This window comes from Streptomyces sp. NPDC111802, from assembly GCF_055634335.1.
The window spans coordinates 1-57,531 of sequence record NZ_JBVKCZ010000008.1; the positions used below are offsets into that span (position 1 = coordinate 1).

General features: G+C 71.8%; 41 protein-coding genes and 1 pseudogene. 30 read left to right on the plus strand and 12 right to left on the minus strand.

Features of this window, described 5'->3' with window-relative positions:
* A partial coding sequence (locus ACZ7NC_RS10475; RefSeq protein ID WP_471486737.1) for a Scr1 family TA system antitoxin-like transcriptional regulator occupies positions 1-186 on the plus strand: 186 nt, incomplete at its 5' end.
* A 39-nt stretch (positions 187-225) separates the two neighbouring features.
* Here the strand turns inward: ACZ7NC_RS10475 and ACZ7NC_RS10480 are convergent.
* The gene (locus ACZ7NC_RS10480) at positions 226-1,044 is read right to left on the minus strand and encodes an SAM-dependent methyltransferase (protein ID WP_471486739.1); all 819 of its coding nucleotides are present in this window, start codon (positions 1,042-1,044) and stop codon (positions 226-228) included.
* Between the two features lie 292 nt (positions 1,045-1,336).
* Between ACZ7NC_RS10480 and ACZ7NC_RS10485 the strand changes: the two genes are divergently transcribed.
* The 10 genes and pseudogenes from ACZ7NC_RS10485 to ACZ7NC_RS10530 all read left to right on the plus strand — a co-directional run.
* Positions 1,337-2,836 carry an MFS transporter gene (locus tag ACZ7NC_RS10485; RefSeq protein WP_471486741.1) on the plus strand — a complete coding sequence of 500 codons (1,500 nt, stop codon included), beginning with the start codon at positions 1,337-1,339 and terminating at the stop codon, positions 2,834-2,836.
* A gap of 2 nt (positions 2,837-2,838) precedes the next feature.
* Complete coding sequence (locus ACZ7NC_RS10490) at positions 2,839-3,045, plus strand: MbtH family protein (protein WP_471486743.1); 207 nt, start codon at positions 2,839-2,841, stop codon at positions 3,043-3,045.
* 28 nt (positions 3,046-3,073) lie between these two features.
* Positions 3,074-6,622, plus strand: coding sequence for an amino acid adenylation domain-containing protein (locus ACZ7NC_RS10495; RefSeq protein WP_471486745.1), 3,549 nt, complete (start codon positions 3,074-3,076; stop codon positions 6,620-6,622).
* Positions 6,613-7,680, plus strand: coding sequence for a MupA/Atu3671 family FMN-dependent luciferase-like monooxygenase (locus tag ACZ7NC_RS10500; RefSeq protein ID WP_471486747.1), 1,068 nt, complete (start codon positions 6,613-6,615; stop codon positions 7,678-7,680). The genes ACZ7NC_RS10495 and ACZ7NC_RS10500 overlap by 10 nt, the downstream gene beginning before the upstream one ends.
* Positions 7,681-7,694: 14 nt before the next feature.
* Positions 7,695-12,329: an amino acid adenylation domain-containing protein gene (locus ACZ7NC_RS10505; protein ID WP_471486749.1), complete on the plus strand. Its 4,635-nt coding sequence runs from the start codon at positions 7,695-7,697 to the stop codon at positions 12,327-12,329.
* Positions 12,329-16,219: a non-ribosomal peptide synthetase gene (locus ACZ7NC_RS10510; protein ID WP_471486751.1), complete on the plus strand. Its 3,891-nt coding sequence runs from the start codon at positions 12,329-12,331 to the stop codon at positions 16,217-16,219. Before ACZ7NC_RS10505 ends, ACZ7NC_RS10510 begins: the two co-directional genes overlap by 1 nt.
* Entirely contained in the window at positions 16,209-19,514 is a 3,306-nt protein-coding gene (locus tag ACZ7NC_RS10515; protein WP_471486753.1) for a non-ribosomal peptide synthetase, read from the plus strand. The genes ACZ7NC_RS10510 and ACZ7NC_RS10515 overlap by 11 nt, the downstream gene beginning before the upstream one ends.
* A complete protein-coding gene (locus ACZ7NC_RS10520) occupies positions 19,511-21,547 on the plus strand; it encodes a beta-ketoacyl synthase N-terminal-like domain-containing protein (RefSeq protein WP_471486755.1) in 2,037 nt (678 codons plus the stop codon). The genes ACZ7NC_RS10515 and ACZ7NC_RS10520 overlap by 4 nt, the downstream gene beginning before the upstream one ends.
* The gene (locus tag ACZ7NC_RS10525) at positions 21,544-22,296 is read left to right on the plus strand and encodes a thioesterase II family protein (protein ID WP_471486757.1); all 753 of its coding nucleotides are present in this window, start codon (positions 21,544-21,546) and stop codon (positions 22,294-22,296) included. Before ACZ7NC_RS10520 ends, ACZ7NC_RS10525 begins: the two co-directional genes overlap by 4 nt.
* 116 nt (positions 22,297-22,412) lie before the next feature.
* Positions 22,413-23,729, plus strand: a pseudogene (locus tag ACZ7NC_RS10530) (beta-ketoacyl-[acyl-carrier-protein] synthase family protein); the annotation flags it as partial.
* Here ACZ7NC_RS10530 and ku read toward each other — a convergent pair.
* Positions 23,709-24,779, minus strand: a complete 1,071-nt coding sequence (gene ku, locus ACZ7NC_RS10535; protein WP_471486759.1) for a non-homologous end joining protein Ku — start codon at positions 24,777-24,779, stop codon at positions 23,709-23,711. The pseudogene ACZ7NC_RS10530 and the gene ku overlap by 21 nt on opposite strands.
* Positions 24,780-24,850: 71 nt before the next feature.
* On the opposite strand from ku, the gene ligD reads away from it, so the two are divergent.
* The gene (gene ligD / locus ACZ7NC_RS10540) at positions 24,851-25,732 is read left to right on the plus strand and encodes a non-homologous end-joining DNA ligase (RefSeq protein WP_471486761.1); all 882 of its coding nucleotides are present in this window, start codon (positions 24,851-24,853) and stop codon (positions 25,730-25,732) included.
* A gap of 61 nt (positions 25,733-25,793) precedes the next feature.
* Here the strand turns inward: ligD and ACZ7NC_RS10545 are convergent, their stop codons facing one another.
* Positions 25,794-26,600 (minus strand): nuclease-related domain-containing protein, encoded by an 807-nt coding sequence (locus tag ACZ7NC_RS10545; RefSeq protein WP_471486763.1) that lies wholly within the window; start codon positions 26,598-26,600, stop codon positions 25,794-25,796.
* Positions 26,601-26,711: 111 nt separating this feature from the next.
* Between ACZ7NC_RS10545 and ACZ7NC_RS10550 the strand changes: the two genes are divergently transcribed.
* From ACZ7NC_RS10550 to ACZ7NC_RS10580, 7 genes are all read left to right on the plus strand, one after another.
* Positions 26,712-27,218, plus strand: a complete 507-nt coding sequence (locus ACZ7NC_RS10550) for a protein-tyrosine phosphatase family protein (protein WP_471486765.1) — start codon at positions 26,712-26,714, stop codon at positions 27,216-27,218.
* Between the two features lie 98 nt (positions 27,219-27,316).
* A complete protein-coding gene (locus ACZ7NC_RS10555; RefSeq protein ID WP_471486767.1) occupies positions 27,317-28,078 on the plus strand; it encodes a hypothetical protein in 762 nt (253 codons plus the stop codon).
* Positions 28,075-29,310, plus strand: a complete 1,236-nt coding sequence (locus tag ACZ7NC_RS10560) for an ATP-binding protein (RefSeq protein WP_471486769.1) — start codon at positions 28,075-28,077, stop codon at positions 29,308-29,310. Before ACZ7NC_RS10555 ends, ACZ7NC_RS10560 begins: the two co-directional genes overlap by 4 nt.
* 148 nt (positions 29,311-29,458) lie before the next feature.
* On the plus strand, positions 29,459-29,878 hold the full coding sequence (locus ACZ7NC_RS10565; RefSeq protein ID WP_471486771.1) for an SH3 domain-containing protein: 420 nt from the start codon (positions 29,459-29,461) through the stop codon (positions 29,876-29,878).
* Positions 29,879-29,921: 43 nt separating this feature from the next.
* The gene (locus ACZ7NC_RS10570) at positions 29,922-31,340 is read left to right on the plus strand and encodes an FtsW/RodA/SpoVE family cell cycle protein (RefSeq protein ID WP_471486773.1); all 1,419 of its coding nucleotides are present in this window, start codon (positions 29,922-29,924) and stop codon (positions 31,338-31,340) included.
* A complete protein-coding gene (locus ACZ7NC_RS10575; RefSeq protein WP_471486775.1) occupies positions 31,337-32,812 on the plus strand; it encodes a penicillin-binding transpeptidase domain-containing protein in 1,476 nt (491 codons plus the stop codon). The genes ACZ7NC_RS10570 and ACZ7NC_RS10575 overlap by 4 nt, the downstream gene beginning before the upstream one ends.
* Positions 32,813-32,883: 71 nt before the next feature.
* Positions 32,884-33,402, plus strand: a complete 519-nt coding sequence (locus tag ACZ7NC_RS10580) for a DUF3291 domain-containing protein (RefSeq protein WP_471486777.1) — start codon at positions 32,884-32,886, stop codon at positions 33,400-33,402.
* 5 nt (positions 33,403-33,407) lie between these two features.
* On the opposite strand, the gene ACZ7NC_RS10585 is transcribed toward ACZ7NC_RS10580, so the two are convergent.
* Positions 33,408-34,565, minus strand: a complete 1,158-nt coding sequence (locus tag ACZ7NC_RS10585; protein WP_471486779.1) for a ferritin-like domain-containing protein — start codon at positions 34,563-34,565, stop codon at positions 33,408-33,410.
* 126 nt (positions 34,566-34,691) lie between these two features.
* Between ACZ7NC_RS10585 and ACZ7NC_RS10590 the strand changes: the two genes are divergently transcribed.
* The 4 genes from ACZ7NC_RS10590 to ACZ7NC_RS10605 all read left to right on the plus strand — a co-directional run bounded on the left by ACZ7NC_RS10590 (position 34,692) and on the right by ACZ7NC_RS10605 (position 38,113).
* Complete coding sequence (locus ACZ7NC_RS10590) at positions 34,692-35,630, plus strand: AurF N-oxygenase family protein (protein ID WP_471486781.1); 939 nt, start codon at positions 34,692-34,694, stop codon at positions 35,628-35,630.
* A gap of 255 nt (positions 35,631-35,885) precedes the next feature.
* The gene (locus ACZ7NC_RS10595) at positions 35,886-36,548 is read left to right on the plus strand and encodes a TetR/AcrR family transcriptional regulator (protein WP_471486783.1); all 663 of its coding nucleotides are present in this window, start codon (positions 35,886-35,888) and stop codon (positions 36,546-36,548) included.
* A gap of 14 nt (positions 36,549-36,562) precedes the next feature.
* Positions 36,563-36,865 carry a hypothetical protein gene (locus ACZ7NC_RS10600; protein ID WP_471486785.1) on the plus strand — a complete coding sequence of 101 codons (303 nt, stop codon included), beginning with the start codon at positions 36,563-36,565 and terminating at the stop codon, positions 36,863-36,865.
* Between the two features lie 102 nt (positions 36,866-36,967).
* The gene (locus tag ACZ7NC_RS10605) at positions 36,968-38,113 is read left to right on the plus strand and encodes a C40 family peptidase (protein ID WP_471486787.1); all 1,146 of its coding nucleotides are present in this window, start codon (positions 36,968-36,970) and stop codon (positions 38,111-38,113) included.
* On the opposite strand, the gene ACZ7NC_RS10610 is transcribed toward ACZ7NC_RS10605, so the two are convergent.
* The 5 genes from ACZ7NC_RS10610 to ACZ7NC_RS10630 are packed head-to-tail and all read right to left on the minus strand — an operon-like array spanning position 38,022 to position 43,616.
* Entirely contained in the window at positions 38,022-39,275 is a 1,254-nt protein-coding gene (locus tag ACZ7NC_RS10610; RefSeq protein WP_471486789.1) for a styrene monooxygenase/indole monooxygenase family protein, read from the minus strand. The genes ACZ7NC_RS10605 and ACZ7NC_RS10610 overlap by 92 nt on opposite strands.
* 37 nt (positions 39,276-39,312) lie before the next feature.
* A complete protein-coding gene (locus tag ACZ7NC_RS10615; protein WP_471486791.1) occupies positions 39,313-39,957 on the minus strand; it encodes a GTP-binding protein in 645 nt (214 codons plus the stop codon).
* Entirely contained in the window at positions 39,938-40,357 is a 420-nt protein-coding gene (locus tag ACZ7NC_RS10620) for a DUF742 domain-containing protein (protein ID WP_471486793.1), read from the minus strand. Before ACZ7NC_RS10620 ends, ACZ7NC_RS10615 begins: the two co-directional genes overlap by 20 nt.
* On the minus strand, positions 40,354-40,857 hold the full coding sequence (locus ACZ7NC_RS10625) for a roadblock/LC7 domain-containing protein (RefSeq protein ID WP_471486795.1): 504 nt from the start codon (positions 40,855-40,857) through the stop codon (positions 40,354-40,356). The genes ACZ7NC_RS10620 and ACZ7NC_RS10625 overlap by 4 nt, the downstream gene beginning before the upstream one ends.
* Entirely contained in the window at positions 40,854-43,616 is a 2,763-nt protein-coding gene (locus ACZ7NC_RS10630) for a sensor histidine kinase (protein WP_471486797.1), read from the minus strand. The genes ACZ7NC_RS10625 and ACZ7NC_RS10630 overlap by 4 nt, the downstream gene beginning before the upstream one ends.
* A 408-nt stretch (positions 43,617-44,024) precedes the next feature.
* Here ACZ7NC_RS10630 and ACZ7NC_RS10635 point away from each other — a divergent pair, with 408 nt between their 5' ends.
* Positions 44,025-44,813 carry a protein phosphatase 2C domain-containing protein gene (locus tag ACZ7NC_RS10635; protein WP_471486799.1) on the plus strand — a complete coding sequence of 263 codons (789 nt, stop codon included), beginning with the start codon at positions 44,025-44,027 and terminating at the stop codon, positions 44,811-44,813.
* A gap of 73 nt (positions 44,814-44,886) precedes the next feature.
* Here the strand turns inward: ACZ7NC_RS10635 and ACZ7NC_RS10640 are convergent, their stop codons facing one another.
* Positions 44,887-45,399 carry a MarR family winged helix-turn-helix transcriptional regulator gene (locus tag ACZ7NC_RS10640; protein WP_471486801.1) on the minus strand — a complete coding sequence of 171 codons (513 nt, stop codon included), beginning with the start codon at positions 45,397-45,399 and terminating at the stop codon, positions 44,887-44,889.
* A 250-nt stretch (positions 45,400-45,649) separates the two neighbouring features.
* Here ACZ7NC_RS10640 and ACZ7NC_RS10645 point away from each other — a divergent pair, with 250 nt between their 5' ends.
* Complete coding sequence (locus tag ACZ7NC_RS10645) at positions 45,650-46,477, plus strand: lysozyme (protein ID WP_471486803.1); 828 nt, start codon at positions 45,650-45,652, stop codon at positions 46,475-46,477.
* Between the two features lie 70 nt (positions 46,478-46,547).
* On the opposite strand, the gene lon is transcribed toward ACZ7NC_RS10645, so the two are convergent.
* Entirely contained in the window at positions 46,548-48,962 is a 2,415-nt protein-coding gene (lon, locus tag ACZ7NC_RS10650; protein WP_471486805.1) for an endopeptidase La, read from the minus strand.
* Between the two features lie 261 nt (positions 48,963-49,223).
* Positions 49,224-50,078: a rhomboid-like protein gene (locus tag ACZ7NC_RS10655; RefSeq protein WP_471486807.1), complete on the minus strand. Its 855-nt coding sequence runs from the start codon at positions 50,076-50,078 to the stop codon at positions 49,224-49,226.
* Positions 50,079-50,226: 148 nt separating this feature from the next.
* Between ACZ7NC_RS10655 and ACZ7NC_RS10660 the strand changes: the two genes are divergently transcribed.
* The 5 genes from ACZ7NC_RS10660 (at position 50,227) to ACZ7NC_RS10680 (ending at position 57,283) form a co-directional block, all read left to right on the plus strand.
* The gene (locus ACZ7NC_RS10660; protein ID WP_471486809.1) at positions 50,227-50,904 is read left to right on the plus strand and encodes a spermidine synthase family protein; all 678 of its coding nucleotides are present in this window, start codon (positions 50,227-50,229) and stop codon (positions 50,902-50,904) included.
* Between the two features lie 132 nt (positions 50,905-51,036).
* Positions 51,037-51,774, plus strand: coding sequence for a response regulator transcription factor (locus tag ACZ7NC_RS10665; RefSeq protein WP_003997964.1), 738 nt, complete (start codon positions 51,037-51,039; stop codon positions 51,772-51,774).
* Entirely contained in the window at positions 51,771-52,877 is a 1,107-nt protein-coding gene (locus tag ACZ7NC_RS10670) for a sensor histidine kinase (RefSeq protein ID WP_471486811.1), read from the plus strand. The genes ACZ7NC_RS10665 and ACZ7NC_RS10670 overlap by 4 nt, the downstream gene beginning before the upstream one ends.
* A gap of 281 nt (positions 52,878-53,158) precedes the next feature.
* A complete protein-coding gene (locus ACZ7NC_RS10675; protein ID WP_471486813.1) occupies positions 53,159-56,980 on the plus strand; it encodes a multifunctional oxoglutarate decarboxylase/oxoglutarate dehydrogenase thiamine pyrophosphate-binding subunit/dihydrolipoyllysine-residue succinyltransferase subunit in 3,822 nt (1,273 codons plus the stop codon).
* A 120-nt stretch (positions 56,981-57,100) separates the two neighbouring features.
* Positions 57,101-57,283 (plus strand): DUF6104 family protein, encoded by a 183-nt coding sequence (locus ACZ7NC_RS10680; protein ID WP_356575099.1) that lies wholly within the window; start codon positions 57,101-57,103, stop codon positions 57,281-57,283.
* The last annotated feature ends 248 nt before the right edge of the window (positions 57,284-57,531 follow it).

Sequence of the window (57,531 nt, forward strand, 5' to 3'; positions counted from 1 at the left end):
GGCGGCATCGATCTGCCCGACATCGTCTATCTGGAGCACATCAAGAGCGCGGCCTTCCTTGAGGACCGCGACGAGACCGAGGAGTACCGGCTCGCCCTGGACCGTCTGGGCGACGAGGCCCTCAACCCGCGCGAGTCGGTTCAGCGGCTGCGCGAGACGATGGAGCGGTACTCCCCGCAGTCGTAAGGAACGGCGATGCCGTGCCGGACACCGTGGTGAGTTCTGCTACGGCAGCCGGCCCACGCCGCCGAACTCGATCCACTCCTGGGTGAGCTGGCGCGGTGCCACCTCGGTGTCGGGGCGCCAGGTGGAGACCTCCACCAGGCCGGGTTCCAGGATCTCCAGACCGTCGAAGTACTCCGCGACGTCCTTCTCCTGACGCACCCGGCCCCAGTGTCCCTGGGTCGCCTGGTCCATGAAGTCGGTGACGAACTCGCGGACCTTGGGGTCCTCGCTGACCAGCTGGCACATCACCATGAAGCTGCCGGGCGCGAGGCGCTCGCGCACCCGGCGGGCCACGGCGAGCGGGCCGTCCGTGTCGCTGTCGGGGATGCAGTGGAACACCGAGTTGAACAGCACCGCCACCGGCTGCGAGAAGTCGATCAGGCGCTTGGTGTCGGCGTGGGAGAAGATGGCGTCGGTCTCGCGCATGTCGGCGTGGATGACGGCGGTGTTGTCGTTCTGGTCCAGCAGGGCACGGCCGTGGACCAGGACCATGGGGTCGTTGTCGACGTACACCACGCGCGAGGACGGGTCGATGCGCTGTGCGACCTGGTGGACGTTGTCCTGGGTCGGCAGACCGGAGCCGTGGTCGAGGAACTGGCGGATGCCATAGTCGCCGGCCAGCGTCCCGACGACCCGCTGGAGGAAGCGCCGGTTGTTCAGCGCGAGGGCGCGGGTGCTGGGGACGACCTTGTCCAGCTCCTCACAGGCGGCTCGGTCCGAGGCGTAGTTGTCCTTGCCTCCGAGGTAGTGGTCGTACATGCGCGCGGCCGTGGGGACCGTGGCATCGATCGACGTGGACAGCTGCTTTCCAGGCTCCATGGCTTCCCCCAGGGGCAGGACGGCCGAGGAGATCACCTCGCCGGCAACACATCCTAGAGAGACCGCAGTTGGTGGGCCAGCCGATCGGTCAACCACCACACGAAAGACACCCCTGACGAAGGGCCCGGGGAGACGGCACGGGCCGGCTGTCCGAGACCGCGATCATCAATGTGTCGTCAATTGTTCGTAGATGTCTACGAGGTGACTGCCACGTGTTCGGGTTCGGTGTATACGACAGGCCATTTCGAACTAGGGTTCTCGACCGGAAGCCACATTCGACGGGGGTACGCAGGTGGCCGATACGGCGCGCTCGCACGACGACACCGCGCACGACGGGGGCAGGACCGGCCGGTTCACCGGCATGGGTCCCTTCATGCTCGTCTGGAGCGGGCAGGCGATATCCCTGGTCGGCAATTCCGTCCTGAGGTTCGCCTTCGTCTTCGAGACCTGGTCGGCCACCGGCCGGGCCACCGCGCTGACCACGCTCTCGCTGTGCGCCCTGCTCCCCCAGGTGCTGCTGAGCCCGCTCGCCGGAGCCTTCGTCGACCGCGTCAACCGGCGTACCGCGCTACAGCTCGCGGACGGTGGCGGGCTGCTGGTCGTGGCGCTGCTCGGCGTCCTGCACTTCACCGGTGGACTGCACACCTGGGAGGTCTACGGGGCGGTGATGCTGCTCGGCTGCGCCGCCGCCTTCCAGTTCCCGGCCCTGGGGGCCGCCGTTCCGCTGCTGGTGGACAAGCGCCAACTGCAACGCGCGAACAGCCTGTTGGCGAGCGCCAAGAGCACGGCGGACGTCGGCGGTCCGGCGCTGGGCGGCCTGCTGGTGGCGTTCTCCGGGCTCGGCTTCATCATCGTCGCCGACCTGGTGAGCTTCGCCGTCGCGCTGGCCGCGATCCGGTTCGTACGGCTGCGAGGGGACACCGGTCCCGGGCCGAAGCCGGCCGGCGCCCCGCGCAAGAGGCTCGTCACCGAGGCCGTCGAGGGGATGCGCTTCCTCTTCCGCCATCCGAGCCTGCGCGATCTGATGCTGGCCTTCTGCCTGGTCAACCTGGTCATGGTGTTCGGCTTCGCCGCCGTACAGCCCATGGTCCTGGCCCGGTCCGGCGGCGAGACCTCGGCGCTGGCGAGCGTCAACACCGCGATCGGGGTCGGCGGGGTGGCCGGCGGACTGCTGATGGCGGCCTGGAGCGGGCCGCGGAACCGGGCCCGGGGCATGCTGCTCGGGATCATCGGGATGTGTCTGTCCGCCCAGGTGGCGATGGCGTTGGCGGGCGGCGTGGTCGGCTGGTGCGCGGCCATTCTCGTGGGCGCCGCGCTGATGCCGATGATCAACGGCGTGATGCAGGCGATCGTGCAGACCAAGGTGGACCAGGAGTGGCACGGGCGGGTCTTCGGCGCGGTGATGTTCCTGTCGCAGATCTCCGTTCCGCTGGCCACGGCCGTGTCCGGCCCGCTCGCCGACCATGTCTTCGAACCGCGGGCCGCGGACGGCACCGGCGTCTTCGTCGTGCTCGGGCCGCTGGTGGGGGACGGACCGGGCAGCGGTATGGCGGCCATGCTGCTCATCGCGGGTCTGTGCGGCATCACGGTCGCGGTGCTGTGCATGTCCCGGCGCACCGTACGGGACATCGACTCGCTGCTGCCGGACGCGGCGGCCGATTCGGCGGACTCCACCGATTCCGAGGAAGACTCCGGGCGCCCCGGCGATCCCGAAACCCCGGAGAACCGCGACAAACCCGGGAATCGCGACAACCCCGAGAACCCCGAGACCAAAACGCTCGTGGAGGGCTGACCATGACCACCAATCCGTTCGAGGACGAGAACAGTACCTACCTCGTTCTCACCAACGCCCAGGGGCAGTTCTCGCTCTGGCCCGATGGGATCACCGTGCCGGACGGGTGGGACGTGGCGCTGACCGCGAGCAGCCGCGCCGACTGCCTCGCCTACGTCGAGGATCGTTGGACGGACATATGTCCCACCCGCTCGGCCGCAGATGCCTGAGAAGGGGGCAACGGGGGCGTTGCACGGGGTGCATGAACTCTTCGAGGAACAGGCTCGGCGGACTCCGGCGGCGACCGCGCTGGTGTCCGGCGACGAACGGCTGAGCTACGGCGAACTCGACGCCCGCGCCGCCCGGTTGGCCGCACTGCTCCGGCGGCACGGTGTGCGTCCGGGGGCCCTGGTGGGCGTCCACCTGGAGCGGTCCGCCGAGATGGCGGTGGCACTGCTGGGTACGCTCAAGGCCGGCGCCGGCTATGTGGTGCTCGACCCGGACTTCCCGGCGGAACGGCTGCGCGGGATGGCCGCCGACGCCGGGATCGCAGTGGTGGTGTCCCGGCGCGGAAGCCGCCAACCGATGGACGCCGCCCAGCAGATCGCCGTCGAGGACGCCGAGGGGGTACGGCCCCTGGAGCCCGGCCAGGTCGCGATACGGCCGCACGACCCCGCCTGCGTGATGTTCACCTCCGGCTCGACCGGCCGCCCGAAGGGCATCGTCGCCTCCCACGCGGCGATCACCGGGACGCTGACCGGGCAGGACTTCGCCTCCTTCGGGGCCGGCGCTGTGTGGCTGCAGTGCTCCCCGGTGTCCTGGGACGCGTTCGCGATGGAGCTGTGGGGCCCGCTGCTGAACGGCGGCCTGTGCGTACTGCACCCGGGGCAGCGCCCCGACCCGGTGGTGATCGCCGGCCTGGTCGAACGCCATGCCGTCACCTCCGTCTATCTCTCCGCGTCCCTGTTCCACGTGGTCGTCGACGAGTACCCGCGAGCCCTCGCCGGCGTACGCGAACTGATCGTCGGCGGGGAGCCCATGTCGCCCGCGCACGCGTCCCGCGCCTTGGAGCGTCACCCCGGGCTGAGGCTGAGCAACGGCTACGGCCCGGTCGAGGGCATGGTCTTCCTGACCGTCCATCCGGTCACCGCCGAGGAGGTGCGGGACGGCGGGCCGGTGCCGATCGGCCGCCCGCTGGCCGGCAAACAGCTCCGGGTGCTCGACGCGCGGCTGCGGCCCGTCGCGGACGGCGAGACGGGTGAGCTGTACGCCACCGGGGCAGGTGTCGCGCTCGGCTACTGCGGCAGCCCCGAGCTGACCGCCGAGCGGTTCGTCGCCGACCCGTACGGGCCCGCCGGTGGCCGGATGTACCGCACCGGGGACCAGGTGCGACGCCGGGCCGACGGCGTGCTGGAGTATCTGGGGCGGGCCGACTCCCAGGTGAAGATCCGCGGGTTCCGGGTGGAGCCCGGCGAGGTGGAGACGGTCCTGGCGCGACACCCGGACGTCCTCCGGGTCGCCGTGGTCGCGCGGCCCGACGGCACAGGTGACAAGCGGCTCATCGCCTACGTCGTCCCCCGCGGGGAACATCAACTCTCCGAAGGTGACGTACGCGAGTACGCGGCGCGTGTGCTGGCCGACTACCTGGTCCCGGCCGCCTTCGTGCTCCTGGACGCCCTGCCCCTGACCGCCAACGGCAAGCTGGACCGTGCCGCCCTGCCGGAGCCCGGTCCGATCACCGGCTCGCTCGCGTCGGAGGCCGCACGACAGCCGTCAGGCGCGGTCGAGGCGGCGCTGTGCGGGCTGTTCTCCGAGGTGCTGGGGGTGGCGTCGGTCGGTCCCGAGGACGACTTCTTCGCGCTCGGCGGCAACTCGCTGATGGTGGCGCGGCTGCTGGGACGGATCCAGCTGACGCTCGGCGCGCAGGTCGGCGTACGGACGCTGTTCGAGTGCCGGACGCCGGCGGCGCTGGCGCCGCACGTGGACAAGGCCGAGCAGGGCGAACCGGCCAAGGCGGTTGCCCCCCTGTCGGACACGGCCGCGCTGCCCCTGTCGTACGCCCAGCGTCGCCTCTGGTTCCTCGACCGGGTCGACGCGGGGACCGCCTACACCCTGCCGGTGCTAGTGCGGCTGCGCGGCGACATCGATGCCGAGGCGCTGCGGGCGGCCCTCGGGGACGTGGCCGTCCGGCAGACAGCGCTGCGAACCGTGTTCGAGGCGAGGGACGGCGAGCCGGGACAGCGGGTGCTGGAGGGCGCCGCGGCGCTGCCTCGACTGCGGCAGGTCGACGTCGGGTCGGGTGAGTTGACCAAGGCGGTCACCGAAGCCGCCCGGCACCGCTTCGACCTCTCCGTCGAACTCCCGCTGCACGCCGTGCTCTTCAGTGTCGTCGACCGGCCCGGCGAGCACGCTCTCCTGCTCGTGCTGCATCACATCGCGGGCGACGGCTGGTCGCTGCCCCCGCTGTTCCGGGACCTCTCGCGCGCGTACGCCGCCCGGACCTCCGGCGCCGAACCGCAGCTGCCCCCTCTGCCCGTGCCGTACGCCGACTTCGCGCGCCGTCAGCGGCGGCGGCTCGGCTCGGCGGACGCACCGGGGTCCCTCGTCGCGAACCAACTCGCCTTCTGGCGCAAGGAGTTGGCCGAGCTCCCGGCCGGCGGGCCGCTGCTCCCGCGCCGTCCCGGACGGCCCGCCGTGCCGGGCCGGGACGCCGCCACCGTCGTACGGCGGCTGGACGCGGCGGCGCACGGGCGGATCGTCGATGTCGCGCGGGCGGAGGGCGCGACGCTGTTCATGGCGCTGCACGCCGCCCTGGCGACGGCCCTTCGTCGTGCGGGGGCCGGCGAGGATCTCGCGGTGGGGTCGCCGGTCGCCGGGCGGGGGCACGACGGCTCGGTGGACGATGTCGTCGGGTTCTTCGTCAACATGCTGGTGCTGCGCACCGACGCCTCCGGCGACCCCACGGCCCGGCATCTGCTCGCCCGGGTCCGGGAGGCGGCGCTGAACGCCTTCGCCCATCAGGACGTGCCGTTCGAGGAGGTCGTGGACGCGCTCAACCCGGTGCGGCAACCCGGGCGGCAGCCGTTCACCGAGGTGGTGCTGGCGTTGCAGAACAACGTCCGCGCCGAGGTGGATCTGCCCGGCGCCGAGGCCGGTGTGGAGCCGTTGCGCACCGGCACCGCGCGGTTCGAGCTGCTGGTGGACGTGACGGACGACCACGACGCGTCGGGCGCGCCGGACGGTATGACGCTGGTCTTCGAGTACCGGACCTCCTGTCTGGCGCCGGAGTTCGTCGAGTGGCTGGCGGACGCGGTCGTCGAGGCGCTGCGCGCGGCCGCCGCCGAGCCGGACGTACCGCTGTCCCGGCTCCCGCTGCCCGAACCTCCCCGGCGTGCGGACGCCGCCCGGGACGCGGTGCTCGCCCCGGCCCGCACGGCCGGCACCCCGGCGGACTCCACCCTGCACCGGGAGATCACCGCGGTCTGGTCCGATGTCCTCGGCGTGGAGCACATCGGCCCCGAAGACGACTTCTTCCGGCTGGGCGGCAACTCCCTGCGCGCGGTACGGGTCGCGGCCCGCCTCACCGGCGCCGGGCGCACGGTGACCGCCGCCCAGCTGTTCACCTCGCCCACCGTCGCCGCCCTGGCCGCCGAGCTGGAGCGGTCGCCGGCCGAGGCACCCGCGGCACCGGCGCCCATCCCGCGCCGGCCACGCGTTCCCCGGCAGCCCGGCCGCGACGGCCGTACCGGCTCCGCCCCCTCCGGCCCCTCCACTCCCTCCACCCCGAAGCAGGTGCCATGGACCTGAGCGTGATGTTCTTCGGCGCCGACACGCCCGTCGGCTCCCCGGCCGGCGGCCCGCCGCGGCACAGCGAGGCCTACGACGACATCCTCACCGTCGCCCGTACCGCGGACCGGCTCGGCTTCCACGCGATCTGGACGCCGGAGCGGCACTTCCAGCAGGTGGGGCAGGTGTTCCCCAGCCCTCCGGTGCTCAGCGCGGCGCTCGCGGTGGCCACCGAGCGGATCAACATCCGGGCGGGCAGCGTGATCCTGCCGCTGCACCACCCGCTGCGGATCGCGGAGGACTGGGCGGTCGTCGACAACCTCTCGCACGGCCGGATCGGGCTGTCGGCGGCGACGGGCTGGCACTCCGCCGACTTCGTGCTCGCGCCCGGCAACTACGAGGGCCGCCGTGAGCGGACCCTGCGGGACATCCCGCTGCTGCGGCGGCTGTGGGCGGGCGAGGCGGCCGAGTTCACCGACGGCACCGGCGCCTCGGTCGCCGTGCAGCCGCAGCCCCGGCCCGTGCAGGAGACCCTGCCCCTGTGGCTGACCAGCTCGGGCAACCCGGCGACCTGGGAGGCGGCCGGACGGCTGCGCACCGGGGTGCTCGGGGCGACCGTCGGGCAGAGCCGGGAGGAGCTGGCGGAGAAGATCGCCCGGTACCGGGCCGCCTGCGCCGCCGCCCCCGACCAGGGCGGCACCGACGCGCACGGCCGGGTGACGCTCATGGCGCACACCTTCGTCGGCGCGGACGAAGAGGAGGCGCGGCGGCTGACCGCCGTACCGCTGAAGCGGTATCTGCGGTCGTACGTCCGGCAGACCACGGCCAACCGTACGGCCGACCGGGCGACGGCGGAACTGACCGACGAACAGACCGCGATGCTCGCCGAGTTCGCCTTCCACCGCTATCTGACCTGGGGCAGTCTGCTCGGCTCCGCCGCGACCTGCCGGAAGATGCTCGCCGATCTGCGCGAGCTGGGCTGTGACGAGGTCGCCTGCTTCGTGGACTTCGGCCTCGGCCGTGACGAGGTGCTGGCCGGGCTGCACCGGCTGGCGGAACTGCGGGAGGACGTGGCATGACGGGAGGGCGTGGCATGACCGCCCCGTCGGGCGCATCGATGGCGGACCGCTTCAGCGCGCTCAGCGGTGAGCAGCGCGTCCGGCTCATGCGGCGGCTCGTGGAGTCCGGGCAGGCGGGGCTGGTCCCGGCGGTCGTACCGCCGCGCGACGGGGACGGGCCGGTGCGGCTCAGTCCGGCTCAGCAGGACCTGTGGGTGTACGAGTCGCTGTATCCCGGCACTCCGGCCCTGAACCTGTGCTGTGCCTACCATTTCGAGGAGCCGGTCGACGCGCGCCTGCTGGAGACCGCGCTGACGCTGGTCCGCAAGGACCACGACATCCTGCGGGCCCGCATCGGCGGCGAACCGGGCGCGCTGAGCGTCACCTTCCCGCCCGAGGAACGCTTCCGGCTGGAGCGGGAGGACCTGCGGGGCACCGGCACCACCATCGCCGAGGCCTTCGAGACCTTCCGGCGCCGTCCCTTCGACCTGGCCGGCGAGCCGCTGATGCGGGCCCGGTTCGTCACGGTCGACGACCGGCGGACCACGCTGATGCTGAGCCTGCACCACGTCATCGCCGACTGGTGGTCCTTCGACGTGCTCCAGGCCGAGTTCGCCGAGGCCCACCGCGCGCTGCGCGCCGGTACGGAACCGAAGTCGGCCCGGCCGCGCATCCAGTACGCCGACTTCGCGTCCTGGCAGGGCGAGCTGGAGGAGGCCGGTGTCTTCGAGGCGCGGCTGGACTTCTGGCGCCGCTACCTCGCCGAGCCGCCGGGGGCGCTCACCGTGCCGGGCGGCGGAACGGACCTCGCGGAGGGCATCGCACAGGTGCCGTTCAAGGTCGACGCCCCGACCGCCCGGGCCGTACGGGCCCTGGCCCGGGAACGCGGCGCCTCGGTGTACGTCGTCCTGATGGCGGCCTTCGCGGTTCTGGCGCACCGCCTCACGGGCGCCGACGACCTGGTGCTCGGCACCCCGACGGCCAACCGGGCGGCCAAGGGCCTGGAGCGGGTCATCGGGTACGTCATGAACGCCGTCCCGACCCGCTGGCGGATCCGGCCCGGGGACTCTTTCGCCGATGTGCTGGCCCGGTTCGCGGGCGACTTCCCCGAGCTGATGGCCAACGCCGACGTGCCGGTCGGCCGGATCGTCTCGGCGGTCGCGCCCGACCGCAGCGCCGGGCGCTCCCCGCTGTTCCAGTGGGTGTTCATGCACCTCACCCAGCAGCGCAGCGTGGCCGCCCTGCGGGAGTTCAGCGAGCCGGAGCGGATCCACACGGGCGGTGAGCACGACCTCGTGGGCATCGTCCGGGACGCCGACGACGACACGATGGACGGCAGTTTCGAGATCCGTACGGCCCTCTTCGACGCCGACGCCGTACGCCACTGGACGGACGCCTACCTGGAGCTGCTGCGCCGTTTCACCGCCGACCCGGAGGTGCCGCTCGCCGAGGCCGGCCTGGTGCCGGAGGCCCACCGGCGCCGGCTCGCGGAACTCGGCTCCGGCGGGCCCGCTCCCGAGCCGCTGTCGCTCCCCGACCTGGTGGCCCGTCAGGCGGCCCGCACCCCCGACGCACCGGCGCTGGAGGCCGAGGGCCTGCGGCTGACGTACGCCGAACTGACCGACCGCGTGAACCGGCTGGCCGCGTACCTGACCCGGCACGGCGCCGGTCCCGGCCGTGTCGTCGCCCTCGCGCTGGGCCGTACGGCGGCCACGGTCCCGGCGCTGCTGGCGATCCAGCGCACGGGCGCGGCCCATCTGCCGATCGACCCCGACCACCCGCCGGAGCGGATCCGGCTCGCCCTGGAGGACGCGACGCCGGTCCTGGTGGTGACCGGCGAACCCGGGGCGCTCCCGGAGACGGGCATCCCCACGCTCGTGCTCGACGAGCGGGCATACGACGAACAGCCGCTCGCCGGGGACGAGTTGGACCCGTCGACGCCCGCCTACGTCATCCACACCTCGGGCTCCACCGGCCGCCCCAAGGGCGTCGTCGTCCCGCACACCGGCCTGACCGCCCTCGCGCGGGGCCTCGTCGACGCGCTCGCGCTGGACGGGGACAGCAGGGTGCTGCAGCTGGGCTCGCCCGCCTTCGACATCTCCGTGGGCGAGATGTGCATGGCGTTCGGCTCGGGCGGCACCCTGGTCGTCCCGCCCGACGGCCCGACGGCCGGGCGGGAGCTGGCGGACGTGCTGACCACCCGGCGGATCAGCTGCGCGCTGCTGCCGCCTTCGGTGCTGGCGACCGTGCCGGCCGGGGAGTACCCCGAGCTGCGGTCCCTGGCCGTGGGTGCGGAGGCGTGCCCGCCGGATCTGGTGGCCCGCTGGGCCGGCGCCGGGCGCCGGTTCCACAACGCCTACGGGCCCACCGAGTACACCGTCGCCGCCACCGTCGCCGGCCCGCTGGCCGCCGATGGCACGGCCCCGCCCATCGGCGCCCCGCTCCCGGGCACCCGCGCATACGTCCTCGACGAGCGGCTGCGGCCGGTGCCGCCGGGGGTGTGCGGGGAGCTGTATCTGGCGGGGCCGGGAGTGGCGTACGGCTATCTGGGCCGGCCGGGGGCGACCGCCGGGCGGTTCGTCGCGGACCCGTACGGGGCGCCCGGCGAGCGCATGTACCGCACCGGGGACCTCGCCCGGCGCCGGGACGACGGGCAGTTGGAGCACCTGGGCCGGAGCGACGACCAGGTGAAGATCCGGGGCCATCGCATCGAGCCGGGCGAGATCGCGGCCGTGCTCACCGGGCACCCTTCGGTGCGGCAGGCGGTGGCCGTCGTACGGGAGGACCGGCCGGGCAGGCCACGGCTCGTCGCGTACGTCGTCGGCGGCGCGGGCTCGGAGCCCGTGCCGGACGCGCTGCTGGCGTACGTCGCCGGTCGGCTGCCCGCCGCCATGGTGCCGGCCGACGTGGTGGTGCTGGCGGAGCTGCCGCTCACGCCCAACGGCAAGCTGGACCGGGCGGCACTGCCCGCGCCGGACAGCGGGGCCGGCGTCGACGGGCGGGCGCCCGAGGGGGCACGTGAAGTCACCCTGTGCGCCCTGTTCGAGGAGGTGCTGGGTGTCGAACGGGTCGGCGCCGACGCCGACTTCTTCCGGCTGGGCGGCGACAGCATCATGGCGATCCAGCTGGCGGGGCGGGCATCGGGGGCGGGGCTCGGCATCACACCGCGTGACGTCTTCACGGCCCGTACTCCTGCCGCGCTCGCGCTGACCGCGCGGGAGGTGACGGACGTCGCCCTCGGGGAGGACTCCGGCACGGGGCGTTTCCCGCTCACGCCGGTCATGCACTGGTGGCGCGAACAGGGCGGGGACGCGGCGGCGTTCACACAGTCGATGGTGTTTCCGGTGCCGTCGGGCGTGGAGCCGAAGCGCGTCGAGGCGGCCGTGCGGGGGCTGGTCGGGCGGCACGGCGTGCTGCGGATGCGGCTGGTGGACGGGGAGCTGGAGATTCCCGAGGCCGTCCCGGACGTGGTCGTGGAGCGCGTCGGGGTGGCCGTCGGCGCCGATCCGCGGGAGGCGGCCGATGAGTTGGCGGCTTCGGCGCGGCTCGATCCGGAGAAGGGGGAGATGCTGCGGGCGACCTGGCTCGATCCGGGCCCCGAGCGGCCGGGGCTGCTGTTGCTGACGGTGCACCACCTCGCGGTGGACGGGGTGTCCTGGCGGCTGCTGGGCCCCGAGCTGGCGGCCGGGACGGCCGGGCGGCGGCTGCCGCGGTCCCCGGGTACGTCCTTCGCGCGCTGGGCACGGCTGCTGGCGCGGGAGGCGGTGCGGCCGGAGGCGGCCGACGTGGAGTACTCCTGGTGGGAGCGGGCGCTGAGCGGCCCGGACGCGCGGATCGCGGGCGGGCGGGGCGCCGGTGCGCGGCGCGCCGTGCTCACTGTCGAGCTGACGCCCGAGGTCACCGAGGCGGCGCTGTCGGAGGTGACGCGGGCCTTCCACTGCGGTGCGGACGCGGTCCTGCTGACGGCCCTGGCCGCGGCGGCGGTACGGCGCCGGGGCCAGGATCAGGGCACCGGTCTCCTGGTCCATCTGGAGGGGCACGGCCGTGAGGGGCTCTCCCGGCCGGCCGATGTCTCCACCACCGTCGGCTGGTTCACCACCCAGTACCCGGTCCGGCTGGACGCGGGCACCGCGCTCGGCGCGGACTTCTGGCGCCCCGCGCGGGACGCTGCGGGCGAGGCCCTCAAGCAGATCAAGGAGCAGCTGCGGGCGGTCCCGTCGGCCGGTCTCGGCTGGGGCCTGCTGCGGTACCTCAACCCGGACACGGCTCCGAAGCTGGCCGCGCTGCCGGTGCCCGACCTGCGTTTCAACTACCTGGGCCGGTTCTCCGGCGGCGACACGGCCGACGGCGAGCTGCTCGGCATGGCCGCTGAGGCGCTGCCGCTCGGGCACGCGGTGGAGGTGGACGCGCTGGTCCTGGAGCGGGACGGTGGGGGTCCTCGGCTGAGCGCCGGGTTCTCGTACGCGCGCGGGGTGCTCGGCGAGGACGAGGTGCTGGAGCTGGCCCGGCTGTGGTGCGAGGCGATCGAGGTCCTGGTCGAGCACGCCCGCCGGGACGGCACGGGCGGCCACACCAGCTCCGACTTCCCCCTGGTCGACCTGTCCTCGGACCAGCTCGCCCTGCTGGAGGGCGACTTGGACTTCGGCCTCGGAGAAGAGGGGGACGACTGATGGGCGGCCGCATCGCCGACGTACTGCCGCTCTCCCCCGCCCAGGAGGGCCTGCTCTTCCACGCCCTGCGTGACCCGGAGCGACCGGACCCGTATCTGGTCCAGGCCCGCTTCCGGACCGGCCCGGACACGGCGCCCGAGGCGCTGCGGGCCGGGGTGAGCGCGCTGCTGGAACGGCATCCGAATCTGCGGGCGTGCTTTCGGCACGAGCACGTCGAGCGGCCGGTGCAGGTGATCCCGCGCGCGGTGCGGCTGCCGTGGACGGAGACCGACTTCACGGGTCGCAGGCCGGACGAGACGGAGGCGGAGGTCTCGCGGCTGATGGCCGAGGACCGGGCCCGCCGCTTCGATCTGGCCCGTCCGCCGCTGGTACGGGCGATGCTGGTCCGGCACGACGAGGGTGCCGACCTGCTGCTGACGCTCCATCACATCCTGTTGGACGGATGGTCGTTGCCGCTGCTCGCGCGCGATCTGGAGGCACTGACGACGGGGGCCGCCGAGCTGCCGCCCGTCGTGCCCTTCAAGCAGTACCTGGTCTGGCTGAGGGGCCAGGACCAGAGCCGGGCGGAGTCCGCTTGGCGCGAGGCGCTGGACGGACTGACGCGGCCCGCACCGCTGCCGCTGGACGGACCCGACGGCCCGGAGGACACCGTCGATGTCGAGCTGCCTTCCGAGCTGACGGCCGCGATCACCCGCCGGGCGGCCGACGCGGGCGTGACCGTCAACACCGTGGCGCAGACCGCGTGGGCCCTGGTCCTGGCCCGTCTGACCGGCGCCGGGGACCTGGTCTTCGGCGCGGTCGTGTCCGGGCGGCCGCATGATCTGCCGGGCGTCGAGCGGATGGTGGGGCTGTTCATCAACACGCTGCCGGTGCGGATCCGGCTGCGCTCCGGCGAGGGCGTCGACGAGTTGCTGGCCCGTGTGCAGCGGGAGCAGCTTCGGCTGGCGCCGTATCACCACATACGGCTGTCGCAGGTGCAGCGGGCGGCCGGGGTGGGTGAACTCTTCGACACCGTCCTGGCGTTCGAGAACTTCCCGCGCGCCGAAGGCCCCGCCCCGGCCGTCGAGCTGGTCGAGACGCGGGACGCGACGCACTACCCCGTGACGATCGCCGTCGTCGCCGGAGAGCGGATGCTGCTGCGGATCAGCTGCCGCCGGGGCCTCTCGGCGGCCACGGTCGGTGCCCGCCTGGTGCAGGCCTTCGCGGCGCTGACGTCCGCCCACGGCACACCGGCCGACCGGCTCGACGTCCTCCCGCCTCAGGAGCGGCGGCAACTGCTCGCCCTGGCCGAGGGCCCGGTGCGTCCGACGACGGGGACGCCGAGCATCCCCGAGCGGTTCGCCGAGCAGGTGGGCCGGACACCGGACGCGCCGGCCGTGGAGTCCGACGGCGAGGTGCTGACGTACGTCGGTCTCGACGCGGCGTCCGACCGGCTGACGGGCCGGCTGCGGGAGGCGGGAGTGCGGCCCGGCGACACCGTCGCGCTGCCGCTGGGCCGGTCCGTGGGCATGGTCGTCGCGCAGCTGGCGGTGCTGAAGGCGGGCGCATGCTGTCTGCCGCTGGATCCGGGGGCACCGGCGGGGCGGCTGGCGGCGCTGGCGGAGGCGGCCGGGGTGAAGGTGGCGGTCGCGGCAGCGGACGTACAACTGCCGCCGGACATACGGGTGCTGGACGTCGCCGGGCCGGAGTCCGGTAGGCCGCCGAGTGTGTCGGTGCATCCGGAAGCCGCCGCCTGTGTGATGTACACCTCCGGCTCGACGGGCGAACCCAAGGGCATCGTCACTCCGCACCGGGCCGTCGTGGAGCTCGCCGCCGACTCCCGTTTCGCGGGCGGTGCGCACGAGCGGGTCCTGCTCCACAGCCCGCACACCTTCGACGCCGCCACCTACGAGACCTGGGGCCCCCTGCTGAACGGCGGCACGGTCGTCGTCGCCCCGCCCGGACCCGTCACCCCCGACGTCCTCAAGCGGCTGCTGCCCGAAGCGCGGGTCACCGCCCTGTGGCTCACCGCCGAACTGCTGCGCACCGTCGCGGAGATCGCGCCCGAGGTGCTCGGCACCGTGCGCGAGGTGTGGGCGGGCGGGGACGTCCTGGCGCCCGAGGCGGTGCGGCGGGTGCGGGAGCGCTGCCCCGGCACCCGGGTGGTCAACGGGTACGGGCCCACCGAGACGACGGTGTTCGCCACGGCCCACCAGGTGACGGACGAGGTCGGCCCGTCCGTGCCCATCGGGCGCCCCCTCGACAACACGCGCGCCCACGTCCTCGACCCTCTCCTGCGCCCGGTACCGGCCGGCGCCGTGGGCGAGCTGTACATCGCCGGCACCGGGCTGGCCCACGGTTATCCGAACCGTCCCGGCCAGACCGCCGAGCGTTTCGTCGCCGACCCGTACGGGCCGCCCGGTACCCGCATGTACCGCACGGGCGATCTGGTGCGCCGGCTCCCCGGCGGCGAGCTGGAGTTCCTGGGCCGGAGCGACGACCAGGTCAAGGTGCGCGGCTTCCGGATCGAACCCGGCGAGGTGGAGGCCGCCCTGGCCGGCTGCCCCGGCGTGGAGCGGGCCGTGGTCGCCGCGCGCCCGGGGCCCGACGGCGGCAAGCGGCTCGTGGCGTACGTCGTGGGCGGCGACCCGGACCTCGTGCGGGAGCACGCGGCGCGCACCCTGCCCGCGCATCTGATGCCGTCGGCGTGGGCCGTTCTGGACGCCGTACCGCTGACCCCGCACGGCAAGGTCGACCGGGCCGCGCTGCCCGAACCCGAGCCGGAGCACGGGCATCGGGGCCACGGCCGGATCCCGCGGCCGGGTCGTGAGCAGCGGCTGTGCGCGCTGTTCGCCGAGGTGCTCGGGGCGGTCGCGCTGGGCCCCGACGCCGACTTCTTCGGCCATGGCGGCCACTCGCTGCTCGCCCTGCGGCTGACCGCGAGGATCCAGGCGGAGTTCGGGACCCCGGTCTCGCCCGCCACGCTGTTCGAGGCACCGACACCGGCCGCGCTCGCCACCCGCCTCACCGCCGGCCGGACGGACGGCGACGACGACGACGACGAGGACGCGTACGCCCCGCTGCTCACCCTGCGCCGCGAGGGCGACCTGCCACCGCTGTTCTGTCTGCACCCGGGACTGGGCCTCGGCTGGGCGTACACGGCGCTGCTGCCGCATCTCGCCCCCGGCAGGCCGGTGTACGCACTCCAGACTCCGGTGCTGCACGGCGATCAACTGCCGGACACACTCGGCGAGTTGGCCGAGGATTGTCTGCCGCGTATCCGGGCGGTCCGCCCGCACGGGCCGTATCTGCTGCTGGGCCGTTCCTTCGGCGGGCCCTTCGCCCATGAGCTGGCGGTGCGGCTGCGGGCGGCCGGTGAGGAGGTCGCGCTGGTGGCCGTGCTGGACGCGATGCCGAAGCCGCCCGAGGTGGCGCGGGTGCCGTTGGACCCGGCGGTGGTGGAGCAGGCGGCGCTGAGCAATCTGCTGCGCAACGCGCTGCCCGGGGTGCCGGCCGGGCCCGGCCCGCTGGAGCGCGCCGAGGTCGTCGCACGCGTCCACGCGCACAGCGCCCTCCTCGCCGGCCTCGACGAGCGGCGGCTCGACGCCCTGGCCGGCGCCATGGGGCGGTACATCGAGATGGCCCGCGCCTGGCGCCCGTCGCCGTACGACGGCCGGGTGACCCTCTTCTCGGCGACCCGCGCCGCGGAGGCGACGACCGAGGAGAAGAGCGCGGCGTGGCGGGCCTGCGCGGCCGGGGTGGACGTACACGAACTGGACTGCGAGCACAGCGATGTGCTCACGCCGGGGCCGGTCGGCGAGATCGCCGCGGCCGTGGAGGACGTAGTGGCGGCACGGGCAGTACCGGCCGGCGACCGCACGGGGGATGGAGAACAGGCAGATGACCGCTGACGGCACAGGGATCATCGGTGAGCACGAGAAGCAGGAGGATCAGGAGGAGTACGAGGAATACGAGTTCCCGACCTCGGACGCGCAGGCCCGGCTGCTCGTCCTGGACCACATGGATCCGGGCGCCGCGACCTATCACGTACCGGCCGCCTTCGTGGTGCGCGGGCCGTTCGACATGGCCGCCTTCGGCCGGGCCCTCGATGCGCTGATCGCCCGGCACGAGTCGCTGCGCACGGTCTTCCGCACCGGCACCGACGGGGTGCCGCTGCAGATCGTGTCCGCCGCCGGACATGCCGAGCCGCGTGTGGAGCGCGATGTGCCGGTGGCCGAGGTGGACACGAGGATGCGCGCGGAGGCCGCCCGTCCCTTCGACGTGGCGACCGGGCCGCTGCTGCGCTGCACCCTGTACGCCGTGGCCGACGGCAGCCACCGCGTCCTGCTCGTCGCCCACCATCTGGTGTGCGACGGCTGGTCGCTGGGTGTGCTGCTGCGCGAGCTGTCCGCCGGCTACGAGAACGAGACCAAGGGCCTGCGCCACACCCTGCCCGAACTCCCGCTCCAGTTCCCCGACTTCGCCGCATGGCAGCGGGAACGGCAGGCGGCGGGCGAGTACGCGGACTCGGTCGCCCACTGGGCCGAGCGGCTGCGGGGCGCCCCGGAGACGGTAGCGCTGCCGCTGGACCGGCCGCGCGGGGCGGTCCGTACGGCGGCCGGCGGCACCGAACGGTTCACGGTGCCGGCCGGGGTGCGCGAGCGGATCGCCGGGACGGCTCGGGCGCGCGGCGGTACGCCGTTCATGGCGGTGTTCGCCGCGTACGCCGCCTTCGTGGGCCGGCTGTCCGGCGCCGAGGACCTGGTGATCGGCTTCCCCGTCTCCGGCCGGGACCGCCCCGAGCTCCAGGACATGGTGGGCATGCTGACCAACACCCTGGCGCTGCGCGTCGACCTGTCCGGCGACCCGTCGTACCACGACCTGATCGACCGTCTGCGCACCGCGCTGCTGGACTCCCAGCCGTACCAGGACGCCCCGTTCGAGGCGGTCGTGGACGCGGTCGCCCCGGCCCGCGAGATCAGCCACGACCCTGTCGTACAGGTGGTGTTCGGCTACGACGACGACACCGAGCTCACCCTGCGGCTGGCGGGTGCGGAGGCCGAGCGCGTTCATGTGGCGCTGGACACCGCGAAGTTCGACTTCCATCTCCAGGTGGAGCGGTGGGGGGAGGATCTCGCCGCGTATCTGATCCACCGCAGCGCGCTGTTCGACGCGGAGACGGTACGGCGATGGGTGCGGTGCTTCGAGACGCTGCTGGAGGGGCTGCTGGACCGTCCGGAGACGCCGGTGTCGGCGATCGACATGGTCCCGTCGGACGAGAAGCGGTGGCTGCTCTCCCAGGGAACGGCAGCGCCCGTCAGGGGCGCGGGGAACTGCGCGACCAGCCACAACGAACCCGCAGCCGCCCGACGGCACAACGAGGCACTTACCGAGGCGCGCTTGGTCCCAGACCTCGTGGCAGACCGCGCCGCCACCCGCCCGGAGGCCACCGCCCTCGTCTGCGGCGACCTACGCCTGACCTACCGCGACCTGCTGAAGCGCGCCGACAACCTCGCAGCCCGGCTGCAAACACACGGCGTACGCCGAGGAGACCGCGTCGGCCTCCTGCTCCCCCGCGGCGCCGACATGGCCGTCGCCGCCCTCGCGGTGCTGCGCGCGGGCGCCGCGTACGTACCGCTGGACCCGGCGCACCCCACCGCCCGGCTCGCCTACATGGTCACCGACTCGGGCACGTCACTGCTGCTGACGGCGCAGACGACGACGGGCCTTGCGGGAACGGACGTACCGGAACTGCGTGTGGACGAGGACACGGACGCGGTGGCTCCCCTCGCCCCCGTGCGGTGCGCGCCCGACGACCTCGCCTACGTCCTCTACACCTCCGGCTCCACCGGCGTCCCCAAGGGTGTGGCCGTCGAACACCGCGCACTGCGCAACCTCGCCGTGAACGTCCGCCCCGTGTTCCCGGTGACCGAGAAGGATTGCGTCCTGCAGTTCGTCTCGTTCGGCTTCGACGTGGCCGTGTCCGACCTGTTCTTCCCCTGGGTCGCGGGCGCGGAGCTGCACATCGCGCAGGAGGACGAGCGGCTGGGCGAGGCGCTCCGGGCACGGCTGCGGGACTCCCGTATCACCTACGTCTTCCTGCCGCCGTCCGCCGCGATGACACTCCCCCGTGCCCCGGGCGCCCTCCCCGACCTGCGCACCCTCGCGGTGGGCGGCGAGGCCTGTCCGGCCGAGCTGGTCGAGCGGCTCGGCGAGGAGGGCCGCCGGATCGTCAACGCCTACGGCCCCAGCGAGGCCACTGTGTACTCGACCACGGCCGAACTGCGCCCGGGCGAGCCGGTGGTGATCGGCCACGCGGTGCCGGGCACCCGGGCCTACGTCCTGGACGCGCGGTTGCGCCCGGTCCCGGTCGGCGTGACGGGTGAGCTGTATGTCGCCGGCGACTCCCTGGCCCGCGGCTACATCGGCCGGCCCGGCATGACGGCCGAACGCTTCGTCGCCGATCCGTACGGCCCGGCCGGCAGCCGTATGTACCGCACCGGCGACCTGTGCCGTATCGACGCGCACGGGGTCCTGCACTACCTCGGCCGGGGCGACTCCCAGGTGAAGCTGCGCGGCTATCGCATCGAACTCGGCGAGATCGAGGCCCTGCTGGCAGGGCACCGAGAGGTCACGGTGGCTGCGGCGGCGGTGCACGGGGAAGGGGCCGAGCAGCGGCTGGTGGGGTACGTCGTCACCACCGCCGATATCCCGGACGCGGCACTGCGCGGCCATCTCGCGGAGCGGCTCCCCGGCTACATGGTCCCCGACGTCTTCGTACGCCTGCCGGAACTCCCCCTGAACCGCTCCGGCAAGATCGACCGGCCCCGGCTGCCGCAACCCCCCTCCTCGCGCCCCGAGTTGAGCGAGACGTACACCGCCCCGGGCACCGGCGCCGAGCGACGGGTGGCCGAGGTCTGGCGGCAGGTGCTGGCCCTGGACCGGGTCGGCGCGCACGACAACTTCTTCGACTTGGGCGGCAATTCGGTACGGCTGCTGGCCGTGCTGGCGGCGCTCCAGGAACACCCGGAGCACCGGGACCTCACCCTGATCGACCTGTTCCGGTATCCGACGGTGGCCGCGGTGGCGGCCCATCTCGACAGTACGGCCGGGCACACCGCACCCCACGAGGATGCGGCCCGGCGCGGCAGCGAACGCCGCGCCGCCCTGCACAAGCTCCGTTCCAGGAAGGGCACCACGCGATGACGACCGAGGAAGCCGCACCGCACGACCTTGAGTCCGCGGTGGCCGTCGTGGGAATGAGCGGACGCTTCCCCGGCGCCCCCGACCTCGACACGTACTGGGCCCACCTGCGTGACGGCGTCTGCTCCCTGTCCGCCTTCACCGAGAAGGAGCTGCTGGCCGACGGGGCGGACCCGGCGGAGCTGCGCAACCCCGCGTACGTCCCCGCCCAGGGGTATCTGGCGGACGCGGACCGTTTCGAGGCCGAGCTGTTCGGCTTCGGCCGCGGTGAGGCGGCGGCGCTCGACCCGCAGCACCGCGTGCTGCTGGAGACCGCCTGGTCCGCCCTGGAGGACGCCGGGTGCGCACCCATGGACGCCCCCTCCCGCACGGGCGTGTACGTGGGCGGCAGCCCGACGGAACACGCGCTGGCCGCCGGGACGGACCCGGCGCTCGCGGCGTCGATCGGCGCGCTTCAGGTCCGTATCCTCACCGACCGCGAGTTCCTGGCGCCGTGGATCTCCTACCGGCTGGGCCTGGACGGCCCGAGCATGACGGTCCAGACGGCCTGCTCCACCTCGCTGACGGCGGTCCATCTCGCCGTACAGGCCCTTCTGCTCGGCGAGTGCGACACCGCGCTCGCGGGCGGCGTGGCCATCGCCGGCGTGCGCCGGCAGGGCTACGTCCACTACCAGGGCGGGATCTTCTCCCCCGACGGCCGTTGCCGCCCCTTCGACGAGAAGGCCGCCGGCACGGTGCCGGGCAGCGGCGTGGGCGTGCTGGTGCTGCGCCGGCTGGAGGACGCGCTGGCCGACGGCGACCCGGTGCGCGCGGTGATCCGGGGCACGGCGGTCACCAACGACGGTGCCAGCAAGGTCGGCTTCACCGCTCCGGGGGTGGACCAGCAGACAGCCGCGATCACGGAGGCGTGGGCGGCGGCGGGGCTGGAGCCCTCGGCGGCGCAGTACGTGGAGGCGCACGGGACCGGGACGGAGCTCGGCGACCGGATCGAACTGGAGGCGGCGAGCGCGGCCTTCGCCGGCGGGGACGGCATCGGCCTGGGGTCCGTGAAGTCGAACATCGGGCACGCGGACGCGGCGGCCGGGGCGGCGGCGCTGATCAAGACGATCCTGATGCTGGAGCACGCGACGCTGGCCCCGACGGTGGACGTCACGAGCCCGATCGCCGCCCTGCGGGACTCCCCGCTGCGGCTGGTGACCGAGGCGTGCGAGTGGCCGAGCAGGCCGGGTCTGCCCCGGCTGGCGGGTGTGACGTCGGTGGGCATCGGCGGCACGAACGTGCATGTGGTGGTGCAGGAGGCGCCGGAGCCGCGCGCTCGCTCGGGTGCCGGGTCCCGGCCGACGGTCCTGCCGCTGTCGGCGCGCACCGAGTCGCAACTCTCCCTTCTGGCCGACCGGATGGCGATCCGGCTGCGCGAGGCGGACGCCCCGTCGCTGCCCGATGTCGCGCACACCCTGCGCACCGGCCGGGCCCGGATGCCCGTACGCGGCTATGTCGTGGCCGCCGACGCGCGGGAGGCGGCGGACAGGCTCACGGCCCTGGCCGAGGGCCGCCGGGACGCGACGGCCGACCCGCTGGGCGAGGCCTGGCTGAGGGGCGAGGCGGTGACCTGGCCGGCCCTCGACGGTGAGGTACGGCGGGTGCGGCTCCCGGCGTACCCGTTCGCGGGCGAGAGCTACGGCGCGCTGACCCTGAGGGGCCCGGCGGCACCGACGCCCGCGCCCGAGGACCCGTCGCCGGAGAGCGAGGAGAGCGAACTGGAGACCAGGGTCGCCGAGTTGGTGATCGAGGCGCTCGAACTCGACGGCACGGTCGGCCTCGCGCAGACCTACTTCGAGGCGGGCGGCGACTCGCTGACGGCCGTGCACCTCGCCGGAAGGCTCCGCGACGAGATGGGCATCGACGTGCCGATCCAGCTGTTCCTCGAACCGATCACGCTGAAGGACATGACGACACGCATGGTGGAGATGAAGCAGAACGGGGAAGCGGACGACGCCCTGGACGCCCTGCTCGCCGAGTTCGAGGCGGAGGCATGACCGTCCCCGGCATCCGCACCCGCTGGCTCAGGGGCGTGAGCGCGCCCGGCGCGAAGATCCGCCTGCTGTGCTTTCCGCACGCGGGCGGCACGGCGGGATCCTTCCACGAGTGGGCGACGCTGACGCCACCGGAGATCGAGGTGCTGTCGGTGCAGTACCCCGGCCGCCAGGACCGCCTGTCCGAGCCGTGCCCGACCACGATGGACGAGCTGGCGGACGCGATCACGAGGTCCCTGCTGGACGAGTTGGCGGACGAGATGCCGCTGGCCCTGTTCGGGCACAGCATGGGGTCGGCGGTGGCCTACGAGGTGGCCCAACGGCTGGAGGAGGTCCCCGCCCGCACCCTCACCCGGCTGATCGTGTCGGGCCGGACCAGGCCCCGGCTCCCGCAGGAACTGGCGCCGCGCCCGGCCCCGACCGACACCGAGATCCTGGCCCACATCCGCAGGCTGGATCCCGAGGGTGCCGCGCTCTACGAACACCCGGCGCTGCGGCCGGTGATCATGCCGTCCCTACGGGCGGACTTCGGGCTGCTGGCGGCGTACCGCCCGACTCGTCTGCACCGGCTGGCGGTTCCCGTCACGGCCTGTGGCGGCGACCGCGACCCCGCGTGCGCGGTGGAGGACCTGGCGGCGTGGTCGGACGTCACGACGGAGGCGCTGGACGTCCGGGTCTTCGCGGGAAACCACTTCTATCTCACCCCGAGGAGAGCGGAGTTGGTCGGGTTCATCGCCTCGCAACTGCTGTGAGACGGTCTGCCGCGACACGAGGTGCTCCCGCCCTCCTCGCCCTCCGCATGTGCAGGACATGAGGAATCTGGGCATGTTTCCCTTTCAACGACTTTAGGGGGCATGCCGAGATGAGCGAGGCCGCCGCGTCCGTGCCCCGCAGGGTCGTCGTCACCGGGTTGGGGGCGGTCACACCGCTTGGTGTCGGGGTCGGGGAGTTGTGGCAGGGGCTGCTCGACGGGCGGCACGGCATACGGGAGTTGGCCGGGGAGGAGTTCGACGGGTTACCCGTGCGGATCGCCGGGGTCGTACCCGTGGACCCCGCCCGCCTCCTGCCCAGGCCGGCGGCGCGGCGGATGAACCGGGCCGCGCAGTTCGGGGTGCTGGCGGCCCGGGAGGCGTGGGCCGACGCCGGGTTCATGGCGGGCGGCACGCTGGAGAGCGGGGTCGATCCGGCACGGGTCGGGGTGAGTCTGGGGGCGATACTCGGTGACGCGTCCGTGCTGGTGGACGGGGACCGCAGGCTGCGGGAGAGGGGACCGCGAGCCGTCTCGCCGCTGACCACTCCCATGACGGTGCCCTCGCAGGCCGCCTCCCAGGTCTCGCTCGACCTGCACATCACCGGCGAGGCCCGGACCGTGACCAGCGCGTGCGCGTCGGGGACCGAGGCCATCGGGCAGGCCATCGACCGCATACGGTACGGGCGCGTCGACATGGCCCTCGCGGGCGGCGCCGAGGCGGTCGTCACGCCGGCGATCATGGCGTCCTTCGCGGCGATGCGGGCGCTGGCCGAGGGGAACTCCTCCCTCGACGTGTCGCCCTCCCGCCCCTTCGCCAAGGACCGCAGCGGGTTCGTCAACGGCGAGGGTGCCGGGATCCTGGTCCTGGAGGCCGAGGAACACGCACTGGCCCGGGGCGCGCGGATCTACTGCGAGGCAGCCGGCTGGGGCCTCTCGGCCGACGCCCACCACATGGCCGCCCCCGACCCGACCGGCGACGGCATCGCCCTTGCGCTACGGCGGGCCCTGCGCGACGCCGGGGCCGGCGTGCCGGACATCGTCCACGTCAACGCCCACGCCACGGCGACCGCCGAGGGCGACCTCGCGGAGGCCGGCGCCCTGCGGGCGGTACTCGGGGAACGGACGGTGCCGGTCACCGCGCTCAAGGGGCATCTGGGGCACCTCCAGGGCGCCGCCGGTGGCGTGGAGGCCGTGGCCGCCGCGCTGACGCTGCACCACGGGCTGATACCGCCGACCGTCGGCAGCCGCGAGGACGACGACGCGATCGACCTGGATGTGGTGCGGGGGATGGCGCGGGCGTTACCGGAGGACGGGGATCTGGTGCTGAGCAATTCGTTCGGGTTCGGGGGGCACAACGCGGTGTTGGCGTTGCGGCGGGTTCGGACGGGCGCCCCGCCCGGCCCCACCGGCCGGCTACGCGGTGCGCTTGCGTGAGGTGGCCTTCTTCGCCGTCGCCTTCTCCGTCGTCTTGGCCGTCGTCTTCTTCGCCGCACTCTTCGCCGTGCTCTTCGCGGTGCTCTTCGCCGCCGTCTTCTTCGCGCCCTGGGCTGACTTCGACGTCGACTTCCTGGCCGAGGCCGTCGCCTTCTTCGCCGCTGTCTTCTTCGTCGCGGCCGTCGACTTCTTGCCCGCCGTCTGTTTCGGGGCCGCTCGGGCCGACTTGCGCTGGGGCAGACGGTGGACCTCGGCCTCGTCCTTCGGCTGCTCGCCGCGCGACTCCTTGGCCGCCCGCACACTGTTCTCCAGGGCCGCCATCAGGTCGAGGACCTTGCCGGGCCGGGCGGGTTCGGGTGCCTCGGGCGGGGCCTCGCCGGCGGCCTTCGCGGCGACGACCTCCTCCAGGGCCTCGCGGTACTCGTCGTGCAGTTCGTCGAGTTCGATCTCGCCGAGGGTGTCCATCAGGGCGTCCGCGAGGTCCAGTTCCTTGTCGTTCACGGTGACGTTCGTGTCCGGCGCGACCCCCTCGGGCGCCCGGACCTCGTCCGGCCACAGCAGCCCGTGCATGGCGATGGCCTCGTCGACCACCCGCAGCATGCCGAGCCGCTCACGGCCCCGCAGCGCGAACTTCGCGATCGCCACCTTCTGGCTGCGCTTCAGCGCCTCCCGCAGCAAGGTGTACGGCTTGGCCGCGGGCGCCCCGCCCGCCGCGAGGTAGTACGCGCTGTCCATCTGGAGCGGGTCGATCCGGTCGGCCGGCACGAAGGCCACGATGTCGATCGTCTTCGCGCTCGGGAGCGGAAGGTTGGCCAGGTCCTCGTCCGTGATCGGGATGATCGTGCCGTCCGCGTCCTCGTACCCCTTGCCGATCTCCGCCTGGGTGACCTCACGTTCCTCCAGCTCGCAGACCTTGCGATAGCGGATACGGCCGCCGTCCTCGATGTGGATCTGCCGGAAGGAGATCGAGCGGTTCTCCGTGGCGTTCACCAGCTTGATCGGGATGCTGACCAGGCCGAACGAGATGGCGCCGTTCCATATGGATCGCACGTGCAGCACCCTTTCGATCGGTTTGCCGAGGTTTGCCGGACATCCACCTTAATCTCTGGAATTCTCATCGTATGACGCCGATCACAGAGGTGGAGGGGCGACGGCTCGCGCTCAGCAATCTGGAGAAGGTGCTGTATCCGGCGACCGGCTTCACCAAGGGTGAGCTGCTGCACTACTACGCCACCACCGCCGATGCCCTGCTGCCCCATCTGCGGGACCGGCCGGTGTCCTTCCTGCGCTATCCCGACGGGCCGGACGGTCAGGTGTTCTTCACCAAGAACGTGCCGCCGGGCACCCCCGACTGGGTCACCACCGCCGAGGTGCCCCGCGTGGAGGGACCGGCCCGGATGGTGTTCGTGCAGGACCTCGCGAGCCTGATGTGGGCCGCCAATCTCGTCACCGAGTTCCATACGCCCCAGTGGGTGATCGGCGCGCCCGGCGAGGCCGACCGGCTGGTCTTCGACCTCGACCCCGGCCCGCCCGCGACCGTGGTCGAGTGCTGCGAGGTCGCCCTCTGGCTGCGGGAGCGGCTGGCCGCCGACGGCATCGAGGCGTACGCGAAGACCTCCGGCTCCAAGGGCCTCCATCTCGCCGCGGCGATCCGGCCGGCCTCCTCCGAACGGGCCACCGAGTACGCGAAGGAACTCGCCGTGGAGGCCGAGAAGGCCCTGCCCCGGCTGGTGATCCACCGGATGACCAAGAGCCTCAGGCCGGGAAAGGTCTTCGTCGACTGGAGCCAGAACGCCGCCCGCAAGACGACGGCCACCCCCTACACCCTGCGCGCCCGCCCCGAGCCGACGGTGTCCGCCCCGGTCACCTGGGAGGAGGTGGAGGACTGCCGCTCCCCCGCCGCTCTGACCCTCCTCGCCCCCGACCTGGGGCCACGACTGCAGGACTACGGCGACCTGCTGGCTCCGCTCCTGGACCCGGACGCGGCGGGCGAGCTGCCCTGACCGTCACCCTTGAGCGCAGGCCCGCGCGATCCCGACGGCCATGACAGCCGACCCGCACCACTCAGCCGGCGTCACCCCAAACCCTCCGGTCCCGAGCCATCGCGTGCAGCGCCTCCACATCCGCCGGCTTCAGCACCCCGCCCGTCCGGGCCAGCCCCGCCACCTCCGTGTCCCGCAGGATCCGTACCTCACGCACCGACGCGGTGATCGTCACGTCGGCCGGGGCGACCAGGGCGAGAACCGGGCGGACCTCGGCGGTCAGGGCGTGGGAGGCGCGGTCGGCGGCGGCACGGACCCGGCGCAGCAGGGGGGAGGAGTCCCGGCGCCCCACCGAGACCGTGGGGTCGGCGACGGTCACCTTCTGCTTACGGGCGTACAGGGAGTACAGCGCGAACAGCCCGCCCGGCCCGATCACCAGATGGTGGATGCGGTCGCCGCCGGGAAGCGGCACGGAGTGCAGCGTGTGCCAGCCCGCGCCGTCCAGCCGGTCCAGCGCCTCCCCGACCGTCTGCTCCGCTGTCAGCGCGCGGCGGCGCGGGTCGGGCCGCAGCCGGTGCGAGGGTCCCGGATCCCGGTCCAGGTCGATCAGAAGCGCCTCGCCGGGACGGTTGGGCGCCAGGTCGTCGTCCGGATGCAGGGTCAGCCGCGCCAGCTCGGCCGGGGTGGGGACCGGGGGCGGGCCCACCGTCACCGTGCCGGTGATGAAGGGGCCGAGCGCCTCCAGCACGTCCTCCCTGCGGTCGTCGCTGAGCAGATTGACCCGGCCCGCCTCACGGTCGTACCAGGCGAGGTTCCGCCCGTCGGTGAGGCAGACGTAGAGCCGTTCCTGGCCGTGCCGCCAGACCGGTATGACGCGCAGTCCGTTCATGCACCATCACCCCATGACCATGGGAACAGGCGGGGTGCTGCGGGGGCAAGAACCCGGTTACCTTTGAGAGGAGTTGGGCAGACCGCCCTAGGGGTGGCTGGGGAGGCGCCGTTGCGTACCCGCAGGAAGCAACCCGACGTACCTGCTCCGGACAGCCCGTGGAGCGAGATCGTGCCCGGCCTGTGGATGGGCGGGCACGAGTTCCGGGGCCGCTCGGGGCAACTGGAGTTCGCCGTCGTACGGGACGAGTTCGATCTCGTCCAGACGCTGCTGCGGCTGCCCGGACACGGACCCGATTCCGGCGTCGAGCACCATGTGTGGCCGATCCCCGACGGGCCGCTGGACGGCACCCAGCTCGCGGGGGTGATACGGCTGGCGGAGGCGGCGTGCGAGGCGCTGGACGAGGGCCGCAGGGTCCTCGTCCGCTGTTATCACGGGTACAACCGCTCGGGCCTCGTCGTCGCCCACGCCCTGGTCCGCCGGAGCCACTCCGCCGAGCAGGCGATCCGGCTGATACGCTCCCGCCGCTCGCCGTGGGCCCTGCACAACGAGCTGTTCATCGACTATCTCCGGGCCGGCCTGTCCACCGCGCGGCTGCTGGAGGAGCTCACCGAGTAGGCCGTCGCCCGTCCGCCCACCAGGTGCGCAAAAAGGACTTCCGTACGAATAGGGTGTACGGGCCGACCATCACCCCGAGCCCCAGGAGAACCGGAACCGTGCCCCGCAGCCGCCTCGCGCGCACCGCCGCGCTCAGTGCCCTTGCCGCACTGCTGCTGTCGGCCGCGACGGCCTGCGGGGACGCCGGGGGACTCCAGGGCGCGGGCCCGACCGAGACCGCGGTCAGCCCGGACAAGCTCTGGCCGAAGCTGACGCCGGCATCCCGGCCCGCCTATGAGATCGGCGAGGTGAACCGGAAGGCCGTGAAGGGCGTCGCGGTGCCCGGGGGCGACATCCGCGATGTGAACCCGGTGGTGGTGGTACGGCAGGAGATGGCCCTGAGCCGGGGGGACTACGAGGGCAAGGACGCGCAGTACCGCGAGACCGGCCGTCTGATGGCCCACTGCTCCGCCGGCGCCGGACACGGGAAGTGCCCGGTGCTGCTGCCGTACTACCGGGACCTGACCGGCGACGGGCGCCCCGAGCTCACGCTCGGCTTCCGGCTGATGCCCGGCATGACGACCGCGGTGCGGGTCTACACCGTCGAGAAGGACCGGCTCATGCAGGTGATGAGCTGGGACGACGCCATCAGCGGCGTCGAGCTGGCGGGGCGGTCGGTGATCATACGCTCGCCGTCCGAGGTCGCCGGGTACGAGTACCGGCTGCAGTGGACGTGGGACGCCGACGAGAAGGCGATGCTGCTCACGCACGACGAGATGCTGCGCACCGGGGCGCGCAAGAAGACACCGCACACCTCCCCCTCGCCCTCTCCTTCCACTTCCACTTCCACCTCGCCTTCGGCTTCGGCGAGCACGCCATGAGGCTCGCGCTCCCCCAGTGGGCCGGCACGCTCGCCGTGAAGGCCGCCGTCTTCATCACGGTGATGTGCTGCGCGCTCGCCGCGCTGCTCGGCGTCCTCGTGCACGTCTCGGTCACCAACCAGACCGTCGGCCAGGCCCGCGACCTCGCGCTGTCCCGGCTGGAGGACGCGACGGCGGCGTTCGAGGCCGGGGACCCCATAGGACCGGGCATCAGCCTGGATCCGCCGGAACTGCCCGAGTCGCTGCGGGAGCTCGCGGTGGCCGGGGAACGCGGCACGATGGTCGCCGACCACCACGGCCGGCCCACGATGTGGGCGGCGGGCCCGGCCGACGGCGAACAGGCGCTCGCGGTCGAGGTGGACTACTCGCAGCAGGCCCGCACCATCGACGGGCTCGACCGGGCCATCCTGTGGTCGTCGGGTCTCGCGATCGGGGTGACGGTACTGGTGGGCGCCTTCGCGGTGACCCGGGTGACGCGGCGGCTGCACGCCACGGCCCGGGTGGCCCGGCGGATCAGCGGCGGCGACCTGGACGCGCGGGTGGACGATCCCCGTACGAAGGACTCCACCCGGCCGCCCGACGAGGTGGCCGCGGTCGCCGCGGCACTCGACTCGATGGCGTCGTCGCTGCAGAGCAAGCTGCTCGCCGAGCAGCGCTTCACGGCGGACGTGGCGCACGAACTGCGCACTCCGCTCACCGGGCTGCACGCGGCGGCCGAGCTGCTGCCGCAGGGGCGGCCGACGGAACTGGTGCAGGACCGGGTGGCCGCGTTGCGCACCCTGACCGAGGATCTGCTGGAGATCTCGCGGCTGGACAGCGGGCGCGAGCGTTCGGAGCCGGACAGCGAGCCGCTCGGGGCGTTGGCCGAGCGGGTGGTGCGGGCGTCCGGGACCGAGACCGAGGTCGTGGTGCTGCGGGACGTCGTCGTGGAGACGGACCGGCGGCGGCTGGAGCGGGTGCTGGGGAACCTGGTGGCCAACGCGCACAAGCACGGGCGCGGGCCGGTGTCCTTGACCGTGGACGGGCCGGTGGTCACCGTGCGGGACCACGGTGACGGCTATCCGGAGTACCTCGTCGCCCATGGCCCGCAGCGCTTTCGCACCGAGGGCGGGGCGAAGGGACACGGGCTGGGGCTGACCATCGCGTTGGGGCAGGCCGAGGTGCTGGGGGCGCGGTTGACGTTCTCGAACGCCGCGGACGGCGGAGCCGTGGCGAAACTGACCCTTCGATAGGGACACACCCCAGGCACCACCCCACGCACCACCCCACGCACCACCCCTTCGGCGCGTTTCACCTATGGCCCATCAGGACGCGCGACCCACCTCCAGCGCTCTTAATGTGGCGGTTAGTCAGGTTCTTTCCCTGTCCTGGAGGTGCCTCATGGCTCCGCGCTCCCGCTTCGCGATATCCATAGCCGCCGGCCTTCTCGCCGCCGCGGCTGCCGCCACACCCGCCGTCGCCGACGACGAGTGGGAGTCCCAGAACGGCTCGGTCCAGTCCCAGGGGGACGGAACCGGGACCCAGGGCGGGGACGAGGGCGGGGGCAGCGACAGCGGCAACGACCAGCACTTCACCCGCGGCCAAGTCACCGCGAGCACCCTGCTCCTGCGCAGCGCGCCCAACCGCGGCAGCCAGGTGATCCGGGTCGTCCACCAGGGGGACATCGTCAGGATCTTCTGCAAGACCCTGGGGCAGAGCGTCCAGGGCAACCGCATCTGGTACCTCCTCGCGGACGGCACCTGGGCCTGGGGCTCGGGCCGTTACATCGACACCCTCGGACGGACGCCGCGCTGGTGCTGAGCCGTTAGGTACACAAGACTGACTATTTGGGTAGGTTCCGGACATGACCAAGGCCGGAACCACCGTGGTGGCAGCGGACACCCCCGCTCCCGCCGTACCGCTCCCCCGGCGCCGTGGCATCGAACTGGCCCTCATCGTCGTGGCCGTCCTGCTCTCCGTGTACGGCTACTGCGCGGTCGGCCTCGCCAGGAACGGCACCGTCCCGCCCGGCGCCGCCGGATACGGCGCCGGGCTCGGAGTCCTCGCGTTGGTCGCCCATCTGGCGGTGCGGCTGCGCGCCCCCTGCGCCGACCCCCTGCTGCTGCCGATCGGCGTGCTGCTCAACGGCCTCGGCCTGGTCCTGATCTACCGGCTCGACCTGGAGACACCGGGCGACCGGGCGGCACCCACCCAACTCGTGTGGTCCACGCTGGGGGTGGCCCTGTTCATCGTGGTCGTCCTGATGCTGCGCGACCACCGCGTGCTCCAGCGCTACTCCTACGTCTGTGTCGTCGCCGCCCTCGCCCTGCTCACCCTGCCGATCTTCTTCCCGTCCGTGAACGGCGCCCGCATCTGGATCCGGATCGCCGGATTCTCCATCCAGCCCGGCGAGTTCGCGAAGGTGCTGCTCGCGGTGTTCTTCGCGGCCTATCTGGCCGCCAACCGCAGCGCGCTGGCGTACACCGGCCGGCGGGTCTTCGGCAGCGAGCGGCTGCAGTTGCCCACCGGGCGCGTCCTCGGCCCGATCGTGGCGATCTGGCTGCTGAGCGTCGGCGTACTCGTCCTCGAACGCGACCTCGGCACCTCGCTCCTCTTCTTCGGCCTGTTCGTGGTCCTGCTCTACGTCGCCACCGGCCGCACCGGGTGGATCGCCGTCGGCCTGCTGCTCGCGGCGCTGGGCGCGGTGGCCGTCGGGGAGCTGGAGCCGCATGTGCACGGCAGGGTCGAGGACTGGCAGCATCCGTTCGCCTCCATCGAGGCGGGCGAGGGCCCGAACCAGCTGTCCCAGTCACTGTTCGCCTTCGCGGCGGGCGGCACGGTCGGCACCGGGCTGGGCCTCGGCCACTCGATCCTGATCGGCTTCGCGGCCAAGTCGGACTTCATCCTGGCGACGGCCGGGGAGGAGCTGGGCCTGGCGGGCCTGTCCGCGGTGTTCCTGCTCTACGGCCTGCTGGTGGAGCGCGGCTACCGGGCCGGCCTCGCGCTGCGCGACCCCTTCGGCCGGCTGCTCGCGGTCGGGCTCGCGTCGATCGTGGCGCTCCAGGTGTTCGTGATCGCGGGCGGAGTGACGGGACTGATCCCGCTGACCGGCATGGCGATGCCGTTCCTGGCGCAGGGCGGCTCATCGGTGGTCACCAACTGGGCGATCGTGGCCCTGCTGATCCGGCTGAGCGACAAGGCCCGCAGCCGGCTCGGCGTCCCCAAGAGCGAGGAGGCGGCCGTGGACAGGGCCCACGACGACCGCGCGGAGGCGGCCCGATGACCCGGCACATCAGACACGCCGCCTTCTTCTGCGCCCTGCTGCTGATCGCGCTGCTCGTCAACGCCACCCGCATCCAGGTCTTCGAGGCCCCGGCCTACGACGACAACATCGCCAACCGCCGCACCACGATCGCCCGTTACGGTCAGCCGCGCGGCGACATCCTGGTCGACGGCGAACCGGTCACCGGATCCCATGACACCGGCGAGCACCTCCGCTACGAACGGACGTACACCAACGGCCCGATGTACGCCCCCGTCACCGGCTTCGCCTCGCAGGAGTACGGCACGACGCTCCTGGAGCACTCCGAGGACGGCGTCCTGGCGGGCACCGACCCGCTGCTGTCGCCCTTCGCGCTGATGAACGGCGTCGCCCGCGACCGCTACCCCGGCGGCGACGTCGTCACCACGCTGCGCAAGGCCGCGCAGGAGGCCGCGTACGAGGGGCTGGAGGGCCGCAAGGGCGCGGTGGCGGCGATCGAACCGTCGACGGGACGGATCCTGGCACTGGTCTCCGCCCCCTCGTACGACCCGTCCGCCCTGTCCGGGAACGGTGCCTCGGTGACCCGGTCCTGGTCGTCGCTGAACCGGGACGCGGACAAGCCGATGCTCAACCGGGCGGTGCGCAAGACGTATCCACCGGGGTCGACCTTCAAGGTGGTGACGGCGGCCGCGGCGCTGGACGCGGGCGTGGTCGAGGACCTGGACGAGCCGACCGACTCCCCGGACCCTTACACCCTGCCGGGCACCAGGACCTCGCTGACGAACGAGTCCGAGGGCTGTGAGGACGTTCCGCTGCGGAAGGCGCTCGAGTGGTCGTGCAACACGGTGTTCGCGCGGCTGGGGGTCAGGGTCGGGGTGGATCGGATGGCGTCGACGGCGGGCGCCTTCGGCTTCAACGACGCCAACCTGAGGATCCCGTTCCCGGTCGCCGAGTCCACCTTCGACACGAAGGTCGACAAGGCGCAGCTCGCCCTGTCGTCGATCGGGCAGTACAACACGCGCGCCACCCCGCTTCAGATGGCGATGGTCGCGGCGGCCGTGGCGAACGGCGGCCAGGTGCGCTCGCCCTATCTGGTGGAGCGCACGACCCGCGCGAGCGGCGCCACGGTCTCGACAGGCGGTTCGCGCCCCGTCCGGCAGGCGATGCGGCCGTCGACCGCGAGGCTCATGAAGGAAATGATGGTGGACGTGGTGCGGGAGGGCACCGGCACCAACGCCTGGATCCCGGGTGCGACGGTCGGCGGCAAGACCGGCACGGCCCAGCACGGCCTCGGCAACTCCGGCACGCCGTACGCCTGGTTCGTCTCGTGGGCGAAGGGCGACCGTGACCTGGAGCCCAAGGTCGCGGTCGCGGTGGTGGTGGAGGACGCGGACGCGGACCGGGGTGAGATCAGCGGGGGCGGCGACGCGGCGCCGATCGCGCGGGCGGTGATGGAGGCGGTGCTGAAGTCACCGGCGCCCGGGGACAGTTGACGCGGGCGACCATGCCCACCCACTGAGACACCCGCTGCGCCCGGCGACCCGACCGACCTATCGTTCGGTCCATGACGACAGCAGCCGCATCGGAAGCCGCCTTCGAACTCGCCCAGGTCAACATCGCCCGCCTCAAGGCCCCGCTGGACTCGCCCCAGTTGAAGGACTTCGTCGACAATCTCGACCCCGTGAACGCCGACGCCGAGGCCGCCGACGGCTTCGTCTGGCGGCTGAAGGACGACTCCGGCGACGCGACGGACGTGAGCGTCTTCGGCGACGACTGGCTGATCATCAACCTGACGATGTGGCGCGACACGAACGCGCTGACGGCGTACATGTACCAGGGCCGCCATCGCGAGATGCTGGCCCGCCGGCGCGAGTGGTTCGAACGGGTGCAGGAGGCGATGACGGCCCTGTGGTGGGTCCCCGCCGGCCACCGCCCCACCGTCGCGGAAGCCGAGTCCCGCCTCCTCCACCTCCGCACGAACGGACCCACCCCGTACGCCTTCACCCTGCGCACGTCGTACCCGCCACAGGGGGCGGAGCCGGTGCTGGGGGAGGTTCCGGAGGGACTGGGCTGCTCGGTGTAGGGGGATCAGGCCAGCGGTTCCCGGGGCTCCGGGGTGGGCTCGGGGCCCCGCCGTCCGTCGAGGTGTTGACCCGCCTCGATCGCTCCCTCCACCTCCGCCACCCGCTCCCGCTCCTCCACCGCGAACCGCTCCGCATCCAGCTTCTCCGCGATCTCCTCGTCCTGAGCCATCAGCAGGTCCAGGTTGGAGTCGCCCATTTCAAAGACACCCATGTCGACATAGGCCTGCTGAAGCCGCTTCCCCCACAGCCCGATGTCCTTCACACAAGGGACGATGCGCGAGAAGAGCAACCGGCGGAACAGCTGCAGGAATTCGGACCGCTCGCTGAGCTGCTCCGCCTCGGCCTTCGGAATTCCGAAGTTCTCCAGGACCTCGACACCGCGCAGCCGGTCCCGCATCAGATAGCAGCCCTCGATGACGAATTCCTCGCGCTCTCGGAGCTCGGTATCGGTCAGCTGCTTGTAGTAGTCCCGCAGCGCCATCCGCCCGAAAGCCACGTGCCGCGCCTCGTCCTGCATCACATAGGCCAGGATCTGCTGGGGCAGCGGCTTGGTGGTGGTGTCCCGGATCATGCCGAAGGCAGCCAGGGCGAGCCCCTCGATCAGCACCTGCATTCCGAGATACGGCATGTCCCAGCGGCTGTCGCGCAGCGTGTCGCCCAGCAGTGACTGAAGGTTGTCGTTGATCGGATAGACCATCCCGATCTTCTCGTGCAGAAAACGCCCGTAGATCTCGGCGTGCCGCGCCTCGTCCATCGTCTGCGTCGCCGAATAGAACTTCGCGTCCATGTCCGGCACCGACTCCACGATGCGGGCCGCACAGATCATCGCGCCCTGCTCGCCGTGCAGAAACTGACTGAACTGCCAGGACGCGTAGTGCTGCCGCAGCTCGCCCTTCTCCCGCTCGCTCATCTTCGCCCAGTACGGCGTCCCGTAGAGCGCCATCGCCTCCTCCGGCGTACCGAGCGCGTCATACGGATCGACCTCCAGGTCCCAGTCGATCCGCCGCTGCCCGTCCCACTGCTTGTCCTTGCCCTTCTGGTACAGGGCCAGAAGCCGTTCGCGCCCGTCGTCGTACTCCCAGCTGAAGCGTGCCGCGCCGGCCGCCGGCACCTGCCAGAGAGGTTCTCCCGGATCGTTGGTGTACAGGTCGTATGTCGGCATGCCACGCAGGCTCACACGGGGTAGACGCGGGGTCAACAAGTACTGCGCAAGGGATTGACGACCTTGCTGACAGGCAGTCTCATAAGACGCGGATGACGTACCCCCGGTAACAGAGGTGACCGACCGATGACGACCCTGACGGAAGCCGACGCGCTGGACGGGCTGCGCGACGCACTCGGCCTGCTCAAGGACCGCGAACAGGTGGCCGAACGCCTCCTGGCCTCCTCCGCCAAGCACTCCTTCGACCCCGACAAGGAGCTGGACTGGGACGCCCCCTTCGAGGAGGGCAAGTGGTTCTGGCCCCCGGAGCTGGTCTCGCTCTACGACACCCCCCTCTGGCACCGCATGAGCGAGGAACAGCGCATCCTCCTCTCCCAGCACGAGTCGGCCGCACTGGCCTCCCTCGGCATCTGGTTCGAGCTGATCCTCATGCAACTCCTGGTCCGCCACATCTACGACAAGGCGGCCACCAGCGCCCATGTCCGCTACGCCCTCACCGAGATCGAGGACGAGTGCCGCCACTCCAAGATGTTCGCCCGCCTGATCTCCCACGGCGGCACCCCCTGGTACCCCGTCGGCCGCGCACACCACACCCTCGGCCGCCTCTTCAAGACCATCTCCACCACCCCCGGCTCCTTCACGGCCACGCTCCTCGGTGAAGAGGTCCTCGACTGGATGCAGCGACTGACCTTCCCCGACGAGCGCGTCCAGCCCCTCATCCGCGGCGTCACCCGCATCCACGTGGTCGAGGAGGCCCGCCACGTCCGCTACGCCCGCGAGGAACTCCGCCGCCAGATGGTGACGGCCCCGAAGTGGTCCCAGGAGTTCACCCGCGTCACCTCCGGCGAGTTCGCCCGCGTCTTCTCCGTCGCCTTCGTCAACCCCGACGTCTACACGAACGTAGGCCTGGACAGGCGAGAGGCCATGGCCCAGGTCAAGGCCAGCGCACACCGCCGCGAGGTCATGCAGACAGGCGCCAAACGCCTCACAGACTTCCTGGACGACATAGGCGTGCTGCGCGGAGTGGGCCGACGCCTGTGGAGGTCGTCCGGCCTACTTGCATAGGAAAGGCGCGAACCCCCGCGTCGCGGCACCCGCGTACGGCGGCAAGGGGCCGTGCCGGGGGTGTCCGCCCGCAGCGGCGGGCGTCAACGCAGGACACCTTCCAAGCCACCGCAACCGCCCGACCGAGGACGGACACCCCCCCGGCACGGCCCCGCCCCCCACCGCACCGCAGGCGCCACGCGCACCCCCACCGGACAGGCCCAGGCCGCCGCAGGCACCCCGACCCAACCGCCGGATGGCACTACGCTGCTGGTCATGACGCCCTCGGCCCCCACCCCCGCCTACCGCCGCCTGAGCGTCGAGGAGCGCCGCACCCAGCTCCTCAACGCCGCCCTCACCCTCTTCGCCCACCGCACCCCCGAGGACGTCTCCCTGGACGACGTGGCAGAAGCCGCGGGCGTCTCACGCCCCCTCGTCTACCGCTACTTCCCCGGCGGCAAGCAACAGCTCTACGAGGCCGCCCTCCGCTCCGCCGCGGAAGAACTCGAGCACTGCTTCGACGAACCCCACGACGGCCCCCTCCTCCAGCGCCTGGCCCGCGCCCTCGACCGCTACCTCGCCTTCGTCGACGAGCACGACACCGGCTTCAGCGCGCTGCTCCAGGGCGGCAGCGTCGTGGAGACCTCCCGCACCACCGCCATAGTGGACGGCGTACGCCGAGCCGCGGCCCTGCACATCCTCAGCCACCTGGAGGTCCCCCACCCCGGCCTCCGCCTCCGTATGACCGTACGGATGTGGATCACCGCGGTCGAGGCGGCCTCCCTCATCTGGCTGGACGAGGGCAAGCAGCCCCCCTTGCCGGAACTACGGGACTGGCTGGTCGAACAGTTCGGAGCCGCGCTCGCCGTCACGGCGGCCCGAGATGCCCAGACGGCCGAGCTGGCCGAGCGACTGGCCACCGACCCACAGCCGGGATGACCGACACTGTTGCCGTGAAGAGCGAAGACACCCCGTTCGAGGGCGGCCCCATGGACGGCCGCGTACTCCCCGTCCTGCTGGGCATCACCGGCCACCCGCCCAAGACGTACCGCATCCCGGTCCCCGACCCGCACGGCGGCCCGCCCACGGTCATCGTCTACCGCCGCGTACCACGCAAACAGGGCGCCCGCCCGGCCCTCACCCAACGCTGGAAGTACGAGTACGCCCCCGAGGGCGAGCAGAGCCGCCGCCGGAACTGGCCCTGGTCCAAGCCGGACGCCACGCCGCCCGGCAAGCCACACGACTCGGACGAGTGACCGCACTGCGCCGAACCGCGCACACCCACCGCGCGAACCCGGCGCCGCCGTCCGATGCTCACGGTGCGGAGCAGAGAGCCTCTCCGCACCGGAGGTGATGACGTGTCAGGACGGCTTCTGCGTCTGGCGTGTACGGCGGCGGCGACGGCCGCGGCCACCACCGCCACGCTCCTCGCGCCGGCCGCCCCCGCGACGGCGGCCCCCACGCCCCCCGAACCGCAAGCGCGCTCCACCACCGATCTCCTGACGGACCTTCAGCGCCTGTACCGGGAAACCGAGCGGGCCACGGAGACCTACAACGCCACCGAGGAAGAGCTCGACAAGCAGCGCACCGAGGTGAGCCGCCTGGACGCCGCCCTGTCCCGCGTCCGCCTCTCCCTGTACGACAGCCGGGGCGCCGCCGGCCGCCTGGCCCGCCAGCAGTACCAGAACACCACCGACATCTCCCCCTACGTCAGCCTGCTCCTGGCCCAGGACCCCCAGCACGCCCTCGACCAGGGCCATGTCATCGCCCGGCTGGCCCGCGAGCGCGCCGAGACGGTCGGCCGGCTGACCGGTACGGAACACAAGGCCGCCGAGCTGGCCCGCAAGGCCCGCAAGGCGCTCGACGCGCAACTCGCCCTCGCCGAGCGCCAGAAGAAGAACCGGGACGCCGTACACAAGCGCCTGAAGAAGGTGGAGGAACTCCTGGCCTCCCTCACCGCCGAACAGCTCACCGCGCTGGACACCCTGGAGAAGAAGGACACCGCGAAGGCCCAGCGGGCCTTCCTCGCGTCGGGCACCCTCGCCAAGGACGACCACAAGCCGTCCCGCGAGAGCGCCCGGGCGATCCGCTACGCCAAGCGGCAGCTCGGCAAGCCGTACAAGTGGGGCGCGGAGGGCCCCAAGTCCTACGACTGCTCAGGACTGACCTCCGAGGCCTGGGCCCACGCGGGAACCCGCATCCCGCGCACGAGCCAGGAGCAGTGGGCGCGGCTCGACCGTATCCCGCTGACGAAACTGCGCCCCGGCGACCTGGTCATCTACTTCCCGGACGCCACCCATGTGGCCATGTACCTGGGCAAGGGCAAGGTGGTCCAGGCCCCGCGCCCCGGCGGGAAGGTCAAGATCTCCCCGATCGCGTCGAACCCGGTACTGGGAGCCGTACGCCCCAGGATCAAGCCCCGGAAACCTCAGCGAGATACGCACCGGTCTTCTCCGGCTCGTAAAAGAAGTTCTCGAAGTCAGCCGGATCATCGAAGCCGTTAGCGAACCGATCGGCGACCGGCTGCAACTGCCCTGCCGCGCCGATGAGGTTGAGGATGTGCTCCGGCGGCGGCGCCAGCATGGCGTTCGTCCACTTGGTGACGTGCTGCGCGGTGGCCCAGTACCGGTCGAAGGTGGCGCGCATCCAGGCCTCGTCGAACTCCTTGTCCCCGTGTTCGAGGATCGAGGCGAGATAGGCGGCGGCGCACTTGGACGCGGAGTTGGAGCCCTGTCCGGTGATGGGGTCGTTCGCCACGACGACGTCCGCCACGCCCAGCACGAGCCCGCCGCCGGGAAGCCGCCCGACGGGGTTGCGCACCGTCGGCGCGTACCGCCCGCTCAGCACCCCGCCCGCGTCCGTGAGCTCGGCCTTGGTCGCCCGCGCGTGCTCCCAGGGCGTGTACCGCTCCATGAGTTCCAGGGTCAGGGAGAGGTGCTCCGCCGGGTCCTTCACTCCCTGGAAGGCGTCGAGCGGGCCGCCGGGTATGCCCTCCCAGAACAGGATGTCCGCGCGTCCGGAGGTCGTCAGGGTGGGCATGACGAACAGCTCACCGACACCGGGGACGAGGTTGCAGCGGACGGCCTCGGTGTCCGGGTGCTCCGGACGCGGGCCCAGGCCGTGGACGTACGACACGGCGAGCGCCCGCTGCGGCTCGCTGTACGGGGAGCGCTCCGGGTCCCGGCCGAACATCTGGACCAGCTCGCCCTTGCCCGCCGACACCAGGACCAGGTCGTACGTACGGGAGAAGTAGTCGAGGTCACCGACCGCCGCGCCGTGTATGACCAGTTGTCCGCCGCGCTGGGCGAACGTCTCCATCCAGCCGGCCATCTTCACCCGCTGGTCGACGGACTGCGCGAACCCGTCGAGGTGCCCCAGCCAGTCGATCGCGCGCGCCGCGGGGCCCTCGGCCCAGGAGCCGGGGGCCGCCACCGAGACGCCGAGCCCCTCGATCTTCGGGGCCTGGGACTCCCAGAAGTTCAGCTGGAGATCGCGCTCGTGCTGGAGCGAGGTGTGGAACATGCACTGCGTGGACATGACCCGGCCGGAGCGGATCTCGTCCGCCGTCCGGTTGGACATCAGGGTGACCTCGTACCCGTTCGACTGGAGTCCGAGGGCGAGCTGGAGTCCGGACTGGCCGGCTCCGACGACGAGTATCTTCCGCATCCGGGGCTGTTCTCCTACTCGGGATCCACTCGGGGATCTACTCGGGGGTTTCGTCGAGCGCGTGACCGACGAGGCTCAGGAGGGTCTCGATCACCGAGATCCGGCGGCGCGCATCCATGATCATTACAGGTATGTGCGCCGGGATCGTCAACGCCTCACGCACGTCCTGCGGCTCGAACAGCTCGCTGCCGTCGAAGTGGTTGACCGCGACGACGTACGGCAGCCCGCAGCTCTCGAAGTAGTCCAGCGCCGGGAAGCAGTCCTTCAGCCGCCGGGTGTCGGCCAGCACCACCGCCCCGATCGCGCCGCGCACCAGGTCGTCCCACATGAACCAGAACCGCTGCTGGCCCGGCGTGCCGAACAGGTAGAGCACCAGGTCGTCGTCGAGGGTGATGCGGCCGAAGTCCATGGCCACGGTGGTGGTGAGCTTGCCGGGCGTGGCGGTGAGGTCGTCGGTGTCCTCGCTCGCCTCGGTCATCAGCGCCTCGGTCTGCAGGGGCGTGATCTCCGAGACGGCGGTGACCAGCGTGGTCTTGCCCACGCCGAAACCGCCCGCCACGACTATCTTCGTGGCGACGGGGGCCCGGGTGCGGTCCGTCTGCCAGGACCGCGGGTGCTCCTCTTCATCGGGGAGCGGGGTGACGCCGAAGGAGGTGGCGGCGTCAGAGACGACGGAGTCCACTCAGCACCCTTTCCAGCAGAGCGCGGTCCGGCCGGCCTGTGCCGTGGCCGGTTCCGGTGCCGTACACACGGATCTTTCCCTGGTCCGCGAGATCGCTGAGGAGCACGCGGACCACGCCGAGCGGCATCTTCAGCAGCGCGGCGATCTCGGCCACCGTACGCATACGGCGGCAGAGTTCGACGATGGCCCGCATCTCCGGCATGACACGGCTGGAGAGGGAACCGTTAGTCAGTTCCTTGCGCTTCTGAGGCGCCTCCAGGGCCGCGACGAAGGTCTCGACGAGGAGGACGTGGCCGAAGCGGGTACGGCCGCCGGTGAGCGAGTAGGGGCGTACGCGGGCGGGTTTGCGGTCGCCGCCGCGTACGGGGAGATGGGGCCTGCTCTTCGGGGCGTTGCTCATCGGGTACTCCCTGCCGACGCGGCCTCGACGGATTTCCGTAGCTCGCTGCGGAGTTCGGGGGTGAGGACGTGGCCGGCGCGGCCGACGAAGAGCGCCATGTGATAGGCCACCACGCTCATGTCGCAGTCCGCGGAGCCGTGCACGCCGAGCAGCGAGCCGTCGCTGATGGACATGACGAACAGGCTGCCCTCCTCCATCGCGACCATGGTGTGCTTCACCCCGCCGAACTGCATCAGCTTGGCGGCCCCGATGGTGAGGCTGCCGATGCCGGAGACGATGGTGGCGAGGTCGGCGGAGGAACCGCGGGGGCCGGTGGGCCGGTCGTTCCTCGCTTCCCGGGCCGCTTCGTTTCGGGCGTGGTCCGAGGAGAGGAGGAGCAGGCCGTCGGAGGAGACGACGGCGACGGACTGGATGCCCGGCACCTCCTCGACCAGATTCGTCAACAACCAGTGCAGGTTGCGGGCTTCACTGCTCAGTCCGAAGGTACTGGGCGCGGTCAACTGCTTGCCTCCTCGACTGTGCCCCCCGTGGCTGCTTCGGATTCCGTGGTTCCTGCGGTCGGTGCCTTGTTCTGACCGGTCTGTTCGGCGATCTCCGCCTCGACGTCGCGATAGCCGGCCTCCGCGCCGCGACGGAAGCCGCCGAGCCGTTTACGGAGGGCCTCGGCGTCGACGCCGCCGGTCCGCGGCCGCGGGACCTCCACGGGAGTGGTGATCTTGGGGGTGCGCTTGGGCAGGCCCTTGTCGGTGACAAGGTCCTCCCCCTCGTCCCCCTCGTCCCCCTCGTCCCGGGTCCGCTCATGGGTGTCCGGTCCGATGGCGTAGGGGTCGGCGACCGGGACCTCCGGCTCCTCGGCGGGCGCCGGGATCAGGAGTTCCATCGTGGTCTCGGCAGGCGTCGCCTCGGGCTCCGTACGACCCGCCTCGACGGCTTCCGATGACGTACGGTCCTCCGCCGCGTCCCCCGCCGCGTCCGCGTCAGCCGTCTCCCGTACGGCCTGCTCCGCCAGCTCGACCAGCGGGTCGCCGTTCTTGGCGCGGCCGCGCAGGACGTTGGAGTTGGCCTCGGCGTCGGCGCCGGGCAGGGAGAAGGCGTGGGCGGCGCTGTGGTGCCGGGTGTCCGAGGGCACCGCGGCGGCGGGGGCCGGCGCCAGCAGGGCCCTCGGCAGCACGGCGACCGCCGCGATGCCGCCCTGCTTCTGCTCGCGCAGCTGGACGCGGACGCCGTGGCGGTGGGCGAGGCGGGCGACGACGTACAGGCCGAGGCCCAGGCCGTCGTCGCCCTCCTGGTCGTAGGACGCCTCGGGGTCGAAGTCGGCGAGGCGACCGTTGAGGCGGGTCAGGCGATCGCTCGTCATGCCGATGCCCTCGTCCTGCACGGAGAGCATGACCTCGCCGTTCTCCAGCAGCCAGCCGGAGATCTCGACGGGCAGGTCGGGCGGGGAGAACGCGGTGGCGTTCTCCATCAGCTCGGCCAGGACGTGGGAGAGGTCGTCGGCGGCGAACCCGGCCACATGGGCGTGCGGCGGGAGCGCGGCGATCCGGACCCGCTCGTACCGCTCGATCTCGCTGACCGCCGCGCGGACCACGTCGACCAGCGGCACCGGTCCGGCGTGCTGCTGGACGTGTTCGGTGCCGGCCAGGACGAGGAGGTTCTCGCTGTGCCGGCGCATGACCGTGGCGAAGTGGTCGAGCTTGAAGAGCGTGGCGAGGCGCTCGGGGTCCTGCTCGCGCTCCTCCAGTCCCTCGATGACGGCGAGTTGGCGCTCGACCAGGCCGAGGGTGCGCAGTGCCAGGTTGACGAAGGTGCTGCCGATGCTGTCGCGCAGCCGCTCCAGCTGGTCGGCGGACGCCGCGAGTTCGGCACGCAGTCCCTCGCGGGCGTCGGCCATCTTCTGCCGCTGCCCGACCAGGTGCTTGCGGTCGGACTCCAGGGTGGTGACGCGCTCGTGGAGGGCGACGGCGTGCGTGTGCAGGGCGTTGACGGAGTTCACGACCTGCGCGAACTCGTCCTTGCGCCCGGTGAACTTGACGGGTTCCTCCGCCGCCGGGTCCTCGGCCTGCGCGAGCCGCGCGGAACCGAGCCGCAGAACGGCGAGGGGCCGGGTGAGGCTGCGGGCCATGCCGGTGGCGACGCCGACGGCGAGCAGCACCAGCGCGCCGAGGATCGCGATGCGGATCTCCAGCGCGGTGACGTCGTCGTCGCGCAGCTGCTCCAGGGCCTTGGTGCGGCGGTCGTAGAGGGCGGACTCCGCGCCGCGCATCAGGTCGACGCGGGCGGAGAGGGCGGCCTCGGCCCGCTCGGTGTTGGTGGCCAGGTCCCGGTCGGAGAGCGTGGCCTGGTCGGTGAGCGACGCCAGATACCGCTCGGCCGTGTCGGCCTCGGGGCCGGTGACCGTGGAGTCGTACGAGGTGCGCGCGCTCTTCTGCGCGGTGTCGCGGAAGTCGGCGAGAGACGCGTCGGAGCGCAGCCGGGCTTGCTGGGCGGCGGCGCTGAGCTCGGCACGCTGCTTGGCGTCGGCGCCCGAGGAGGTCTCCTGGGTGCTCGGGAGGCCGGTGACCGGGTCGATGACGGTCTCGGTGGTGGTCGGCACGCTGAGCGCGGCGAGCAGCAGCCCGCGCACTGCGGCGGCCTGCTGTACGGCGGAGTCCAGTTCGGCGAGGGCGTAGGCGCCGGAGCCCGCGCGGGGCGGCATCTGGTCGGCCAGCCGCTCGGCGAGGCGGTGCAGTTCGGTGATGGCCGCGGAGTACGCCTGGTGGGCCTGGAGCGCGGTGCTCTGGCCGGTGAGCGCGGAGCGGCGCAGGGCCGCGATGCCGTCGAGGTCGTGGCGCAGCGAGGCGGGGGCGTCGGTGTCGGCGCGCAGCTCCTCGACCTGCCGGTCGACCCGGGTGCTGCGCTGCTCGCTGGGCGCCTTGGACTTGGGCCGCCCGGCGGCGATGTACGACGTCACCTCGTCCCGCTCGTCGGCGAGGGAGTGGGCGAGCGTGAGCGCGTCCTCCGTCTGTCCGGCGAGGGTCACCAGTTCCTGGGAGTCGTTCAGTTGCCCGGAGGCGGCGACGATCGAGGGGACGCCGGCGGCGGCGATGGCGGCGGCCACCACGGCCACGGCGACGATCAGCCGGTTCCGTACGTGTGTCGGGCGCCCCTTGCCGGCGGGTGTGACGTCGGTGGTGGTGCCGGGAGTGGGTTGCGTGCCCCCTGCGGAGGCCGTCTGCTTGCCTGAGCGACGAGGCCGCATCTTCTGCACCGGTGCTCGCATTCCTGACTCGTGATACCCATGGGTCCGGATGACGCTTCGTCAACTACCGCCGACCGTACGTACACCCCTCCCCCAAGCTCGCGGGACTTCGTTCGAGCAAGGGGTGCCCTAACCGGTCCCCGACCCTCCCAGTGCCGGTGGGCGACGGCCGCGCATCACCTGACCCGCCACCCGAAGGAGTGAACCCCGGAGGGGAGTTGGCGGGCAAGTTCCTGCGGCGCGTGCACACACCTTGTACGGCAGGCCGGTTGGACGTCTGCGGCGGGCGATGGCAGTATTCGCCGCCACGCCCCCTCGGAGCGAACCATTCCACCCCAAATCAGGCGCCTGACCTGCGCCGCTGCACCCATTCGACGACCAATGCGACCCCTTGGCAGACATTGTGAAGGGCTCGTGCAGACTGGCCGAATGCGAACAGAGCTTGTTTCGGAGTCCGGCGATCCGGCCCGCCCCAACGAGGACTTCGCAAGTGTCGGCCTTCCCGCCTCGGGACAGGGCGGCGCACTGGTCGTCCTGGACGGGGTCACCCCGCCAAGGGGTGAGACGGGCTGTCTGCATTCCGTCCCCTGGTTCACCGCACGACTCGGCGGAGCCCTGACCGAACTGACCGTTTCACTCCCTGATGTTCCCCTCACCGACGCGTTGGCCCGCGCCATCGCACGTACCGCCGAGGCACACGCGCAAACCTGTGACCTTTCTCACCCGCGCACCCCACAGGCAACAGTGGTTCTGGCGCGCTGGTCGTCGCGGGCGGTGGAGTACCTGATCCTCTCGGACTCGGCCCTGCTCCTGGAGTCACCGGACGGCAGGATCACGCCATACCTGGACGACCGTCTCGCACGTCTCCCCAGGGCCTCCCTGGCCACGGACGCCATGATCGACACCCACATCCGCAACAAGGAGGGCGGCTTCTTCACGGCCGCCGCGGATCCGTCGGTGGCGGAGAGGGCGGTGACGGGAGTGCTGCCGCGAGGGGATGTCCGGGCCCTTGCAGCGCTGACGGACGGGGCGACCCGGTGGGTGGAGAAGTTCCGTGAGGGGGACTGGACGGACTGCTTCACCTTCGTACGGAAGGAGGGGGCGCGGGCGCTGGTGGAGCGGGTGCGGGCGCTGGAGACGGCGGACGCGCGGGAGCGGACGTATCTGGGGCGGAGCAAGACCCACGACGACGCGACGGTCGTGTACGCGGAGCTGTGAGCGGAACGCCGGCTTCCCCGTCCCCCGGTTCGACTACTTCCCCTTCCCCCGCTCCCCCGCTCCCCCGCTTCGGTTACTTCTCCATTCCCCGGTTCAGCTGATTGAGCAATCGGGCCAGCTCCGCCACTTCCTGCCGGTCCCAGTGCGACAGCTGTTCGACATAGCGCGCCCGCCGGGCCTCCCGCACCTTGGCGACCCGGCCGCGTCCCTCCTCGGTGAGGTGGACCAGCCAGGCCCGTCCGTCGGCGGGGTCCGGCTCGCGGGCGACCAGGCCCAGGTCCTCCAGGGCGTGCAGCTGGCGGGACATGGTGGCCTTGCCGACGCCGATGTAGGCGGCGAGCTCGGTGGCCCGCTGGCGGCCGGCGTCATCCAGACGGACCAGCAGGCCGTACGCCGCGGACTCCAGGTCCGGATGGACCTCGCGGGCCATCTCGCCCTGCTTGGCCCGGGCGCGTCGGAACAGGACCGTCAACTCGCGTTCCAGATCCAGGAATTCGGGCCGGCCCAGGCCACGACCGGTCACTCCATCGGAGGCGGCACCCCCAGGTTCGACTCGGCGCCCGTCGCCGTTTCCCTCTTCGTGCACGTCAGCCCCTGCCTCGTTCTTCCCGGTCGTGAAAGTTTCCGCCAACCGCCGTCATCGCCGCTGCTCCGCCAGTATTTCGCAGGCTTGGACCAACGGCAGCCTCCGGACCCCCTTCCACCTGCTGTTCTGGCCGTCTAGCTTCAATGCCGTCGCCTCTTTTGGCATGCCCGCGCCACAGTCGACGGCATCGGCCCATCACGGACACGCACCACTCCCCCACCGAGCGTCACCGAGTTTTCGGAGGCACGCTATGCCCGTGCACAGATCCGAACTGCTCCGCCCCCGGCGCCCGCACCTCGCCGGGCTGCTGCTCACCGCCGCCCTGCTCCTTCTCCTCCCCCACCCCTCACCCGCGTCCGCCGACGACACCCCGCCCCGCGGCTCGGCCCACATGGGCATGGGCGTCCTGACCCACGACGGCGAGGACGGCCTCCCCGCCTCTGACCTGGCCGCTGAGACCGAAGGCGTCGACGTCTCCAGCCATCAGGGCGACGTCGCCTGGTCGACCCTGTGGGACAGCGGCGTGAAGTGGGCCTATGTGAAAGCCACCGAGGGGACGTACTACACCAACCCCTACTTCGCCCAGCAGTACAACGGCTCCTACGACATCGGCATGATCCGCGGCGCCTACCACTTCGCGACCCCGGACACCACCAATGGCGCAACCCAGGCGGACTATTTCGTCGACCACGGCGGGGGCTGGTCCGGCGACGGCAAGACCCTGCCCGGCGCCCTCGACATCGAATGGAACCCCTACGGCGACGCCTGCTACGGCAAGACCCCGACCGCGATGGTCACCTGGATCGGCGACTTCGTGAAGCGGTACAAGGCCCGCACCGGCCGCGACCCGGTCATCTACACGGCCACCAGCTGGTGGAAGCAGTGCACCGGCAACTACAGCGGCTTCGCCACCACCAACCCGCTGTGGGTCGCCCGGTACGCGACGGCGGTCGGGGAACTGCCGGCCGGCTGGAGCTACTACACGATGTGGCAGTACACGTCCTCCGGACCGACCGTCGGTGACCACAACAAATTCAACGGAACCCTCGACAGGGTCGTGGCGCTCGCCAAGGGGTAGTAGCGGGTAGTACGGCGAAGGCCCGGGCCTCCCTCACGGGACCCGGGCCTTGCCTTTCCGGTCACGTCCGTCACGCCGCGACCGGAACCTCCGGCGCCGCGCCGTTGGTGGCCGGCGACAGGGCCAGTTCCAGGACCTGGCGGACGTCGGTGACGGCGTGGACGTCGAGCTTGTCCAGCACCTCCGCCGGGACGTCGTCCAGGTCGGGCTCGTTGCGCTTGGGGATGACCACGGTCGTGACGCCCGCGCGGTGGGCCGCCAGCAGCTTCTGCTTCACGCCGCCGATCGGGAGCACCCGGCCGGTCAGCGAGACCTCGCCGGTCATCGCCACGTCGGTGCGGACCAGCCGCCCGGAGAGCAGCGAGGCGAGAGCCGTCGTCATCGTGACGCCCGCGCTCGGGCCGTCCTTCGGCACCGCGCCCGCCGGGAAGTGGATGTGCACCCCACGGTCCTTCAGATCGGCGACCGGCAGCTCCAGTTCGGCGCCGTGCGAGCGGAGGAAGGACAGGGCGATCTGCGCGCTCTCCTTCATCACATCACCCAGCTGCCCCGTCAGGGTCAGGCCCGCCGCGCCCGTCTCGGGGTCGGCCAGCGACGCCTCCACGAACAGGACGTCACCGCCCGCGCCCGTCACCGCCAGGCCCGTCGCCACGCCCGGCACGGCCGTACGGCGCTCCGCCGGGTCCTGGGCGGACTCGGGAACGTGGTGCGGCCGGCCGATCAGGGAGCGCAGATCGCCGTCCTCGATGGTGAACGGCAGCTTCCGCCGGCCCAGTTCGTGCTCGGCCGCCACCTTGCGCAGCAGCCGGGCGACGGACCGCTCGAGGTTACGGACACCCGCCTCGCGTGTGTACTCGCCGGCGAGCTTGCGCAGGGCGCCCTCGCCGATGGTGACCTCGTCCTTGTTCAGACCGGCCCGCTCCAGCTGGCGCGGGAGCAGGTGGTCACGCGCGATGACGATCTTCTCGTCCTCGGTGTAGCCGTCGAGACGGACCAGCTCCATACGGTCGAGCAGCGCCTCGGGGATGGCCTCCAGGACGTTCGCCGTCGCCAGGAAGACGACGTCGGACAGGTCCAGTTCCACCTCCAGGTAGTGATCCCGGAAGGTGTGGTTCTGCGCCGGGTCCAGGACCTCCAGCAGAGCCGCCGCCGGGTCACCCCGGTAGTCGGACCCCACCTTGTCGATCTCGTCGAGCAGGACCACCGGGTTCATCGACCCGGCCTCCTTGATGGCGCGGACGATCCGGCCGGGCAGCGCGCCGACGTACGTACGCCGGTGGCCGCGGATCTCGGCCTCGTCGCGGACACCGCCGAGGGCGACCCGGACGAACTTGCGCCCCATCGCGTGCGCGACGGACTCGCCGAGCGAGGTCTTGCCGACGCCGGGCGGGCCGACCAGGGCCAGCACGGCACCGCCCCGCCGCCCACCGACGACACCCAGACCCCTGTCCGTACGGCGCTTGCGCACCGCCAGGTACTCGGTGATCCGCTCCTTCACGTCCTCCAGGCCCGCGTGCTCGGCGTCCAGCACGTCCTTCGCGCCCTGGATGTCGTACGCGTCCTCGGTCCGCTCGTTCCACGGCAGTTCGAGAACGGTGTCGAGCCAGGTGCGGATCCACGACCCCTCGGGCGACTGGTCGCTGGACCGCTCCAGCTTGTCGACCTCCTTGAGGGCGGCCTCGCGGACCTTCTCGGGCAGGTCGGCGGCCTCGACGCGGGCGCGGTAGTCGTCGGACTCCTCGCCGTCCTTCTCGCCGTTCAGCTCGCGCAGTTCCTTGCGTACGGCTTCGAGCTGGCGGCGCAGCAGGAACTCGCGCTGCTGCTTGTCGACGCCTTCCTGGACGTCCTTGGCGATGGTCTCGGCGACGTCCTGTTCGGCGAGGTGGTCGCGCAGTTGCTGGGTGGCGAGCTTGAGGCGGGTGACCGGGTCGGCGGTCTCCAGCAGCTCCACCTTCTGCTCGGTGGTCAGGAAGGGCGAGTACCCGGAGTTGTCGGCGAGCTGGGAGACATCGTCGATGGCCTGGACGCGGTCCACGACCTGCCAGGCGCCGCGCTTGCGCAGCCAGGCGGTGGCGAGGGCCTTGTACTCCTTCACCAGTTCCGCGACCTGTCCGGGCAGCGGCTCGGGCACGCTCTCGTCGATCCGCGCCCCCTCGACCCACAGGGCGGCACCCGGCCCGGTCGTCCCGGCGCCGATCCGCACCCGTCCGCGACCGCGGATCAGGGCGCCCGGGTCACCGTCGGCCAGCCGGCCGACCTGCTCGACGGTGCCGAGCACACCGGTGCCCGGGTACGTCCCGTCGATGCGTGGCACCAGCAGCACCCTGGGCTTTCCCGGTGTGGAGCGGGCGGCGGCCTGGGCGGCCTCCACCGCGGCGCGTACATCGGCGTCGTTCAAGTCCAGCGGGACCACCATCCCGGGCAGCACGACGTCGTCGTCGAGCGGCAGCACGGGCAGGGTGAGCGAAGTGGACGTCGAAGCCATGATCTCCCCTTAGGCAGTCAAGTTGAGTTATGCCGACTCAATGCACGGGGCGCCTCGAATGTTCCCGGCCCTCCGTTCGCTGTGAGCGATCACCCGCCGTACATGCCGTGACCTCGGCTTTCGTCAACAACAGCCGCAGGGGCCCGACCCTTCCCGCACCGTCTCCCGGCGACCGACACGCTGCGCCGCGCGGGCACCGAGTTCGCGAGCCTGTGGGGTGGTCGGGGTGGTCGGGGTCAGCGGAGTGGCGGGGCGTGGGATTTATGGCGCGCCACGCCGTATATGCGGTCGCCCGAGGCCGACTGAGTCCGCACGGCTCCAGCGGCGCACCAGCGGCCACAGCCCGACTCCGATGACCAGGGCCGCCAGATGCCCCCAATTGGTCAGCGGGTCCGCGAGGTTCAGCAGGTCCTGGATCAGCATCCCGCCGAACAGCACCAGCACGGGCCACCGCAGCCACGGCCGCAGCAGGCCGGCCAGCGCGCCGATGCTCGTGGCGACGCCGAAGCTCACGCCGTAGTCCATGCGGTGCAGCGAGCTGTCGGGAAGGCGCCCGACCAGCACCGCCAGCCCCACCGGGACCTCGGTCGCGAGGGTGGCCAGGACGTGCCCGGCCAGGAAGACAACGGCCGTGCGCGCACCGCCGATACGCCGCTCCAGCGCGGTCGACACCAGCAGGAAGCACAGGGTGTACGGCGCCACCAGCCCGCCCGCGATCCACAGCGCGCTGGCGAGCAGCACCAGCACGGGCGTGCGCACAAGGTGCGCCACATCGGTGCTGGAGCCCTGGTGGAGGGCGTGGACGAGGGCCGGGTCGGCGTATGTGGCGATCAGGGAGGTGGCGGTCAGTACGACGGCGTAGGCGAAGGTGAACGGGGTGCCGATGGGGGTGGGGAGCAGGCGCCAGGGACGGAAGGCGCGGGGGCGGGGATCGGGCGCGCCGACCTCGGAGGCGGCCGGTGTCGGTGACGGAGGCGCGATGGCGCTCGTCGCGGTGACGCCCACCGGTCCGCGCTGCCGCGGCATCCCGTCCAGCAGCCCGGCGACATCGGGCAGGCCCGCCTCACCGGACTCCGGAACCGAGCCCGTCACACCCCCGACCGCGGTCCGCTCCAAGGTGAGGCGCTCCTTCCGTTTCCCCCACCTTTCGCCTGCGACCCCCGCGTGTCTGTGACCGGCGCCACTTGGGAGCCGATTCTCAGGAACCTCTCAACTCCGCGGAAATTCCCTCGGGCGGACGGTTCGGAGCTGCGAGGATGGCCGGATGCCCACTTCGTACGACATCCCCGAAGTCCTGGACCGTCACGAAGGCCCCCACGGCGAGATCGTGCTGCGGCGGCACGGCACACTGCTGCAGATCATCGCGAACGGCTGTTTCCTGATGGACACTTCCGACGGGCGTTCGGAGCGGCTGCTGGTCGACGCGGCACTCGGCGCGCTAACCGGCCGGCCGGGGCCGCGGCTGCTGATCGGCGGCCTCGGCGTCGGCTTCTCGCTCGCACACGCCGCCGCCGATCCACGCCCCGGACGGATCACCGTCGTCGAGCGCGAGAGCGCGATTATCGGCTGGCATCTTGACGGACCCTTGTCGCACTTCTCCGCCCGCGCCCTCGCCGACCCGCGCACCGAGATTCTGCAAACTGATCTCGTGGCGTACGTACATGAGACTTCCGCCACGTATGACGCCCTCTGCCTCGACATCGACAACGGCCCCGGGTGGACCGTCACCGAGGGCAACGACAGCCTGTACTCACCGGCCGGACTTGCGGCCTGCGCACGGGTGTTGGAGCCGGGCGGGGTACTGGCCGTATGGTCCGCCCAGCCCTCTCCGGAATTCGAAGAAACCTTGTGTAATGCCGGATTCCAACAGGTGCGTACCGAAGAGATCCCCGTTGCCCGGGGCGTTCCGGACGTCGTACACCTCGCCGTACGACCTGGATAGCCGTGGCGCGGTGACTCCCCGTACTCTGCTCACCTGACGCGGATCATTCAAGCGTCAATCGCAAGCATGCGCAGGCATAGCCAGTCAGAGGAATCACCCCACGGATTCCGGAAAGCAACTTTGGGGCGGGCGATGGAGCAGACACACACCTCCCACAACGGCACGGCGGCGACCCCGGGCGCACAGCGCCGGGTCCTCGTGGTCGAGGACGATCCGACCATCGTGGACGCCATCGCGGCCCGCCTGCGCGCCGAGGGATTCCTCGTGCAGACGGCGGGCGACGGTCCGGCGGCGGTCGACACGGCCGAGGCCTGGCAGCCCGACCTGCTGATCCTCGACATCATGCTGCCGGGCTTCGACGGCCTGGAGGTCTGCCGCCGGGTGCAGGCCCAGCGGCCCGTGCCGGTGCTGATGCTGACCGCGCGCGACGACGAGACCGACATGCTGGTCGGGCTGGGTGTCGGCGCCGACGACTACATGACCAAGCCGTTCTCGATGCGGGAGCTGGCGGCACGCGTGCATGTGCTGCTGCGCCGAGTCGAGCGGGCCGCGCTGGCCGCCACGACCCCGCGGTCGGGCATCCTGCGGCTCGGCGAGCTGGAGATCGACCACGCGCAGCGGCGCGTACGGGTCCGGAGTGAGGATGTTCACCTCACTCCGACCGAGTTCGATCTGCTGGTGTGCCTGGCGAACACCCCGCGCGCGGTGCTCTCCCGCGAGCAGCTGCTCGCCGAGGTGTGGGACTGGGCCGACGCCTCCGGCACCCGGACCGTCGACAGCCACATCAAGGCGCTGCGCCGGAAGATCGGCGCCGAGCGGATCCGTACCGTGCACGGCGTGGGCTACGCCCTGGAGACCCCGACGCCATGAGCGACGGGCCGGCTCCGCGGAGCAGCCCCGGGGAGCCCTGGGGCGGCGTAAGTCCGTTCTCGATCAAGACCAAGCTGGGCGCGCTGGTCGTCATCGCGGTGCTGATCACCACCGGCCTGTCCATGATCGCGGTGCGCACCCAGACGGAGCTGCGCTTCATCACGGTCTTCTCGATGATCGCCACACTGCTCATTACGCAGTTCGTGGCCCATTCGCTCACCTCGCCGCTGGACGAGATGAACACGGTGGCCCGGTCCATCTCGCAGGGCGACTACACCCGCCGGGTGCGGGAGAACCGCCGGGACGAGCTGGGCGACCTGGCCGAGACGATCAACCTGATGGCCGACGAGCTGGAGGCCCAGGACCAGCAGCGCAAGGAGCTGGTGGCGAACGTCTCGCACGAGCTGCGCACCCCGATCGCCGGCCTGCGGGCCGTCCTGGAGAACGTGGTCGACGGCATCGCCGAGGCCGACCCCGAGACGATGCGCACCGCGCTGAAGCAGACCGAGCGGCTGGGCCGGCTCGTGGAGACACTGCTCGACCTGTCCCGCCTGGACAACGGCGTCGTACCGCTGCGCATGCGGCGCTTCGAGGTCTGGCCGTACCTGTCCGGCGTGCTGAAGGAGGCCAACATGGTCGCCTCCGCGCGCGGCGGCATGGCATCGGGCTCCGGCAGCCACACCCGTACGGACGTCCATCTGCACCTCGACGTCTCCCCGCCCGAGCTGACCGCGCACGCCGACCCCGAGCGCATCCACCAGGTCGTCGCCAACCTCATCGACAACGCGATCAAGCACAGCCCGGCGCACGGCCGCGTGACGGTCAAGGCGCGGCGCGGGTCCTACCCGGAGTCGCTGGAGCTGGAGGTCCTGGACGAGGGGCCGGGCATCCCGAAGTCGGAGTGGCACAAGGTCTTCGAGCGCTTCAACCGGGGCGCGGTACGCCGCCCGCACGGGCCGGGCAGTGACGGCGGTACGGGGCTGGGGCTGGCCATCGCGCGCTGGGCCGTGGATCTGCACGGCGGCCGTATCGGCGTGGCCGAATCCGAGCGGGGCTGCCGGATTCTCGTCACACTCCCGGGGCAGCCGTCAGTTCAAAGTTGACGTAAAGTTCGAAACGGAGCCACAAGATCCACGTCGGTCCCGGCAGGCGGACACGTGTGATCAGGTCCAGACCTGCGGATTCGTAGCGCCAGGTCGCGTCCCCGCCTTCCCATCTGAAGCGGAACCACGCTTGTTTCCCGCCATTTCCAGGCACGAAACACACTTTCTGATGTGACTTACGCGACGATGACCTTGCCCGGCCTGACCTTCCCGGCCATGGGGGCGTAGCCTTTATTCCCGCTGTCCATCACCTTGTGAAGCGGAAGAGGGCGGTTGCCGCCGTGTCGCCACAGTCCCCCAGTAACTCGAGCATCTCGACCGACACCGACCAAGCGGGCAAGAACCCCGCGGCCGCGTTCGGTCCGAACGAGTGGCTCGTCGACGAGATCTATCAGCAGTACCTCCAGGACCCGAATTCGGTAGACCGAGCCTGGTGGGACTTCTTCGCCGACTACAAGCCCGGCGCAGGCGCCGCGGCGCCGGCGGGTACTGCGGCCGCGGGGGCCGCAGAGACCACCACCACGGCCCCCAAGCCCGCGCCCGCCGCCCCGGCTGCTCCGGCCGCCCCGTCGGTGCCCGCGCCGGCCCCCGCGGCTGCGAAGCCCGCGGCCGCCGCGCCTGCTGCCCCGGCCGCTCCGGCCCCGGCCGCCGCGAAGCCCGCCGCGCCCGCGCCGGCCGCGAAGCCCGCTCAGCCCGCTCAGCCGAAGAAGGCCGAGCCCGCCGCCGCGTCCGCCGACGGTCCGGAGTTCGTGACGCTGCGCGGCCCGTCCGCCGCGGTCGCGAAGAACATGAACGCCTCGCTGGAGCTGCCGACCGCCACCTCGGTCCGCGCGGTCCCGGTGAAGCTGCTCTTCGACAACCGCATCGTCATCAACAACCACCTCAAGCGCGCCCGGGGCGGGAAGATCTCCTTCACGCACCTGATCGGCTACGCGATGGTGCAGGCCATCAAGGCCATGCCGACGATGAACTACGCGTTCGGCGAAAAGGACGGCAAGCCGACGCTGATCAAGCCGGCGCACGTCAACCTGGGCCTGGCCATCGACCTGGTCAAGCCCAACGGCGACCGCCAGCTCGTCGTGGCCGCCATCAAGAAGGCCGAGACGCTGAACTTCTTCGAGTTCTGGCAGGCCTACGAGGACATCGTCCGCCGCGCCCGCGACGGCAAGCTGACGATGGACGACTTCACCGGTGTCACGGTCTCCCTGACCAACCCCGGTGGCCTCGGCACCGTCCACTCCGTGCCGCGTCTGATGCCCGGCCAGTCCGTGATCATGGGCGTCGGCTCCATGGACTACCCGGCGGAGTTCCAGGGCACCTCCCAGGACACCCTGAACAAGCTCGGCATCTCGAAGGTCATGACGCTCACGTCGACCTACGACCACCGGGTCATCCAGGGCGCAGCGTCCGGCGAGTTCCTGCGCCAGGTCGCCAACCTCCTGCTCGGCGAGAACAACTTCTACGACGAGATCTTCGAGGCGCTGCGCATCCCCTACGAGCCGGTCCGCTGGCTCAAGGACATCGACGCCTCGCACGACGACGACGTCACGAAGGCCGCCCGCGTCTTCGAGCTGATCCACTCCTACCGGGTCCGCGGCCACGTCATGGCCGACACCGACCCGTTGGAGTACCGCCAGCGCAAGCACCCCGACCTGGACATCACCGAGCACGGGCTCACCCTGTGGGACCTGGAGCGCGAGTTCGCGGTCGGCGGCTTCGCGGGCAAGTCCCTGATGAAGCTGCGCGACATCCTCGGCGTGCTGCGCGACTCGTACTGCCGCACCACCGGCGTCGAGTTCATGCACATCCAGGACCCCAAGCAGCGCAAGTGGATCCAGGACCGCATCGAGCGCGCGCACACCAAGCCGGAGCGCGAGGAGCAGCTGCGCATCCTGCGCCGGCTGAACGCCGCCGAGGCCTTCGAGACGTTCCTGCAGACCAAGTACGTCGGCCAGAAGCGCTTCTCCCTGGAGGGCGGCGAGTCCGTCATCCCGCTGCTGGACGCGGTGCTGGACTCGGCCGCCGAGTCCCGCCTGGACGAGGTCGTCATCGGCATGGCCCACCGCGGCCGCCTGAACGTGCTCGCCAACATCGTCGGCAAGTCGTACGCCCAGATCTTCCGCGAGTTCGAGGGCAACCTCGACCCGAAGTCGATGCACGGCTCCGGCGACGTGAAGTACCACCTGGGCGCCGAGGGCACCTTCACCGGCCTCGACGGCGAGCAGATCAAGGTCAGCCTGGTCGCGAACCCCTCGCACCTCGAAGCCGTCGACCCGGTCCTCGAGGGCGTCTCCCGCGCCAAGCAGGACATCATCAACAAGGGCGGCACGGACTTCACCGTCCTGCCGGTGGCCCTGCACGGCGACGCGGCCTTCGCGGGCCAGGGCGTGGTGGCCGAGACCCTGAACATGTCGCAGCTGCGGGGCTACCGCACCGGCGGCACGGTCCACATCGTCATCAACAACCAGGTCGGCTTCACGGCGGCGCCGGAGTCCTCGCGTTCCTCCATGTACGCGACGGACGTGGCCCGCATGATCGAGGCGCCGATCTTCCACGTCAACGGCGACGACCCCGAGGCGGTCGTCCGCGTTGCCCGTCTGGCCTTCGAGTTCCGCCAGGCGTTCAACAAGGACGTCGTGATCGACCTCATCTGCTACCGCCGCCGCGGTCACAACGAGTCGGACAACCCGGCCTTCACCCAGCCGCTGATGTACGACCTGATCGACAAGAAGCGCTCGGTGCGCAAGCTCTACACCGAGTCCCTCATCGGTCGCGGCGACATCACCCTGGAAGAGGCCGAGCAGGCGCTGCAGGACTACCAGGGCCAGCTGGAGAAGGTCTTCACGGAGGTCCGCGAGGCCACCGCGCAGCCGTCCACCGTGGAACCCTCCGACCCGCAGGCCGAGTTCCCGGTCGCCGTCGGCACGGCGATCACCACGGAGATCGTCAAGCGGATCGCCGAGTCCCAGGTCAACATCCCCGACCACATCACCGCCCACCCGCGTCTGCTGCCGCAGCTGCAGCGCCGGGCGTCGATGGTCGAGGACGGCACCATCGACTGGGGCATGGGCGAGACCCTCGCGATCGGCTCCCTCCTGCTTGAGGGCGTCCCGGTCCGGCTGGCCGGCCAGGACTCGCAGCGCGGTACGTTCGGTCAGCGCCACGCGGTGATCATCGACCGTGAGACGGGCGAGGAGTACACGCCGCTGCAGTACCTCTCCGAGGACCAGGCGCGGCTGAACGTCTACAACTCCCTGCTGTCCGAGTACGCGGCGATGGGCTTCGAGTACGGCTACTCGCTGGCCCGCCCCGAGGCGCTCGTGATGTGGGAGGCGCAGTTCGGCGACTTCGTCAACGGCGCGCAGACGGTCGTGGACGAGTTCATCTCGTCGGCCGAGCAGAAGTGGGCCCAGACCTCCGGCGTCGTCCTGCTCCTGCCGCACGGCTACGAGGGCCAGGGTCCGGACCACTCCTCGGCCCGCCCGGAGCGCTTCCTCCAGATGTGCGCGCAGAACAACATGACGGTCGCCATGCCGACGTCGCCGTCGAACTACTTCCACCTCCTGCGGTGGCAGGTGCACAACCCGCACCACAAGCCGCTGGTCGTCTTCACCCCGAAGTCGATGCTGCGCCTGAAGGCCGCGGCCTCGAAGGCGGAGGAGTTCACGACGGGCCAGTTCCAGCCGGTCATCGGCGACGCGTCGGTCGACCCGGCCGCCGTCAAGAAGGTCGTCTTCTGCGCCGGCAAGGTCTACTACGACCTTGAGGCCGAGCGGAAGAAGCGCGGCGTCACGGACACGGCGATCATCCGCATCGAGCGCCTGTACCCGCTGCCGGGTGCGGAGCTCCAGGCGGAGATCAAGAAGTACCCGAACGCCGAGAAGTACCTCTGGGCCCAAGAAGAGCCGGCGAACCAGGGTGCGTGGCCGTTCATCGCGCTCAACCTGATCGACCACCTGGACCTGGCGGTCGGCGCCGACGTCCCGCACGGCGAGCGTCTGCGTCGCATCTCGCGGCCGCACGGCTCGTCCCCGGCCGTCGGCTCCGCCAAGCGGCACCAGGCCGAACAGGAGCAGCTGGTGCGTGAGGTGTTCGACGCCTGAGACGCTGCCCGGCTCTGATCGCGAGGCCCGGTTCCGAGTCCGTCGACTCGGGGCCGGGCCTTCGGCGTACGCCCGCCCGCCCGCACAACGCGCGTGGCGGGCACGACATATCCTCACTGCATGTACTTCACCGACCGAGGCATCGAAGAACTGGAGAAGCGGCGCGGCGAGGAGGAGATCACCTTCGAGTGGCTGGCCGAGCAGCTGCGCACCTTCGTCGACCTGAACCCGGACTTCGAAGTACCGGTGGAGCGGCTGGCGACATGGCTGGCCCGACTGGACGACGAGGACGACGACCTGTAGAGCGGGCCGTTCCCGGTACGGGCGCCCATCGCCTTTGTACGGCGATCCGTGCAGCATCCGTGCGGCTGCACGTCAGCGGCGCCCTCAGTCCAACGGCCGCACCGCGCTGTACGCCAGCCCCAGCGCCCCGTGGGTCAGCAGCACCCCTCCCGCCGCGATCCAGCCACCGCTCCGGCGTCGTAGACCCCAGACCGCCAAGACGGCGGCCCTCGCCTTTGTACGGCGATCCGTGCGGCTGCACGTCAGCG

Excerpts from the sequence above, each read along its gene's own strand:
- ACZ7NC_RS10480 (WP_471486739.1), bottom strand. The coding sequence starts at position 1,044 with ATGGAGCCTGGAAAGCAGCTGTCCACGTCGATCGATGCCACGGTCCCC.
- ACZ7NC_RS10545 (WP_471486763.1), bottom strand. The coding sequence starts at position 26,600 with ATGAACGGACTGCGCGTCATACCGGTCTGGCGGCACGGCCAGGAACGG.
- ACZ7NC_RS10575 (WP_471486775.1), top strand. The coding sequence starts at position 31,337 with ATGACCCGGCACATCAGACACGCCGCCTTCTTCTGCGCCCTGCTGCTG.
- ACZ7NC_RS10635 (WP_471486799.1), top strand. The coding sequence starts at position 44,025 with ATGCGAACAGAGCTTGTTTCGGAGTCCGGCGATCCGGCCCGCCCCAAC.
- ACZ7NC_RS10595 (WP_471486783.1), top strand. The coding sequence starts at position 35,886 with ATGACGCCCTCGGCCCCCACCCCCGCCTACCGCCGCCTGAGCGTCGAG.
- ACZ7NC_RS10660 (WP_471486809.1), top strand. The coding sequence starts at position 50,227 with ATGCCCACTTCGTACGACATCCCCGAAGTCCTGGACCGTCACGAAGGC.
- ligD (WP_471486761.1), top strand. The coding sequence starts at position 24,851 with ATGACGCCGATCACAGAGGTGGAGGGGCGACGGCTCGCGCTCAGCAAT.
- ACZ7NC_RS10590 (WP_471486781.1), top strand. The coding sequence starts at position 34,692 with ATGACGACCCTGACGGAAGCCGACGCGCTGGACGGGCTGCGCGACGCA.
- ACZ7NC_RS10620 (WP_471486793.1), bottom strand. The coding sequence starts at position 40,357 with ATGAGCAACGCCCCGAAGAGCAGGCCCCATCTCCCCGTACGCGGCGGC.
- ACZ7NC_RS10645 (WP_471486803.1), top strand. The coding sequence starts at position 45,650 with ATGCCCGTGCACAGATCCGAACTGCTCCGCCCCCGGCGCCCGCACCTC.
- ACZ7NC_RS10570 (WP_471486773.1), top strand. The coding sequence starts at position 29,922 with ATGACCAAGGCCGGAACCACCGTGGTGGCAGCGGACACCCCCGCTCCC.
- ACZ7NC_RS10670 (WP_471486811.1), top strand. The coding sequence starts at position 51,771 with ATGAGCGACGGGCCGGCTCCGCGGAGCAGCCCCGGGGAGCCCTGGGGC.
- ACZ7NC_RS10580 (WP_471486777.1), top strand. The coding sequence starts at position 32,884 with ATGACGACAGCAGCCGCATCGGAAGCCGCCTTCGAACTCGCCCAGGTC.
- ACZ7NC_RS10515 (WP_471486753.1), top strand. The coding sequence starts at position 16,209 with ATGACCGCTGACGGCACAGGGATCATCGGTGAGCACGAGAAGCAGGAG.
- ACZ7NC_RS10505 (WP_471486749.1), top strand. The coding sequence starts at position 7,695 with ATGACCGCCCCGTCGGGCGCATCGATGGCGGACCGCTTCAGCGCGCTC.
- ACZ7NC_RS10610 (WP_471486789.1), bottom strand. The coding sequence starts at position 39,275 with ATGCGGAAGATACTCGTCGTCGGAGCCGGCCAGTCCGGACTCCAGCTC.
- lon (WP_471486805.1), bottom strand. The coding sequence starts at position 48,962 with ATGGCTTCGACGTCCACTTCGCTCACCCTGCCCGTGCTGCCGCTCGAC.
- ACZ7NC_RS10630 (WP_471486797.1), bottom strand. The coding sequence starts at position 43,616 with ATGCGAGCACCGGTGCAGAAGATGCGGCCTCGTCGCTCAGGCAAGCAG.
- ACZ7NC_RS10565 (WP_471486771.1), top strand. The coding sequence starts at position 29,459 with ATGGCTCCGCGCTCCCGCTTCGCGATATCCATAGCCGCCGGCCTTCTC.
- ACZ7NC_RS10510 (WP_471486751.1), top strand. The coding sequence starts at position 12,329 with ATGGGCGGCCGCATCGCCGACGTACTGCCGCTCTCCCCCGCCCAGGAG.
- ACZ7NC_RS10490 (WP_471486743.1), top strand. The coding sequence starts at position 2,839 with ATGACCACCAATCCGTTCGAGGACGAGAACAGTACCTACCTCGTTCTC.
- ACZ7NC_RS10500 (WP_471486747.1), top strand. The coding sequence starts at position 6,613 with ATGGACCTGAGCGTGATGTTCTTCGGCGCCGACACGCCCGTCGGCTCC.
- ACZ7NC_RS10680 (WP_356575099.1), top strand. The coding sequence starts at position 57,101 with ATGTACTTCACCGACCGAGGCATCGAAGAACTGGAGAAGCGGCGCGGC.
- ACZ7NC_RS10585 (WP_471486779.1), bottom strand. The coding sequence starts at position 34,565 with ATGCCGACATACGACCTGTACACCAACGATCCGGGAGAACCTCTCTGG.
- ACZ7NC_RS10665 (WP_003997964.1), top strand. The coding sequence starts at position 51,037 with ATGGAGCAGACACACACCTCCCACAACGGCACGGCGGCGACCCCGGGC.
- ACZ7NC_RS10560 (WP_471486769.1), top strand. The coding sequence starts at position 28,075 with ATGAGGCTCGCGCTCCCCCAGTGGGCCGGCACGCTCGCCGTGAAGGCC.
- ACZ7NC_RS10520 (WP_471486755.1), top strand. The coding sequence starts at position 19,511 with ATGACGACCGAGGAAGCCGCACCGCACGACCTTGAGTCCGCGGTGGCC.
- ACZ7NC_RS10525 (WP_471486757.1), top strand. The coding sequence starts at position 21,544 with ATGACCGTCCCCGGCATCCGCACCCGCTGGCTCAGGGGCGTGAGCGCG.